56 protein-coding genes and 2 pseudogenes (1 of these 58 running past the window's edge) are annotated in these 57,671 nt (G+C 48.0%); 12 read left to right on the top strand and 46 right to left on the bottom strand.

Annotation, left to right across the window (positions count from 1 at the left end; all coding sequences use genetic code 11):
- A protein-coding gene (trpS, locus tag AN963_RS00315; protein WP_055742583.1) for a tryptophan--tRNA ligase crosses the window boundary here: on the top strand, positions 1–312 show its 3' end. It extends 678 nt beyond the left edge of the window; 312 of the gene's 990 nt are visible here — the last part of the coding sequence; its start codon lies off the left edge, out of view; the stop codon is at positions 310–312.
- Between the two features lie 335 nt (positions 313–647).
- On the opposite strand, the gene AN963_RS00310 is transcribed toward trpS, so the two are convergent.
- The 14 genes from AN963_RS00310 to AN963_RS00245 form a co-directional block, all read right to left on the bottom strand.
- Positions 648–2,018 carry a UbiD family decarboxylase gene (locus AN963_RS00310; protein ID WP_055742582.1) on the bottom strand — a complete coding sequence of 457 codons (1,371 nt, stop codon included), beginning with the start codon at positions 2,016–2,018 and terminating at the stop codon, positions 648–650.
- A 39-nt stretch (positions 2,019–2,057) separates the two neighbouring features.
- Positions 2,058–2,618, bottom strand: coding sequence for a UbiX family flavin prenyltransferase (locus AN963_RS00305; RefSeq protein WP_055742581.1), 561 nt, complete (start codon positions 2,616–2,618; stop codon positions 2,058–2,060).
- A gap of 28 nt (positions 2,619–2,646) precedes the next feature.
- Positions 2,647–4,044 (bottom strand): YfcC family protein, encoded by a 1,398-nt coding sequence (locus AN963_RS00300; RefSeq protein WP_055742580.1) that lies wholly within the window; start codon positions 4,042–4,044, stop codon positions 2,647–2,649.
- 73 nt (positions 4,045–4,117) lie between these two features.
- The gene (locus AN963_RS00295) at positions 4,118–5,314 is read right to left on the bottom strand and encodes a Zn-dependent hydrolase (protein WP_055742579.1); all 1,197 of its coding nucleotides are present in this window, start codon (positions 5,312–5,314) and stop codon (positions 4,118–4,120) included.
- Between the two features lie 36 nt (positions 5,315–5,350).
- Positions 5,351–6,715, bottom strand: coding sequence for a dihydroorotase (locus AN963_RS00290; RefSeq protein WP_055742578.1), 1,365 nt, complete (start codon positions 6,713–6,715; stop codon positions 5,351–5,353).
- 18 nt (positions 6,716–6,733) lie between these two features.
- Positions 6,734–7,465, bottom strand: coding sequence for an IclR family transcriptional regulator (locus AN963_RS00285; RefSeq protein WP_055742577.1), 732 nt, complete (start codon positions 7,463–7,465; stop codon positions 6,734–6,736).
- A 219-nt stretch (positions 7,466–7,684) separates the two neighbouring features.
- Entirely contained in the window at positions 7,685–8,875 is a 1,191-nt protein-coding gene (locus AN963_RS00280) for an MFS transporter (protein WP_055742576.1), read from the bottom strand.
- 57 nt (positions 8,876–8,932) lie between these two features.
- A complete protein-coding gene (locus AN963_RS00275) occupies positions 8,933–10,117 on the bottom strand; it encodes a M20 family metallopeptidase (RefSeq protein ID WP_055742575.1) in 1,185 nt (394 codons plus the stop codon).
- Between the two features lie 27 nt (positions 10,118–10,144).
- Positions 10,145–11,110 (bottom strand): ABC transporter ATP-binding protein, encoded by a 966-nt coding sequence (locus AN963_RS00270; protein WP_055742574.1) that lies wholly within the window; start codon positions 11,108–11,110, stop codon positions 10,145–10,147.
- Complete coding sequence (locus AN963_RS00265; RefSeq protein WP_055742573.1) at positions 11,091–12,089, bottom strand: ABC transporter ATP-binding protein; 999 nt, start codon at positions 12,087–12,089, stop codon at positions 11,091–11,093. The genes AN963_RS00270 and AN963_RS00265 overlap by 20 nt, the downstream gene beginning before the upstream one ends.
- Before the next feature lie 17 nt (positions 12,090–12,106).
- Entirely contained in the window at positions 12,107–13,012 is a 906-nt protein-coding gene (gene nikC, locus AN963_RS00260) for a nickel transporter permease (protein WP_055742572.1), read from the bottom strand.
- Between the two features lie 14 nt (positions 13,013–13,026).
- A complete protein-coding gene (gene nikB / locus AN963_RS00255) occupies positions 13,027–13,947 on the bottom strand; it encodes a nickel ABC transporter permease (RefSeq protein WP_055742571.1) in 921 nt (306 codons plus the stop codon).
- 170 nt (positions 13,948–14,117) lie between these two features.
- Positions 14,118–15,659: a glutathione ABC transporter substrate-binding protein gene (locus tag AN963_RS00250; RefSeq protein ID WP_055742570.1), complete on the bottom strand. Its 1,542-nt coding sequence runs from the start codon at positions 15,657–15,659 to the stop codon at positions 14,118–14,120.
- Between the two features lie 46 nt (positions 15,660–15,705).
- The gene (locus tag AN963_RS00245) at positions 15,706–16,806 is read right to left on the bottom strand and encodes a C45 family autoproteolytic acyltransferase/hydolase (RefSeq protein WP_055742569.1); all 1,101 of its coding nucleotides are present in this window, start codon (positions 16,804–16,806) and stop codon (positions 15,706–15,708) included.
- A 173-nt stretch (positions 16,807–16,979) separates the two neighbouring features.
- On the opposite strand from AN963_RS00245, the gene AN963_RS00240 reads away from it, so the two are divergent.
- A complete protein-coding gene (locus AN963_RS00240) occupies positions 16,980–17,906 on the top strand; it encodes a LysR family transcriptional regulator (RefSeq protein WP_055742568.1) in 927 nt (308 codons plus the stop codon).
- Positions 17,907–17,986: 80 nt separating this feature from the next.
- Here AN963_RS00240 and AN963_RS00235 read toward each other — a convergent pair whose 3' ends face one another.
- From AN963_RS00235 to AN963_RS00220, 4 genes are all read right to left on the bottom strand, one after another.
- Positions 17,987–18,667, bottom strand: coding sequence for a queuosine precursor transporter (locus AN963_RS00235; RefSeq protein WP_055742567.1), 681 nt, complete (start codon positions 18,665–18,667; stop codon positions 17,987–17,989).
- Positions 18,668–18,836: 169 nt separating this feature from the next.
- Positions 18,837–19,328 carry a ferritin family protein gene (locus AN963_RS00230; RefSeq protein ID WP_083496740.1) on the bottom strand — a complete coding sequence of 164 codons (492 nt, stop codon included), beginning with the start codon at positions 19,326–19,328 and terminating at the stop codon, positions 18,837–18,839.
- A 124-nt stretch (positions 19,329–19,452) separates the two neighbouring features.
- Positions 19,453–19,842: a VOC family protein gene (locus tag AN963_RS00225; RefSeq protein ID WP_055744389.1), complete on the bottom strand. Its 390-nt coding sequence runs from the start codon at positions 19,840–19,842 to the stop codon at positions 19,453–19,455.
- 88 nt (positions 19,843–19,930) lie between these two features.
- The gene (locus tag AN963_RS00220; RefSeq protein WP_055742566.1) at positions 19,931–20,695 is read right to left on the bottom strand and encodes a helix-turn-helix transcriptional regulator; all 765 of its coding nucleotides are present in this window, start codon (positions 20,693–20,695) and stop codon (positions 19,931–19,933) included.
- Positions 20,696–20,837: 142 nt separating this feature from the next.
- Here AN963_RS00220 and AN963_RS00215 point away from each other — a divergent pair, with 142 nt between their 5' ends.
- A complete protein-coding gene (locus AN963_RS00215; protein ID WP_055742565.1) occupies positions 20,838–21,794 on the top strand; it encodes a carbon-nitrogen hydrolase family protein in 957 nt (318 codons plus the stop codon).
- Between the two features lie 40 nt (positions 21,795–21,834).
- Here the strand turns inward: AN963_RS00215 and AN963_RS00210 are convergent, their stop codons facing one another.
- A complete protein-coding gene (locus AN963_RS00210; RefSeq protein WP_055744388.1) occupies positions 21,835–23,115 on the bottom strand; it encodes an NCS2 family permease in 1,281 nt (426 codons plus the stop codon).
- A 162-nt stretch (positions 23,116–23,277) separates the two neighbouring features.
- Between AN963_RS00210 and AN963_RS00205 the strand changes: the two genes are divergently transcribed.
- Positions 23,278–24,147, top strand: a complete 870-nt coding sequence (locus AN963_RS00205) for a LysR family transcriptional regulator (protein WP_055742564.1) — start codon at positions 23,278–23,280, stop codon at positions 24,145–24,147.
- Here AN963_RS00205 and AN963_RS00200 read toward each other — a convergent pair.
- Positions 24,128–24,781, bottom strand: a complete 654-nt coding sequence (locus tag AN963_RS00200; RefSeq protein ID WP_055742563.1) for an FMN-binding negative transcriptional regulator — start codon at positions 24,779–24,781, stop codon at positions 24,128–24,130. The two genes, AN963_RS00205 and AN963_RS00200, sit on opposite strands and share 20 nt — an antisense overlap.
- Positions 24,782–24,920: 139 nt before the next feature.
- On the opposite strand from AN963_RS00200, the gene AN963_RS00195 reads away from it, so the two are divergent.
- Complete coding sequence (locus tag AN963_RS00195) at positions 24,921–25,244, top strand: NUDIX hydrolase (protein WP_055742562.1); 324 nt, start codon at positions 24,921–24,923, stop codon at positions 25,242–25,244.
- Positions 25,245–25,284: 40 nt separating this feature from the next.
- Here the strand turns inward: AN963_RS00195 and AN963_RS00190 are convergent, their stop codons facing one another.
- The gene (locus tag AN963_RS00190) at positions 25,285–25,893 is read right to left on the bottom strand and encodes a LysE family translocator (RefSeq protein ID WP_055742561.1); all 609 of its coding nucleotides are present in this window, start codon (positions 25,891–25,893) and stop codon (positions 25,285–25,287) included.
- 284 nt (positions 25,894–26,177) lie between these two features.
- Between AN963_RS00190 and AN963_RS00185 the strand changes: the two genes are divergently transcribed.
- A complete protein-coding gene (locus AN963_RS00185) occupies positions 26,178–26,522 on the top strand; it encodes an ArsR/SmtB family transcription factor (protein ID WP_055742560.1) in 345 nt (114 codons plus the stop codon).
- A gap of 30 nt (positions 26,523–26,552) precedes the next feature.
- Positions 26,553–27,068, top strand: a complete 516-nt coding sequence (locus AN963_RS00180; protein ID WP_055742559.1) for an SRPBCC domain-containing protein — start codon at positions 26,553–26,555, stop codon at positions 27,066–27,068.
- A 437-nt stretch (positions 27,069–27,505) separates the two neighbouring features.
- On the opposite strand, the gene AN963_RS00175 is transcribed toward AN963_RS00180, so the two are convergent.
- The 16 genes and pseudogenes from AN963_RS00175 to AN963_RS00100 all read right to left on the bottom strand — a co-directional run bounded on the left by AN963_RS00175 (position 27,506) and on the right by AN963_RS00100 (position 43,957).
- Positions 27,506–27,823 carry a hypothetical protein gene (locus tag AN963_RS00175; protein ID WP_055742558.1) on the bottom strand — a complete coding sequence of 106 codons (318 nt, stop codon included), beginning with the start codon at positions 27,821–27,823 and terminating at the stop codon, positions 27,506–27,508.
- A gap of 189 nt (positions 27,824–28,012) precedes the next feature.
- On the bottom strand, positions 28,013–28,525 hold the full coding sequence (gene pssA / locus AN963_RS00170) for a CDP-diacylglycerol--serine O-phosphatidyltransferase (protein ID WP_407922526.1): 513 nt from the start codon (positions 28,523–28,525) through the stop codon (positions 28,013–28,015).
- Between the two features lie 824 nt (positions 28,526–29,349).
- A pseudogene (locus tag AN963_RS31745) lies at positions 29,350–30,113 on the bottom strand (COG4705 family protein); the annotation flags it as partial.
- Positions 30,114–30,418: 305 nt separating this feature from the next.
- Positions 30,419–31,864, bottom strand: a complete 1,446-nt coding sequence (locus AN963_RS00160) for a hypothetical protein (RefSeq protein ID WP_055742557.1) — start codon at positions 31,862–31,864, stop codon at positions 30,419–30,421.
- Between the two features lie 6 nt (positions 31,865–31,870).
- The gene (locus AN963_RS00155; RefSeq protein WP_055742556.1) at positions 31,871–32,974 is read right to left on the bottom strand and encodes a hypothetical protein; all 1,104 of its coding nucleotides are present in this window, start codon (positions 32,972–32,974) and stop codon (positions 31,871–31,873) included.
- A 2-nt stretch (positions 32,975–32,976) separates the two neighbouring features.
- On the bottom strand, positions 32,977–33,255 hold the full coding sequence (locus AN963_RS32420) for a YkgJ family cysteine cluster protein (RefSeq protein WP_055742555.1): 279 nt from the start codon (positions 33,253–33,255) through the stop codon (positions 32,977–32,979).
- A gap of 283 nt (positions 33,256–33,538) precedes the next feature.
- Complete coding sequence (locus AN963_RS00145; RefSeq protein WP_055742554.1) at positions 33,539–33,883, bottom strand: DMT family transporter; 345 nt, start codon at positions 33,881–33,883, stop codon at positions 33,539–33,541.
- A 255-nt stretch (positions 33,884–34,138) separates the two neighbouring features.
- Positions 34,139–34,585 carry a DUF523 domain-containing protein gene (locus tag AN963_RS00140; RefSeq protein ID WP_055742553.1) on the bottom strand — a complete coding sequence of 149 codons (447 nt, stop codon included), beginning with the start codon at positions 34,583–34,585 and terminating at the stop codon, positions 34,139–34,141.
- Positions 34,586–34,635: 50 nt separating this feature from the next.
- Positions 34,636–35,574: a type I pantothenate kinase gene (gene coaA, locus AN963_RS00135; RefSeq protein ID WP_236707840.1), complete on the bottom strand. Its 939-nt coding sequence runs from the start codon at positions 35,572–35,574 to the stop codon at positions 34,636–34,638.
- Positions 35,575–35,762: 188 nt separating this feature from the next.
- Positions 35,763–36,215: a Dps family protein gene (locus tag AN963_RS00130; RefSeq protein WP_083496736.1), complete on the bottom strand. Its 453-nt coding sequence runs from the start codon at positions 36,213–36,215 to the stop codon at positions 35,763–35,765.
- 96 nt (positions 36,216–36,311) lie between these two features.
- The gene (locus AN963_RS00125) at positions 36,312–37,526 is read right to left on the bottom strand and encodes a M20 metallopeptidase family protein (protein WP_055742551.1); all 1,215 of its coding nucleotides are present in this window, start codon (positions 37,524–37,526) and stop codon (positions 36,312–36,314) included.
- The gene (locus AN963_RS00120; RefSeq protein ID WP_055742550.1) at positions 37,523–38,452 is read right to left on the bottom strand and encodes a S66 peptidase family protein; all 930 of its coding nucleotides are present in this window, start codon (positions 38,450–38,452) and stop codon (positions 37,523–37,525) included. The genes AN963_RS00125 and AN963_RS00120 overlap by 4 nt, the downstream gene beginning before the upstream one ends.
- A gap of 14 nt (positions 38,453–38,466) precedes the next feature.
- A complete protein-coding gene (locus AN963_RS00115) occupies positions 38,467–40,116 on the bottom strand; it encodes a peptide ABC transporter substrate-binding protein (RefSeq protein ID WP_152985633.1) in 1,650 nt (549 codons plus the stop codon).
- A 167-nt stretch (positions 40,117–40,283) separates the two neighbouring features.
- Positions 40,284–41,654: a sigma-54 interaction domain-containing protein gene (locus tag AN963_RS00110; protein WP_055742548.1), complete on the bottom strand. Its 1,371-nt coding sequence runs from the start codon at positions 41,652–41,654 to the stop codon at positions 40,284–40,286.
- Positions 41,655–41,672: 18 nt separating this feature from the next.
- Positions 41,673–42,389 (bottom strand): response regulator, encoded by a 717-nt coding sequence (locus tag AN963_RS00105; protein WP_269084357.1) that lies wholly within the window; start codon positions 42,387–42,389, stop codon positions 41,673–41,675.
- Complete coding sequence (locus tag AN963_RS00100) at positions 42,386–43,957, bottom strand: ATP-binding protein (RefSeq protein WP_055744384.1); 1,572 nt, start codon at positions 43,955–43,957, stop codon at positions 42,386–42,388. The genes AN963_RS00105 and AN963_RS00100 overlap by 4 nt, the downstream gene beginning before the upstream one ends.
- 125 nt (positions 43,958–44,082) lie before the next feature.
- On the opposite strand from AN963_RS00100, the gene AN963_RS00095 reads away from it, so the two are divergent.
- Positions 44,083–45,132 carry a DctP family TRAP transporter solute-binding subunit gene (locus tag AN963_RS00095; RefSeq protein ID WP_055742547.1) on the top strand — a complete coding sequence of 350 codons (1,050 nt, stop codon included), beginning with the start codon at positions 44,083–44,085 and terminating at the stop codon, positions 45,130–45,132.
- Between the two features lie 70 nt (positions 45,133–45,202).
- On the opposite strand, the gene AN963_RS00090 is transcribed toward AN963_RS00095, so the two are convergent.
- From AN963_RS00090 to AN963_RS00080, 3 genes are all read right to left on the bottom strand, one after another.
- Positions 45,203–46,621 carry a HAMP domain-containing sensor histidine kinase gene (locus tag AN963_RS00090; protein ID WP_083496735.1) on the bottom strand — a complete coding sequence of 473 codons (1,419 nt, stop codon included), beginning with the start codon at positions 46,619–46,621 and terminating at the stop codon, positions 45,203–45,205.
- The gene (locus AN963_RS00085) at positions 46,602–47,291 is read right to left on the bottom strand and encodes a response regulator transcription factor (protein ID WP_055742545.1); all 690 of its coding nucleotides are present in this window, start codon (positions 47,289–47,291) and stop codon (positions 46,602–46,604) included. Before AN963_RS00085 ends, AN963_RS00090 begins: the two co-directional genes overlap by 20 nt.
- Before the next feature lie 191 nt (positions 47,292–47,482).
- Positions 47,483–48,226, bottom strand: coding sequence for a stalk domain-containing protein (locus tag AN963_RS00080; RefSeq protein WP_055742544.1), 744 nt, complete (start codon positions 48,224–48,226; stop codon positions 47,483–47,485).
- 262 nt (positions 48,227–48,488) lie between these two features.
- Here AN963_RS00080 and AN963_RS00075 point away from each other — a divergent pair, with 262 nt between their 5' ends.
- Positions 48,489–49,745, top strand: a complete 1,257-nt coding sequence (locus AN963_RS00075) for a dicarboxylate/amino acid:cation symporter (RefSeq protein ID WP_055742543.1) — start codon at positions 48,489–48,491, stop codon at positions 49,743–49,745.
- Positions 49,746–49,903: 158 nt separating this feature from the next.
- Here AN963_RS00075 and AN963_RS00070 read toward each other — a convergent pair.
- Positions 49,904–51,415: pseudogene (locus AN963_RS00070) on the bottom strand (malate:quinone oxidoreductase); the annotation flags it as partial.
- Between the two features lie 324 nt (positions 51,416–51,739).
- Entirely contained in the window at positions 51,740–51,994 is a 255-nt protein-coding gene (locus AN963_RS00065) for a hypothetical protein (protein ID WP_055742541.1), read from the bottom strand.
- A 313-nt stretch (positions 51,995–52,307) separates the two neighbouring features.
- On the opposite strand from AN963_RS00065, the gene AN963_RS00060 reads away from it, so the two are divergent.
- Positions 52,308–52,805 (top strand): cation:proton antiporter regulatory subunit, encoded by a 498-nt coding sequence (locus AN963_RS00060; RefSeq protein WP_055742540.1) that lies wholly within the window; start codon positions 52,308–52,310, stop codon positions 52,803–52,805.
- Between the two features lies 1 nt (position 52,806).
- Complete coding sequence (locus AN963_RS00055; RefSeq protein ID WP_055742539.1) at positions 52,807–54,036, top strand: cation:proton antiporter; 1,230 nt, start codon at positions 52,807–52,809, stop codon at positions 54,034–54,036.
- Between the two features lie 72 nt (positions 54,037–54,108).
- On the opposite strand, the gene AN963_RS00050 is transcribed toward AN963_RS00055, so the two are convergent.
- The 4 genes from AN963_RS00050 to AN963_RS00035 form a co-directional block, all read right to left on the bottom strand.
- Positions 54,109–54,300: a hypothetical protein gene (locus AN963_RS00050; protein WP_055742538.1), complete on the bottom strand. Its 192-nt coding sequence runs from the start codon at positions 54,298–54,300 to the stop codon at positions 54,109–54,111.
- Between the two features lie 462 nt (positions 54,301–54,762).
- Positions 54,763–55,416 (bottom strand): response regulator transcription factor, encoded by a 654-nt coding sequence (locus AN963_RS00045; protein ID WP_055742537.1) that lies wholly within the window; start codon positions 55,414–55,416, stop codon positions 54,763–54,765.
- Positions 55,413–56,618 carry a sensor histidine kinase gene (locus tag AN963_RS00040; RefSeq protein ID WP_055742536.1) on the bottom strand — a complete coding sequence of 402 codons (1,206 nt, stop codon included), beginning with the start codon at positions 56,616–56,618 and terminating at the stop codon, positions 55,413–55,415. Before AN963_RS00040 ends, AN963_RS00045 begins: the two co-directional genes overlap by 4 nt.
- A gap of 68 nt (positions 56,619–56,686) precedes the next feature.
- Entirely contained in the window at positions 56,687–57,142 is a 456-nt protein-coding gene (locus AN963_RS00035; protein ID WP_055742535.1) for a hypothetical protein, read from the bottom strand.
- Between the two features lie 181 nt (positions 57,143–57,323).
- Between AN963_RS00035 and AN963_RS31740 the strand changes: the two genes are divergently transcribed.
- The gene (locus AN963_RS31740; RefSeq protein WP_236707839.1) at positions 57,324–57,473 is read left to right on the top strand and encodes a hypothetical protein; all 150 of its coding nucleotides are present in this window, start codon (positions 57,324–57,326) and stop codon (positions 57,471–57,473) included.
- Positions 57,474–57,671 lie beyond the last annotated feature (198 nt).

Raw genomic sequence — 57,671 nt, 5'->3', positions numbered from 1 at the left:
AGCGCTGTTCGCTACGACAAAGCGGAAAAGCCTGCCGTCTCCAACCTGATGACCATCTACTCCCTCTGCTCCGGAAAAACGCTGGAAGAGATCGAGTCGATGTACGAAGGAAAAGGCTACGGTGCATTTAAAGGCGACTTGGCAGAGGTCGTGGTAGAGACACTGCGTCCGATCCAAGAGCGCTACACGCAGCTGGTCCAGACTTCCGAGCTGGACGATATCCTCACCAAAGGTGCCGAGAAGGCGAGCGAAACGGCCAACAAGGTACTGCATCGCGTGGAAAAAGTGATGGGTATGGCACGCCTCGGGTAACGAATGCGAGATCGTGGCCAGCTCATAACGAGCATGGCTACAAGCAGAAAAGACGGGTGGAGACATTGCTCCCACCCGTCTTTTCTGCTTGGTAAAAGGATAGATTTTCTCCACTTTGCCTACCGTTTGTCGGGAGTGCCAGGACTGACCAGTTGTCCCACCGAGACCATGCGATCAATAACCGTCCCGCTTACCGGAGGAGAATTAGACCAATTTCGTCAGACCACCATCAACCATAAGAATTTGACCTGTCAAATAGGTGTTGAAAGGGGAAGCAAGGAACACGAACGACGTACGCTACCCGTTTGTCCATTAGAGCCTCTTTGAGAATGATTTTACGAGAGTCGAGTTATTTTATATTTATCCCACTGATCCTGCACATTTTTCATAACCTCTTCAGGAATTTCTGCTTTCGGTAACGCATTCGCGTCCCTCAGTGCTATAATTCCTATTTTTGCTACTGTTCCTTCTTTCACTAGAGCTTCTGCTCGGTCTGTTCTAACTCTCGGAATAATGAAAATATCCTGATCAGCCTTCATCCGTGCAGCAATAGCCCATTCCACATCAACCGGGTCATCAATATTAATATCATCATTAACAACCGTAACTTGTTTAATCAAATTGCAGTGGGCAAATGCAGCAAACACCGCTTTTTGTCCCTCACCAGGTCGAGGATTTGAGAGGGAGACAACAAGATGGCTCCGTCCCATCCCTCCTTCTGTTATATAGGCATTCTTGACCCCAGGCACTGCTGTGCGTATATTCCGTAATGCAGTTGTTTCAATCGCCATAGCGCCAATGATAAAATGCTCATGGTATCTTCCTGGCAATATCACCTGGTAATAAGGATTATTTCGGTGTGTAATGCCTTTTACACGCAGTACAGGGCTTTTCCCGTAATCTACATACATCCCGTGAAATTCCGATACTAATCCCTCTTCGTATAACTCATCCGGGATGAATTCAGCCTCAATCACGATTTCGGCACCAGCTGGAGCTTCCACATCAACGGTTACTCCTTTTGACAATTTCAGCGGCTCTCCAAACATTCCACCTGCAATTTCGAACTCATCAAAACCCAAATCTACGTAGGCATTCGCAGCTACCAAAACAGCGGGATGATTACCGATCGCAATAGAGACTTCAAGAGCTTTTCCGATCTTTTGCGCCTTTTCCTTCAAATGATGCAAGTGATGACTGGGCGACATGCCGATCATCAGCTTGTCTGGTCCAAGTAACAACAGGCGGTTCATGGACACGTTTCTCTTCCCGGTTTCAGGGTCTTTTGCAATAATAATTCCAGCGCTGATGTATCGCCCCGCTTCCTTTTCAAAAAAGGTGGTACACGGAATTGTTTTCAATACATCAACGTTCTCTGTAATTATTTGTTCGCGACAAGGTGCCTCTTCAACTACTAGAGGGGTAATGGGATTTTCTATTCCCTTATTAATATAATTCAGGGATGCTTCTAGACTTGTATCAATCCCGCAGCTTAGGGCGAAATTTTTACGATCCACCAGATTCCCCACAACAGGAACAGAGTAACCTTCTACGTTCTCAAAAATTACGGCTGATCTGCCAGGACATTGAGCAAGAACAGCTGCGAGTTCAAAATTCGTATCCACACTTCCTTCAACACGGGTTATTCGATTTTCTCTTTGCAATATTTCTAGAGCCGATCTCATGTCTTGTCCGATGGCTGTCATTGATACCCCTCCTGATTATTCATTCTCTTGGGCAAAATGTCAGTTCATGCCCTTCCATCTATCGAAAAGTTTGGCGTCTATGCCAAATTGATCAAGAGCTTTTCCAACGCTTTGGCTAACTATATCATCTAAATCTTTCGGTTTATGATAAAAGGAGGGAACTGGGGGCAGGATCACCCCGCCCATTTCTGTAATTAGGGTCATATGTCTTAAATGACTCAAATTTAACGGTGTTTCTCTTACCATTAATACCAGTTTCCTTCGTTCCTTTAGCTGAACATCTGCAGCACGAGTGATCAGTTCATCGTTGTAGCTATTCGCAATAGCCGATAACGTTTTGATTGAGCATGGCGCGACAATCATCCCGTCAACCTTAAACGAACCACTCGAAATCGCAGCGCCAATATCCTCCTGACTATACAATTGCGTGGCTAATTGCTGCACCTGATCGATCGTATAGGAAGTCTCGTGTTGAATGGTCTTTTCTGCTGCATTGCTTATGACAACGTGACTCTCAATTCCCAGTTGATGCAATACTTCTAGCGTTTTAATCCCATAGATTGCACCACTTGCGCCGGATATCCCAACCACAATTTTCATATTTTCCACCTGTCTTAGTTGTTATGTTTTATTGGAAATCAATAAAAACTGCACCCGTAATTAATAAAATCGATGCCAACCACATAGCTGCCAAGTAAGGAGTACTAAATTTCAGCCATTTTCCGTAAGAAATTTTAGAGAACGCGAGTAACGCGATTAAAGCTCCAGCTGTCGGGAACCACATGTGTGTGAGGCCATCCCCTAGCTGAAAGGTCAAGATGGCTATTTGTCTACTCAGCCCTACGATATCGGAAAGGGGCAGCATGATCGGCAATGTCGCCATGGCTTGCCCACTGCTGGACGGGATAAATAGGTTGATTAAGGTTTGGGCAAAAAACATGCAAATAGCAGTAAGCGTCTCCGGTAAGCCTTGTAAAATAGTAGCGAATCCTGAGATAACGGTATCTTTCACCTTCCCCAGTTCTAAAATGATAGGGATTGCCCGGGCTAGTCCTATTGCCATAGCGGCAACAAATATTAACTTTCCGCCTTCCAATAACTCTTCAGAAATTTTATTTGCATTGTAACCTGCCAGGATGCCCGCAATGATCCCTCCGAGCAAATAGGCAACAGACATCTCCACTAAACCCCAGTTCCAATTAAATGTACCGTATAAAACAACTGCTATGATACCCAGTAGAGTGATAAGGACACCTGCATGACGTTTGGTGAATGGGACCTTTTCCTTTTCCTCTTCCAGTTCATATTCCGAATGGGAACTGGATTCAAATACAAGGCTGGCGGTAGGATCTAATCTTACTTTTTTAGCGTAACGAAGAACAAAGAAGATCGTGATCGCCATAAAAACAAGGAAAATGAAGAATCGGTAGCCAAATCCAGAGAATAAAGGCAGTTCAGCTATTGTTTGGCCTACTCCTACTGAAAAGGCATTAGTCGGGCCTGATGACCATCCGGCAATAAGAGGGAGAAAGAGCACAGACATGCCAACTACTCTGTCATATCCTAGCGACAATGCAATCCCCATCGTGATTGGCGCAAAGGGAATAGCCGATTCCAGCATCGCTGGAAATCCACCAAGAAAACCAAAAAACAACATTAAAACGGCTAGCAACCATTCGCTTTTTTCCCGTCCAATTGCATCCGACACTCGGTAGATTGCTGCCTTGATTGCGCCGGATCCATCAAAAATCCGAATGGCGCCGCCGATGATAAATATCATGACAATTAACGTGGCTGCATCTGCAATGCCTTTTGGAATAGCTTTCAAGGCATCAAAAAATCCAACATTGGTCGATTCAATAAACCGAAAACTATCAGGTTGAATCACTGTTTTTCCATTCACGACTTTACTCGCATATTCACCGGCAGGGATGATATATGTCGCTATCCAGGTAATCAGAATGATCAAGAATAAGATGACAAATCCGTTGGGGAAGCTCAACTTTGCAAATTTTTGACGGCTCATTTTACCCACCTCAGGAAAGAGAGAACCTCTTTGTAGTTTTTTACCAAGTCCGAAAATGAGGATCTATAAACTATCACGTGTACTTCCTAGTCAAACTCTGGAGCGTTTTTAACATAACATTTCCCCCAACCTCAATGTCCTCCCATGATGTAAATTCGTCCGGATGGTGACTAATACCATCCTTGCTTGGTACAAAAATCATCCCAACATCCGTTATTGTGTTCATTGCATTCGCATCATGGTTGGCTCCGCTGAACATAGATTGACTAGGAATATGTGAGCTGCGACAAATCTCCTCGATACATGATTGGATCGTATCGGATATTTGGCTTGGATCCTTTTGCACAGCTACCGATATTTCGGCGTCCATATTTTTGTCGATCCAATCTCGAATGGACCTTTCCAAGGTCATCATTTCGTCTAGCTTACTGCCGCGAATTTCAATCATCAGTTCTGCTTCTCCCGGCACAACATTTGCGAGATTTGGAAAAACAGATAGTTCACCAACAGTTGCTACAATATCGCCTTTCGCTTGTACGGCAAGCTCATTTACTTTTTGGACCAGTCTGGATGCATCCACCAAAGCATCTTTTCTAAGAGACATCGGCGTTGTTCCTGAATGGCTAGCCCGACCATGTACCTGAACAAATAGTCTTCGTATTCCTGCAATAGATGTTACGACACCTATTTTTTTGTCGTTTGTTTCGAGTACACCCCCCTGCTCTATGTGCAACTCAAGGAAACAGCGATAGTCGTTGCTCGTTCGTTTCGAGGCGACAACATCCTCCCATGTATAGCCGACTTTTTTCAACTTCAATTCCAGTTCTTTTGAATACTCAAGCAAACCGGTTACTGCCCGACTTCCAAAAGTCCCTCCAAGAGGATTGGCTTCTTCCCCTACAAAACAAATTAATTCCAGTGGTACTTCGGGTTTATATTGATTTTCAATCAAGGTGTGCAGACACTCAAGCCCAATGATGACACCTAATGCTCCATCAAAAAGACCTCCTTCAGGAACGGTATCAAGGTGAGAACCGAATGCGATAGCGGGTCGATTTACATCACCCCATCTGCCAAATACGTTGCCTATATTGTCTTCGCAAACGGTTACAGGAAGCTGTGACAACTCCCTCTTGAGCCAATGAAGTGCTTTCTTTTCTTCTTGAGAATAAGCGAGTCTTGTATATCCCCTTTGACCTGAATTTGCTACTAATCCTACGGTCTGTAAGTTTTTCTTCACACGATCTAAATTAATCCTAAGATCTTGCATATTCGGCTCCCCCCAGACAAGGCTTTTCATTGCTAATCATTGTTTCGCAGCAGCACCAGCTACAAATTTTCCGAAACCAGGCTTGACGGTTACATCGGTGCCATCGTAAACGGTCGTGCCACGGACAATGGTTTGAATGATCTTTCCTTGCACTTCTTTGCCGTGAAATGGTGTCAGTTTAGAGTTGGAATGGAATTGGTTCTCATCGATTACCCACTTCGCCTCGGGATCGATGACAGCAAAGTCGGCATCATACCCGACGGCAATTTTACCTTTTCCAGGGATAGAAAATACTTCGGCTGGATGCTGCGCCATAATCTTGGCAAACTGAATCGGAGTACATTTCCCTTTCGCTACGGTTGCATCAAACATGAGCGGAGTCATGATCTCGACGCCAGGCATCCCGGAAGCGGATAGAAAGATATTATCGTTGCCAGGTTCCTTATGTTCCAGGCCCCATGGTGCGTGGTCGGAGGAAACCAGATCGATGTTTCCACGCTCAATGTGCTTCCACAATCCTGCTACTTCATCTGGCTGACGAAGCGGCGGGTTGTTTTTCGCTCTCGGACCGAACTTATCTAAAGCGCTTACATCGAGTAGTAAGTAAGGATAGCAAGTTTCTGCTGTTACCTGTACACCTTGCTGTTTGAACAGTTGAATCAAATCAATCGTCCGCGGATGGCTTACGTGTACAATGTGCAGCTTTACGCCTGTCCAATACGCGAACTCCATCAGCTTGAGCACGGCACTCGTCTCAGTGAGGGGCGGTCTGGTCTCGTTATGCGCCTTTGGATACACCTTATTTGCCTGCTTATATTCATCGATCATGTCTACGATTATTTCGTCGTTTTCCGAGTGGAAGGCTGCCCGCAAGCCAGTCTGTTCAATCAGCTGCATCGCCTTGAGGATCTCGGGATCAGGAATGCGTGGAAAGCGATACGCATCCGTTTCAAAGGTAGACATTTTAAAAGCAACGGCGCCTGCTTCGGCTAGTGGAATGATCTGCTCGGTCCCGCCTGTTTTGGCGATCGTTCCCCACAAGCAAATGTCTACCACGGCTTCTTGTTCGAGCTGTTGCACCTTTTTTTCAAAGATTTCTACATTGGAAATGGGATTCGGCAGGTCGTAGGGCATGTCTAAAAAAGTCGTGATGCCACCTGCTGCCGCGGACATGCTTGTGGGAATGAAACCCTCTTTTGGGTTGCTGAAACAGTGAACGTGCACATCGATGGTGCCTGGGAAAACATAAGCGTTTTCAAAATCGAGCACTTTGTCTCCATGTAGTTCCGCTTCCATAGGCTGGATGGTTGCGATTTTCCCATCCTTTACCCCGATCTGTCCCTGTATCACGCGATCTTCGCCAACAATCTTTCCTCGTACTACCAAATCGTACTTTTCCATTTCGTCTCCCACCTATCTTTACAGATAGCGCTGGATCGACTCCGCTGCTGATTTCAAATGGGCAACCAGTTCTGCTCCGTCCTTTTCGAGCATGCGGTCGCGTGGTCCGGCAATACTCAAAGATGCAGCTACCTGCTCATTGGAATCAAGAATAGGTACACCGTAGGACACTACCCCTTCATCGATTTCTCCGTCAGAGAATGCATAGCCCCTGTCACGAATGTCATCGAGGTCTGCTCTCAGACTAGCCAGGTCCGTGATGGTCTGTTCCGTATGTTTGCGGATATGTCCCTCGGTAAACAAGCCTTCGAGGACTTCTTCTCCCAAATAAGCCAGCAAAGCCTTGGAAGAAGCTCCACCGTATAACGGGACAATTTGTCCTTGCTCGGATGAAACCTTGATCGGTTGGTGAGAGGGAACTGCTTCGAGACAAACAGCTTGCAGATTGGAGTGCACCAACAAAATCGAAGTTTCCCCTGTTTCTTTGGTCAGCTGTCTCATGACGGGTTGGGCAATGGCAGATATGTTCATGTCCAAACGAACGATTTTCGCCAGTTTTAAAAAGCGGTATCCCAGGCTGTAGTAGCCATTGGCAGCTTCCATGACGTAACCCTTTTCTTTGAGCAGGCGCAAGTGACGGTAAACGGAGCTTTGGGGCTGACCCAATTGATCAGCGATCTGCGGAACGCTCAACGCTCTAGTGTCAAAATCGAATAAATCCAAAATGTCTAATGTTTTCTCAGCGCTCATCGGTATGCTTATCCTTCTTTCTTCTAGAAATATCCCTCCTAACAGATTAGCACATGAAAGAATCATGTACCATTATCAATATTTGATAATTGATTATCATTTATTAAATTTTATGTTTTTACTATAGCGTATGGCGCTTCAAAAACACAACTCATTTTTTCATTTGCCAGAAAATAAGCGACAAAAAAAAAGCCTCCCTCCTTGGCGGATGAGGCTTTCTCACGCTGCTTTTTTGCTCTCTCGCAACGGGATTCTCCATTTCACGATGACAGCTCCTACCATGAGGACGACACCGGCAAAAACAAATACATAGGATACAGAAAACTGTGCCGCAATAAACCCACCGATCAACGGTCCCATCAGATTGCCCAGAAATTGAAAGCTGGAATTGACTCCGAACGCTCTTCCAGAAATGAAGTCGGCAGACCGTTTTTTGATCAACGTCTGAATAGAAGGCAGCATTCCTCCCAGCAGGAGTCCGTGACAGAACCTCCACGCGTACAAGGGATAGATGGAATTCGTCCACAGCTGTGGCAGGATGACCAATCCCGTGCAGAACATGATGATGGGGAGCACCTTGCTCTGTCCGAAATGATCTCCCAAGCGTCCGAGCAAAGGCGAACCGATGATGTTTGCCACGCCCGTAATCGAAGTGACCAGACCTGCGAGAAATGCCAGGTTATTGACTTCACCCACGATTGATTTGACGAAGATGGACATCATCGAGTTGGTACTCATCGTGGCCGTCTGAATGGCAAATGTCGCAAAAAACAGGATGGTCAAATTGGGGTTTGCGAATACTTGGCGAAAAGAGCCTGTTTGCATATCCCCAGGGGCTGCTTCTATCCTGTCAGGCGGCAGGAACCATTTGACCAGCAAAACGGTCACGATCATCATTCCTCCGGTGACAGCAAATACTGTATGATAGCCAAACCAATCAGACAGCGCTCCTCCGAACAACGGTCCAATGATCCCCCCGCTCATGCCACCTGTATACAGAAACCCTAGCGCTTTTCCGAGATCTTCCCTTGGTGTCGTTTTCGATAAATAGGAGTAAGAGACCGTAATAAATCCGGAGAAAAAACCGTACACAAACCGCAGGGCCAACAAGTATAAAGGCGTCGAGCTGAAGAACATCAAAAGATTGATGATCCCCATCCCAATGCCTGCTCGCACTAGATTTGCCTTTTGCCCATATTTGTCTGCAAAGGCTCCCCACAACGGCGCCATAATGGCTGCGGATAAAAAAGTGGCCGAGAAGATCATCCCGGTCCACATACTGACTTCTTTTCCATGAGGTACTCCCATATCCATCAAAAACAGCGGGAGGAATGGCATGATCATACTCATCGAACCCGAGATGATAAAATTGCAGATCCAGAGGATTCGCGCATTTCTTTTCCAGCTCATCGGGTACATCCCCTAACGTTTGTGGAAACATGAGACAAAACCTGTACGGTACTTATTCTATGATACGAACAGTGCTTCTTTCGCTTTGTGGAAATCTTCTTTGATCTCGGACAAGACGGATGGGTCGACGATCAAGTCATACCCGACACCTGCTAAAGATTTTGCCGCCAACAGCACGGCTGCATGGCCCTCGTCGCTCAATCCTGCAGCCACCCATTCCTTTGAATGGCTGGAAGTTCCGAAGGGGACAAACTGCACACGCAAGCACGCCCCTGGGATTCGGTAGGTAACATTGGCGAAATCGGTGGAGCCCGTGCTTGTTCGAGGAGGAGATATTTCCTGGATCCCTGCCTCTCTCGCATTTTCCAGCATTAATTTGTTCAAGGTTTCCACATTGATTTTATTTTCACACGTCTTCAATTCATTGATCGACAGCTGTGTTCCCGTAGCGAGGGCAGCTCCACGTGCTGCATTATATACCCGCTCCACCACCGTGTCCAGATAAGGGCGATCCGCTGCACGGATGTAAAACTGAGCTGCTGCGCGATCAGGGACAATGTTCGGCACGACTCCCCCATCGGTAATCACACCGTGAATGCGTACGTCCGTCCGCACATGCTCTCGTAAGTATTCAATCGCATTGAACATCATGAGGACTCCATCCAGCGCGCTGATTCCTTTTTCCGGAGCAACCGCTGCGTGGGCCGCCTTTCCTTCAAAAACAAATTCAACCATGTTCATCGCCAGTGATTTCCCATCTACTGTCGTACGGTCTCCCCCATGCATCATGAGCGCTACATCCAACTGATCGAAAACGCCTGCTTTGATCATAGGCAGCTTTCCACTCGTCGTCTCCTCGGCTGGTGTACCATAGACGGCTATCGTAGCCGGTATGTCCCCTAAATTCCGAGCCAGCGCGATTGCTGCACCCGTGATGGAAGCCGCTTGCAGATTGTGGCCGCAGCCATGTCCTAGTCCTTCTAGTGCATCGTATTCACATAATAAACCGATGACAGGCCCGCCCTGCCTATTTTGATAGATGGCGGAAAATGCCGTTTCTAATCCTGCTAGCCCTGTTTCTACCTGAAAGCCGTGATTCGCCAATGTATGGGTCAAAAGTTCAACCGCTTGGAATTCCTCGTTTCCCAATTCAGGGTGGTCATGAATGAAATCGTTGATGGCAAGAATGGTCTCTCTCAAGTCGTCTACTGTTCTATATAGTTTTTCTTTTGTCGTATTCACACTTCCTACCTCCGTCTGTCATTCTTTTTAGCTGTATAAATGGCATGCCACGTAGCGTCCGTTGACTTCCTGGAACGCAGGCTTTTCCGTCCTGCAAATATCCATGCATTCGCTACAGCGGGGATGAAAGGTGCAGCCAGACGGCGGATTGGCTGGGCTGGGCACATCTCCCTGCAAAACGATTCTCTCTTTTTTGATCAACGGGTTGGGTACAGGGACAGCCGAAAGCAGTGCTTTGGTATACGGATGCATGGGAGAATCGTACAGATCGTTTTTGTCTGCCAGCTCTACGATTCTACCCAGGTACATCACGCCGACGCGGTCACTAATATGCTTTACTACACTCAAATCATGGGCGATGAACAGGTAGGTCAATTCAAACTGTTCCTGCAAATCTTGTAGTAGATTGATCACCTGAGACTGAATGGAAACATCCAGGGCAGATACCGGCTCGTCTGCTACAATCAGTTTTGGGTTGAGAGCCAGAGCTCGTGCGATCCCGATTCGTTGCCGTTGCCCCCCGCTAAATTCATGGGCATAGCGCTTGGCGTGGTAGCTGTGCAAGCCGACGACCTGGAGAAGTTCATCCACCCGCCGGTCCCTTTCTTTACCCTGATAGAGCTGATGAATCTGCAGCGGCTCTGCAATCAGCTCCCCTACTGTCAGCCTTGGATCGAGCGAGGCATACGGATCTTGAAATACCATTTGCAAATCTTTGCGCAGCTTTCGCATTTCCGCGCCCTTCATGTCCAGCAGGTTTTTCCCTTCGTACAGGACTTCCCCTTCTGTCGGCGAAAGCAGCTGCAGGATGGTTCGCCCCGTCGTGGATTTCCCACAGCCACTTTCTCCCACCAAGCCGAGCGTTTCTCCTTTGAATATCGTAAAGTCGAGACCGTCTACTGCCTTGACATGGCCGACTGTTTTTTTGAACATTCCTTTTCGGATGGGAAAGTACTTCTTCAAGTTTTTGATCTCAACCAACGGCTGTTTCATGTCGCGTGTCCTCCCTATCATTTACATGGAGCCAGCATCTGCTCAAATGCCCTTGCTCCACTTCAACCAAACGGGGAGCTTTTTGCCGACACAACTCCGTTGCGAATTCACATCGGGGAGCAAAGCTGCAGCCATCGCGAATGGTACCTGGGATGGGGACATTCCCTTTGATGGAATACAGTCTTCTTTCGGCTGACTCCAGGCTCGGAATCGATTTCATCAGTCCTTGCGTGTACGGGTGCTGCGGTTTGGTAAACAGGGTGACGACGTCCGCTTCTTCCACGACTTTTCCTGCGTACATCACGATCACTCGATCACACATTTCAGCCACGACACCCAAATCATGCGTAATCATCATGATCGCAGTGCCCTGCTTTTCTTTCAAATCCCTCATCAGGTCCAGAATCTGCGCCTGGATCGTCACGTCCAGAGCAGTCGTCGGTTCGTCTGCAATCAACAGCTTTGGATTACAGGCCATCGCCATAGCGATCATGACCCGCTGCCTCATACCTCCCGATAGCTGATGGGGATATTCGTCCACGATTTGCTCCGGCCGAGGAATCCCTACTCGCTTGAGCATTTCGATTGATCGCTCACGAGCCATCTGTTTGCTTACTTTCATATGGATCTCGACGGCTTCTCCAATCTGCTGCCCAATTGTAAATACCGGATTAAGCGAGGTCATCGGCTCCTGAAAAATCATGGCCATTTCGTTGCCACGGAGTTCTCTCATCTCCTCGTCACTCAGAGCCAAAATGTCCTTTTGCTGAAAGGTAATGGAGCCTTCGACGACTCTACCTGGTGTCAGGCGCATCGTCGTCAGAGAGGTAACGCTTTTCCCGCAACCAGACTCCCCAACGATCCCTACCGTTTCCCCTTCGTAGATCGAGATGTCCACTCCATCGACCGCAGGGACAACGCCATCATCTGTATAAAAATAGGTTTTCAAGCCTTTGATTTCGAGCAGTTTGTTCTTCAAGTCGGTGCCTCCCTTTGTCACAGCTTCATCTTGGGGTCGAGAGCATCACGCAAGCCGTCCCCTAGCATGTTGAAAGCCAGAACCATAAACATAATGGCCAAACCGGGGATCGTGCTCACGTGCGGGGCTGTCCGCAAATATTCTCTTCCTGTGCTTAGCATGGCTCCCCATTCGGGTGTAGGGGGCTGAGCTCCCATCCCTAAAAAGCTGAGACCCGCAGCCGTCAAAATCGCAGTCGCGATCCGCATCGTAGATAACACGATAATCGGCGCGATACTGTTGGGCAGAATGTGCTTCCAGATGATGAACAAATGGGTGCCTCCCATCGCTCTGGCAGCTTCGATGTACTCCTTGTTTTTGATCGAAATGACCGAGCTGCGTGAAATGCGGGCAAAGGTCGGAACAGAAAAAATACCGATGGCAATCATGACGTTGATCATGCCCGGACCAAGTACACTGACAATCGCCAATGCCAAGAGAAAGCTAGGAAATGCCATGAAAATATCCATGATCCGCATCACCAGCGAATCCACGAATCCACCGAAATAGCCCGAGATGGTCCCTAGAGCCACGCCAAAAACAATCGAGATCAACACGCCTACGATTCCGATCATGAGGGAGATCTGTGCGCCATAAATGACTCGCGAAAAAATATCGCGCCCGAATTCGTCTGTACCGAAGAAATAATGAATCGAAGGAGATTCCAGCATCACCTGCATATTTTGCTCGAACGGATCATGAGGAGCGATCCACGGAGCAAAGATGGCGACCACGAGAAATACGAGCACCATCCACAGTCCTGCCATTGCCCGCCTGTTCTTTTTGAAACGATTCACAATCATTCTCCACGGGGAACGAGCTGTGTACGTTGTTTCGATCGAAAGGTTGTCCGCTGGTGGGACTACGACTTCTGTCTGACTCATGAATTTGCTCCTCTCTAATCGTATCTGACTCTGGGATCTACGAGACTGTAACAAAGGTCAACGATCAAATTGACGATGACAAAGATCGTGGCAACAAACAGAATGCTGCCCTGGATTGCTGGGTAATCCCGGAATTGGATGGACTGGATAATGAATCTCCCAATACCGTTCATGGAAAATACCGTTTCTGTCAGTACGGCTCCTCCCAATAGATGACCAAATTCCAGTCCCACGATCGTAATGATCGGAATGAGCGCGTTTTTCAGCGTGTGCTTGTAGATCACCCACTTTTCTTTGACACCCTTGGCTCTCGCTGTACGAACAAAGTCTTGATGGATGACCTCCAGAATGCTGGAGCGGGACAATCGGGCTAAAATAGCCGAGGAAGACAGACCGAGCGCCACAGCAGGAAGGATGAAGTATTTAAAGCTGTCATTACCGCCGGACGGCAGCACCTGCAAGTAATACGAGAAGATTAAGATGAGCATCAATCCGAGCCAAAAAATCGGCATGGAAATACCAAACAGCGAAAACATCATGGTTGCGTTATCCCTTTTGCTATTGGGCTTCGTCGCTGATAAGATTCCGGCTAAAAGTCCGACAATGATCATGATGATCACGGAGATAAAGGTGAGCAAAATGGTGGTCGGGAATCGGGAAACGATTTCATCCAAAACAGGGCGGTCCGAACGCAGCGATGTTCCGAGATCGCCCTTTGCCAGCCCCATCACATACTCTCCGTACTGGACGTGCAACGGTTCGTTTAACCCCAGGCGGTCACGAACAAGAGCAACCTCTTCTTCACTCGCTTCATTTCCCGCGATCATTCGGGCCGGGTCTCCCGGAACGGAGTGAATGAGAATAAAGGTAGCGATGGATACACCGATCAAAGTTGGGATCATCTGCAATACGCGTTTGATTATATAGCTGAGCAATTGGGTGCCTCCTTCGCAAATCGATTAGAAAACTTGGCTTTGCCAAGCCTTGGCGCGGACGAAGCCTTAATTGCGCTTATACTATCATCCTCAGAATTTTTATACTTTCTGATAGTAAAATAAAGGATCAGGGGATAGACGCCTATCCCCTTCCCACTCTTGTTTCCTGTTTATTTTTTGACGGCGTCACGCAGGATCAGACGCTCGTTGCTCCACGAGTACACACCCTCCACGTTATTGCGCACGCCAGAGGTCTGCTTGTATTCCACTAGGAAAATCCACGGTGCTTCTTCTTTGATCAGAGCCAATGCCTCGCTGTACAGCTTTTTGCGTTCATCCTGACTCGAGGCTTTCATCGCTTTGTCAATCATGTCATCCAGCGCCGGGTTGGAGAATTTGGCGTAATTGCTTGCGCCGCCTGTTTTCAAAATCGGTCGCAAAGCCCAGTCCGCGTCATTCGTAGAGGCACCCCAGCTGTTGACTGCCAGATTAAACTCGGCATCTGGACTCTTGATCGCTTCCTGAAAAGCGCCCCATTCCCATTTTTGGAACACGACGTTGAGTCCTACTTCTTGCAGATTGCCTTGGATATACTCGGCGATTTGACGGTCCATGAGGTAGCGGCCCTCTGGTGTCCACAGCTTGATGGTCGTTCCTGGTTTCACGCCTGCTTCTGCAAGCAGTTGCTTGGCCTTTTCTGGATCGTATGGATAGGCCCCTACTGAGGTGTGGCCCCAGATTTTTTCACCAAACGCTGCATCCAGCACTTTGGCTTGGCCTGCCATGATCTTGTTGACGATCGTCTCTTTGTCCACTGCGTAGTTCAGCGCTTGACGAGCTTTGACATTATCGAATGGTGCCTTTGCGGTATTGATGGAAATGTACAAATTGCGGGAGCTCGGCTCGATCATAACCTTGAGTTTGTCATTTCCTTTGAGGCGTTCCACATCGGATGTCACGACTGGCACGATCACGTCGGCCTCACCCGTTTCCAGCATGATGGAACGAGCGGAATTTTCCGTTACGGGCTTGAAGGTAATGGTCTTGATTTTCGGTGCCCCGCCCCAATAGGCTTCATTCGCTTCAAACACCATCTTCGTTCCTGGCGTCCATTCCTTTAATTTGTAAGGACCAGAGCCGACTGGGGATTTACCCACGTCTTTTCCTTTTTCCTGCACGTTTTTCGGACTATGAATACCGCCGTTCGTATGAGCAAACGAAATTAATGCTGGGCCAAACGGGAATTTCAGATCAAAGCTCACCTGAAACTCACTATCCACCGTTACTTTATCAATGAACTCCGCATACAACGAATAACGGGCCAGCTTGTTTTCTTTGTTGAGTACGCGATCAAACGTAAACTTGACGGCTTCCGCATTGACTGGCGTACCATCCTGGAACTTCGCATCTTCACGGAGCTTGAAGGTGATTTTCTTGCCATCGGGCGAAGTTGTCCATTCCTTTGCCAGCTGTGGAACGATTTCGTTGTTTTTATCCAGCGTGACCAGTTTGTCATAGAGAAGCTCGTTGGCATTGTTGGAAATACCGTCACTCGTGTCCTGTGGGTCCAACGTTACCGGTTCCGTACTGAAAGCCACCACCAGTTCCTGTGACGCGCCCCCTGCTCCCGCTCCGGTCGAATCGGACGTGTTGCCACAGGCTGAAACAGCAAGTGTGAGTGATAACAAAACGGCTGACCATAATCGTTTCATTTGTTTTCCCCCTCATATCTATGGAATGGTGCTCGTGATTCCTGTTTCATGATGAAAAGCTGTAGCACTTATACTCGTATTGGTGTGGCGGGCCGATCGCGATCCACAGATTCCCTTTGCTCGGTTCAGCGATCACGGATGCAAATGTGATGGAATCCCCAAAATCGCCTGGCATTCGACACAAGGTGTGTGGAGCCGTTTCACGATCCCGCAACAGCTCTTGCATGGCTTCTACATCGAGCTGCCCATGCTTGCTCTCTAGCAGGGTCCGCATACGCTGCAGACGAACACGGGAGTTTTCCAGGTCCTCCCCTGTTTTGCGCTCTTCCCCTACCATGCTCTCGGCAACAAAATGATTGGAGTGGGCGAGTAAGCCATTTACCGCTTCGATGGCGGCAGTATGAGTAGGGACGGTTTCCAGATCCAGACTCTTCCCTGTCTGATCGAGCAGGATGAGATTTCTGGAGGAGGCCCGATGAACGCTTTGCACCAAGGCTACTGCTTCATTCACGGATGTTTTCGTCAATGCAAGCCGTGAGAGCAAGTAGCGCGGGAAGCCGATTCTCCAACCATCACACACGAGAAAGTTGGCAAACACGCCAAGACCAGCATCGTTAATCCCGATGTACGATACTTGCCCAGCAGGCGTCAGCATGAGACAAGCAGGCCCATCATTGGGTACATATTCCACGACAATCCCCACTTCCGAATAAAAGGCAGGTAGGTCCGCATTTTGTCCAATGAGCGGCGCACCGTCCTTGGAAGCCTCTGGTGACACAGCAAAGGTCGTGCATTCATCCGTCGTATCGAAATGGTGATAGATTTCGGCACGAAGCTGGAGAAAATACGCCTCGCCCAACGAGATCCCTGAGCCTTCCGCAATCCCTTGGATCTCCTCGTCAAAAAATGGCGCATACTCCTGTACGAATGGTCTATATTTCAATGCCTCCTCTTCCAATGCTCGCATGGAAGGGATCTGCACTTTCGAACGCAAACGCTCAAGTGCGTAATCCCGATGCTTTTGGATCAGCGCGGCACATGATTCCCCGTATTGCTGACCGATCTCACGATGAGTTCCACTAAATCGATAGTAAGGAAAAGACTTGGTTGACCTGCCTCCATTTTCAAACTGCTGCCCTTTTTCCATAGTTGATCTCCTCTTCCTTGAGTCTGATTTTTGCTAGACAACTGCATCCCGTGTAACGCTTACATAAAAATATAAGTTCAAACAAAAAATAAGTAAAATTCATATTTTCTTAAACTGTGATAAAATTTTTATATGAAAGAAAATTTAAACTTTTCATGTAAGGGGATCTTTCCATGGATGACAAAGACTGCAAATTACTGCTGCACGTCTATGAAGAAAAGAACATCACCAGAGCCGCTGAACGCATGCATATTTCGCAGCCAGCGTTGAGCTATCGACTGCAGCAGCTGGAAGCGGAATTCGGCATGCCGATCTTCATCAAGCACGGGAAAGGAATCAAATTTACACCGGAGGGAGAATATCTGGTTGGTTTCGCCAGAAAAATGGTGCTTGAATTGCGGAAGGTCAAAGACCACATGTCCAATATGGCCAATGAAGTAAAGGGTACCTTGAAGCTTGGTGTCTCCAACCACTTTGCTCATTACAAGCTCCCTCCACTGCTAAAAAGCTTCTTGGATGGCTATCCCGATGTAAACATCACATTGGAGACAGGGTACAGCTCTACCATCTATCAACTACTCAACGATGAAACGGTAGACGTAGGCATTATCAGTGGAAACTATCAATGGTTTGATCAAAAATATTTAATCTATCGCAATCGCATTACGGTTATTTCCAAAGAAAAAATCAATCTGGATGATCTTCCTAACCTGCCTAGAATTCATTATCGAACTCCCCGTCATACGGCAAATATTAAATACAAAACCGATCTTCTTTTACCACAGGTGATCGAGGACTGGTGGCAGGAGAGATTCACTCAAGCACCCACGTACTCCATGCAGGTCGATAACGCCGAGTCTTGTAAAGAGATGGTCCGATACGGCTTCGGGTACGCGATTATTCCGCGCACCTGCCTAAAGCAGCACGATAATTTTCATACCATCGACTTGTCCTATCAGAACGGTCAGGAGCTTTCCAGAAACACGTGGATGCATTACAAGGAGGCTTCTATCCAATCCTCTGTGGTCAAAACGTTCGTCAATTACATAAAGGCTTTTTATTTATTGGATGGCCCAGAGGAAGCATCCCCTACCCCATAACGGGGAAAAGGAAAAAGAGACACGCTCGCCTTCTTACAGGCAAATAGCGTGTCTCTCATTTTTGTGAGGGGCTGGCCGTCTTACTCCTCCGGCACCCTCATATTGCGTGCGATATACAAAACCGGCGTCGATGCCGCTGAGACGATGAATTTGATCAGGTAGGTGGTCAACAAAATCTCCCACCAAACGTCCATGGGGTACACGCCCAAAAACGCAATCGAGCAAAAGGTGATCGAGTCCAGCATCTGACTGAACAGCGTGCTGCCGTTGTTGCGAATCCAGAGCTGATTCGGGCCAGGACATTTTTTCTTCAGCCATGAGTAGATTTTCACGTCGACAAATTGGCTGAGCAAATAGGCACACAGGCTGCCCAAGGCGAGCCGTGGCATTAAGCCAAATAACGTTTCCAACGCGCCTTGCGAAATATCCGACTCCTGCGGTTCAAACAACAGGACCAGCTGCATGATGATTGTCGTGGCGATCAAGGTGAAAAATCCGAACCAGACTGCTTTCTTGGCTGTCTTTTCCCCGTATTTTTCATTCAGCAGATCGCTTGTCAAATAAATCGATGCATAGATGGTATTGCCGAGCGTCATGACCAATCCGAACATCTCGATTGTTTTCACGACCTGAATGTTCGCCAGCACCGTAGCCATACCAAGCCACGCGTACAGACCCATTCTGCCGAACAGGCGGTAGCAGAGCAGAAACAGCCCAAAGTTGACCAGGGCAAATCCCACTCCCAAACTCACATTAAACATAGATAATGCCTCCTAGTTTTGATAACGCGGGAGTTTACGAACCGCGGCCCTTTTTGGGCATTTCATCATTGTACTTTTTTTCAAATACCTTGGCAATCCTTATCCTCCATCAGTATCGAAACAAAAAGAAGCCCGCATCGGCACGAACCGTCACGGACTCCGTCATCATTCATTTATTTTTCGCGTACAGCCAGTTGTAATAGCTAGCGTGTTTCATTTCATCTGTCATGATCTCAAAAATGGTATCGCGGTATTGTGAAGGAATGTACTTGTAGATGACGCGATATTTTTCAAATGCCTTCAGTTCCCCCATCAGCGCTTGTTCGATTCCGTCCAAATAGCTGGCGGGCTTCTGAAAGGTCTCTCCCTCACCTGTTATTGGCGGACGCTGACCCGTTAGCTGCGTGTAGATTTGGCGGAACAGACTGCGGTGCTTTCGCTCGTCATCACGAATTCCTGTAATTACTTTCTTTTCCTGTTCCGTTGGAGCGACGCTGAGCAAGTAGTCGTAAAACAGCTCGTCGTGTCGCTCGTCTGCAATGGCCTCCTGGATGAGACGAATGACGATTTGCATTCGCTCCTCACTTTGATCATGCGCAACTGGCTGCACATAAGGTACATACGAAGAGTAGGAATACGGTCCATACCAATACCCGTTCATCTTCAAACTCCTTTGTAGGCTTTTTAACAGGGTATTCACCTACCATCGTATGAGAGCCTGCCTACCCTCATCCCATTCTTTTACCGAGCGCATGACGGAGGGAGTATTGTTTATTCACTCACTTTCACGCTTTCCGGCTCTGTGCTATTTTCTCTGCCTTCTCTGCCTGATCGAGGTACTCAAAAAACCCGACGCGATTGCCCCACGGGTCTTCGAAGGTTGCCCATTTGACTGGCACTTCTTCCCGTTGATAGATCTCAAACCAGTCCACCTGCAGCTCGCTCATCACGCGCTCACGCTCCGCTTCCAAATTCTCGATCCCGACCCGCAGCGGACCGCAGCCAGCTGTTGGCACTCCTTCGGCTACCTGCAGCCAACAGCCAGGAATCAGCTCCCACTCGGCAAAACCCTCATGTGGGATGAAGTCAGGCTCACGTCTTAACAAGGATTGGTACCAGGCTTGTCCTTTCTCTATGTCTGTGACGCGGATTTGGACGGTCATTTCATACATGATCATGTGGACGACTCCTCTCGTTTTCCTTCCAATTCGTTACAGTCAGGCTGATCCCCTCGAACAGGAAAGAAAAAAATCCCGCATCGGGCTAAACCGACGAGGGACTTCCACTTTCTTTCGCAAGAATTTTATAGCACAAGCTTGTACGATTGGTGACGTCAAACTTGCGATAAATGCTTTGCAGATGCTTTTTAACCGTATTGATACTGACAAACATCTGAGCGGCGATCGCTTCATTCCCAAATCCTTTTTGCACCAGTGCCAGTACTTCCCGTTCCTTGGCTGTCAAATCGGTCTCCTGTTGAGGTTTGGACGAGGCTATCCGTTTTGGGCGCTCATATTGAATCATGGTTCGGCTCAAGAAGCGAGAGATGATCTCCATACACTTTATGTCACGCTCTTGAAACGGGCTCTCCTTTTTAGAACGAACAAACGCGATGCTGCCCAGCAGCTGTCCATTGTTCATCAAGTAAGCCACCATCTGATGGTAGTAGCCATGTCGAGCCATAAACTCATGATAATAATCGCTCTGCTCATATTCATGCGGGGACAAAACGTCATGAATTCGCAGGACATGCTGATGGCCCAGACGGTCGACAACCTTGCTCGGCAACAAAATATCATGCTGATAGCAGGCGGCAAGATAGCTGTCCATGGCGTTCCTGTCGATATTTCGCATGACGGGACGGACCCGTTCCTCATGCTCATTGACCATCCAAAAGTTGGCCCTTTGAAAACCAAAGCGTCTTTCGAAAGACTGAAGAGCCTGTTGGCGGAAATTTTCGGTAGAGCCTACCATATCATCCATGAAAGCAAGAACTTTTTGATAATCTTGATTTGAGAACGCTTCCATAAAGAATCACTCCCAACCACAAATCTTCTCCAAGTTCTATTGTATCAGATTTTTTCGAATAAAAAATCACCCGATCGGGTAATTGTTCGAGCCATGTTCCTTTTCCATAATGGGGATAAGCCTATCGACGAGGAGTGAACCTATGAGCTATTTAAATCTGGCACTGGTCCAAATCGCTTCCCCCAGCACGAATCCTGATCTGCAGGCTCGCAAACGAGAAAATTACGAGAAGCTTGCCTATTATGTCGATACGATAGCCGGGATGAATCCGGCAGTGGATCTGATTGCTTTCCCTGAACTGTACTTGAACGGGCTGGACCCGGTAAACTGGCTACAGATGGCAGAGACGATTCCTGGTCCTCTGACTGATCTTCTCTGTGAAAAAGCGAGGGAGCATCGGAAATGGCTCGCTCCTGGTTCCTTGTATGAGCAGGCTGAGAATAGCAACGAAGCCTATAATACAGCCCTTTTGATTTCTCCTGAGGGAGAGATTGTGATGAAATACAGAAAAGTGTTTATTCCCTACCCACTCGAACAATCGAAGCCAGGGCACGACTTTCCCGTTTATGAAATACCGAATATCGGTAAGGTGGGCTTCATGATCTGTGCAGATGGCCACTATCCAGAGGCAGCGCGCAATCTGGCCCTAAAGGGTGCCGAAGTGATCATCAAGCCGACATTGCAAGGTGACTGGATCGGAGGCATGAGAAACAACCTCCCGATCGCCATCACCCGCGCGATCGAGAATCAATGCTTTGTCGTCAGTATCAACCACCCGAACCCAATTGGGATGGGACATTCGGTCGCTGTCGACCCAGAAGGTAGAATCATCGAGGAGCTGGGTGACTCCGAATCGTTCACAATCGTCTATTTGAATCTGGATGAAGTGCGGCGCGTCCGAGAAAATGGATCCATGGGAATGTTCGGATTCCTGAAAATGCTCAAAGGATTTAAGGAATCGGGTATTGAGGTAGATGAATGCTACTCGGCTGACCTCACAAAAGCACCCGTCTTTCAATCTTTACAAAAGCCTTTTCCGAAAACACCTGCGGATATTGAGAAGTATGGCGCGCCTCAGGAACAGCCTATAAACAAGTAGAATAACGCAAACACCGGTGGAAGCCACCGGTGTCTTTTTTTTACGCCAGCACAGGCAGTACGAGATTGAGCAAAAACAGGCCAGCAATCACGTACAACAAGGCAGGCACTTCTCGTCTTTTCCCCAAAGCCAGCTTCAGCAGCGGATAAGCAACAAATCCAAACGCGATACCGTCCACGATGCTGTAGGACAACGGGATGATCGCGATGATCAAAAAGGCGGGGAAGCCTTCCGAGAAGTCTTTCAAATTAATGTTCTGCACATTTTGCAGCATCAGTGCTCCGATGATGATCAGCACCGGAGCAATTGCTCCATCTGGAATCATTTTGACGAGCGGAATCAGTCCCAGTGATCCCAGCAGCAGCGTTCCGGTCACAAGCGCGGTGAGACCCGTACGTCCCCCTGCCGCAATACCTGCTGCGCTCTCCACCGTCGAAACCGTCGGGCTTGTGCCCAACATACCCGATAGAGCAGCGGATACGGCATTGGCTTGAAGAGAGCGACGAAACTTCTGTGGCTGTCCGGCCATAGCCGTATGCCCGTGAATCAAACCGATATTTTCAAAGACAATGACCATCGCCAGTGAGAATGTCGCAATCCAAAACGGCAGTGTCCATATTCCGCTAAAAGAGAACCCGGCAAAGACATGACCATACTCAGCAAAAGAAAACCCACCGCCGCTTCCTGGCTCTACAATCCCGAACAAAAAGCCAAGCCCCGTACCCGCTGCGATCCCGATGAGGAAATTGCCAGGTACATTGCGCACAAACAAAATCAGCGTAATGATCAGTGTCGCCAGCGTGACGATCACATGCGGACTGGACAACTCCCCTAACGCCACAAACGTAGACGGATTCGTGACGATCAGTCCACCCTTTTGCAATCCGATAAAGGTGAGAAACAGCCCGATCCCCACCGTGATCGCTTCTTTCAGCGAAGTGGGAATTGCATTGGACAGGACGGTAGCTGCCCGGCTAAAGGCGATGACAGCAAAGATTAGTCCTGAAACAAATACCGCAGCCAAAGCCTCCTGCCAGGAAAGACCCATCGTGTGGCAGAGCGTATAAGTAAACAACGCATTGATCCCCATTCCGGGAACCAGTATGATCGGTGCATTTGCCCAGAAAGCCATCAACAGCGCTCCGACAAACGCCGTCAGCACCGTCGCGAGAATGCCTGCCTCCATGGGAATGCCCGCATCCTGCAAGATCGAAGCGTTTACGGCAACAATGTAAACAATGGTGACAAAGCTGATAAAGCCAGCTAATAGCTCCCGTTGAATCGTCGTGTCGCAAGCGCGCAGGTGAAATATTTTATCCATCCACGTACGCACAATAATTCCCTTCTTTCTATTGTGTCTTTTCCATGTGAAGTCATGAAATTTATGCTATCATAGCCAGATCAATATGAAAAATATCCAGTAAATCTGTCTTTCATATCGATTTCATATGGAAAAACGTTTCCGTAGAAAGAAGTGGTATTCATGGATATACGTCAGCTGCGTTACTTTATCGCGATTGCCGAAGAAGGGCAAATCACGGGAGCAGCCAAGCGTCTGAACATGGCGCAGCCCCCATTGAGCCAGCAGTTAAAGCAGATGGAGGATGAGCTCGGTGTCACACTGATGGAGCGATTCGGTAAACGCATGGAACTCACGGAAGCCGGCCACACCTTGTACCGGCAAGCACTCAATATCGTGCACCAAATGGAGGAAGCCCTCTCCGAAGTAAAAGAAACAGGCGAAGGCATTCGGGGTAGCCTGTCCATCGGCGTCAGTGCTTTATCCGCCTACTTCCTGCCCGAGCAAATTCGCCTGTTTCAACAACAGTATCCCTTGATTACCTATAAAGTCTGGAAGGGCGACACACAGCTCCTCAACCACTGGCTGGAGCGCAGAACGATCGAGGTCGCCATCGTCCGTTTGCCTCATTCCCTGACCAATTGCAGCACGATTCCCTTGGAAGAAGAATCGTTCGTACTGATCGTTCCTGCCAGCTCCCCATACGCCACACAACAGCAGATCCACATGCGTGACATTGCCGAGATCCCGCTCATCATGCCAAGCATCCCTGGCCTCGGGATATACGACCTGATCGTCAAGGAATTTTCCAGACTTGGAGTCGAGCCACACGTCATCTGCGAATGTCCCGACATCTCCCTCATCGTCAGCATGGTCGGTGCCAAAGTCGGTGCTTCCATCGTCCCGCGTTCCGCTTGGGAAACCCACCGAAGCGATCAAATCCACGGAATTGAGATCACAGGAACGACGATCTCCTCCTCTGCTGCCGTCGTTTGGCAAACCGGACGCCATCTGTCCAAGGCAGCCAAACATTTTATTGAGATGTTTTCGTAAACACACGATTGGCCCCTGCCTGATCGATGGTGCGCATCGCCGCAGCGACTTCCTTCTCCTTTTCGCTGCCTGCTTCCAAATGGGAAATAATCGCTTGTCGATCCTGTTCGTTGCGGTTCTGGCTCAGCTTGTACTTCGCATCGATCCGCTCCACCTTGATCTCGAAACAAGTAATTCCTTTGAGCAATCCATCCATGACTTTTTCCGGAACTGCTCCCCATGCGACAGGAGATTGTTGTCCTTGCTCATATTTGGACAGCAAAGCCTGCATCATCTCTGTTACCTTTTCGACAGAAGTAATGACGCGAGCCTTCCCGTAAGCGTGTACGGCCATGTAATTCCACGTGGGAACGTTGGGTTGACTGTACCAGGAAGAGGAAACGTACGCGTGAGCTCCCTGGAAGACCACCAACACCGACGTATCCGTCTGCCCCAGCATGTCTCCCTGCGGGTTGTTTCGCGCGACGTGTCCCGTCAAGAATAGCTCGTCTCCCCTTTGCTCCACTTCCATAGGGAGATGGGTTACTTCTGGTTCTTTTGCGTCCGCAGAAATCAACAGAGCAAACGGATGCTGCTGCATGAAAGCGATCATCTCTTCTTGATCGGTTACTTCAAAATACGGTGGTGTGTACATGCATGCCTCACTCCTCTTTTTTCTCATCGTAGCATGCGGTCCGTATTCGGCTAGGGGCAATTTTGCCGAAAGAAACGAGGTCAATTCGTCATTTCCTAGACGTCATTCTTGCAATAAAATGGGAAGGCTGTGCCAAACCATGCGTCACAGCCTTTATCGAGAGCTGTATGAAGAGCTCGGCATTGAGGCCACCGTAGGAGAAATGGTTTGGATCGTGGAGAACTTCTTTCCTTACGACGGCACGCCGTACCATGAAATCGGCTTTTATTATCGAATCGAATCAGATAATCCACATTTTCCCCAAACGGACGGGCCATTCTTCAGCAAAGAAGGACCACGCCTCATTTTTCAGTGGACTCCTCTGGAGCAGCTTGATCGTTCCGAATTGTACCCTGAATTTCTACGAACCGCTCTCAAGGAGCTACCCGCGCACACCCAGCATCTGGTGGTAAGGCAAGAGTAACCACACTCATTTCACCTACAGCGAGAGGAAGAGGCTACTATTATCGAATCGCGATCAGGATCCCTGCGCCAATCATCATGGCACCTGCTAAACGATCCATGAGTGCTTTCGAGTTCGCAGAAGAGAACAGTTTTCTTACCACCTCTGCCATGATCCCATAACCGACCACTATGCAGGTCATCACACAAATGATAATGGTACACAATAGGGCGTAGCTGTTCAGTGTTAAACCAGAGATATTAATGACCCCTGGAAGAAGCGCTATATAAAACAAGATGGCGATGGGATTTGACAGAGTCATTGTCAGGCCAAGACCGATGTCCACTATGGCGTTGACAGGTTTTGGTTTCTCATTGACTGCCAGCATCCTTCCGGCGTTTTTCCATTTCTTAATACCTAGCCAGACAAGATAGACGACTCCACAAAATTTCAACACAATGAACATGGGGCCGAGGACCTCTACAAGAGCTGTGAGGCCCAGAACAGCAGCAGTAAGCATGAGCAGTTTGCCGAGAATAATCCCGAGGGCGAGAGTGAAACTCGCGAATACACCACCGGACAGAGCCCTGGACAGGAGCCCCGCTATTTCAGGGCCAGGTGAAGCAGCAGATGCAGCAAAGGCCAAAGCAAAAACCATATACTCAGACATATTTGAATCCTCCTCTCTCTCATCATAAATCGGAAAGAGCAGAACAGATCAGATGTAGCAGAACAGATTTTTCCAAAAGCAAAAAACCAGTCTCATACTTTTGAAGTACGAAACTGGCCCTTGCGGGTCTGATTTCACTCACCCCACATGGGAATAACGGCCTCATAAATATACCTTGACAGGAATATTCCTTTTAGCGTATATTCAAATCAATAAGAAGATGACCTTTGTGATGAAGGAGATGAGATGATACCGAGAGACCATCACTTAACGAGGTGAGTGACATGTCAGGGAAAAATCCGGGCATGTACATGACGATGCTTAGCGCATTAGCCGAACCGAATCGTATGAATATCGTCGAACTCTTGCGCGACGGTCCCCTGAGTGTGGGGGAAATCGCCGACCGGCTAGGGCTTCGCCAGCCCCAAGCCTCGAAGCATTTGAAGGTACTTAGCGACAATGGGATTTTAGAAGTAAAGGCCGAAGCAAACCGCCGGATCTACAAGCTACGGCCCGAGCCTTTCCAAGCACTGGATTCTTGGGTCAGCTCCTTCCGGCGTGTCATGGAAGACAGATTTGATAATCTGGAAGACTACTTGCGGGAGCTGCAAAACAAGGAAGAATCATAAGATCATTCAAAACGATGAGGAGGAATTACAATGTCAAACAACGCAATGGTTTCGAGGATAGAGAACGATCGCGTACTGGTGCTGGAGCGCGTTTTCGATGCACCACGCGATCTCGTGTTCAAGATGTTTAAAGAGCCTGAGCATCTCAAGCGTTGGTGGGGACCGAGAGGCTGGGAGGTTCCGGTTTGCAACGTCGATTTCCGACCGGGCGGCGTTTGGCACTACTGCATGAAGTGCGTCGATCAGAACCAAGGTCAATTCTTCGGCATGGAATCTTGGGGCAAAGGCGTTTACAAGGTAATTGTCGAGCCGGAAACGATCAGCTATACCGATTACTTCTCCGATGCTGACGGCAATACGAACGAGACCATGCCTTCGACCGAGATCACGCTTGAATTTATCGATCTGGATGGCAAGACAAAGCTGGTCAACCGTGCTGAATATGTGTCCGCAGAGGCCCTCAAGACTGTCATGGACATGGGCATGCTGCAAGGTATCACCGAAACTTGGGACCGTCTGGAAGAGCGTCTGAACGAGGTCAAGTAAGGAAATACGGAAAAGGCCGCCTGGCTTTGAGAGCTGGCGGCTGTTTTGATTTTGGCGTTAACAGCTCAGAGAAATTACTGATATGGATATTTACTCATTTTTTGGTCTTTATCCACTCATACATAAGCAAGTTTAAAGCTGTCCTCATACCATAAAGAATCATGGTAAAGGGGGAAGTGCAATGGACCCTATTGATTTCCATCGGGAGAGAATGCGTCATCACCTAAGGAGAGCTGAGCACTATCGCTCTTTAAGTATCGAACATCGACATGACCGATCGAGGCATCATACGTTTGCTGAAAGGGAACATTTCCATCGCATGCGAGCACATCACCATAGAATGATGATGCATTCTTTACGTCGTTAATGCTCCACAAGCTTCCTTTACTGGTCCTTTTTATTTAACCGGTTAACATCATTAAAGATGAATGGTTCGTTCAAAGGCTATCGGTATTAACACTGGTAGCCTTTATGTATTTGTTCCGGCTATCGAACCTGTTCGCTAAGTAGCGCTTTTTACAACGAAAGCAACCAATGCGATAATCAAGATTCCAAATCCAACTAGCCATAAAAATACTGCCCATGCTCGGTAAGAGAAAAAAACGGGTAGCTCCCATATCAATAAATCCCCTATCATGAAATAAAGCTTCCCAAAACGGTTCTTTTGGGACTCCCTTTTTCCAAAAAAACACCTCTAATAATATGAATAATATCGCCACTACGATGATTACCAAACCCATCTGAGTCTGATCCAAGCAAATATGCCCCTTTTATGGTTAGTGCTAATTTCAGAGGAGATAATTGATCAAGTAAGGACTTAATCAGAATTGTTATCCACCTTCGTGTACTTGCTAAAATGTCGGAAAGTTTCTGGCAATAGTTCCTGGTGAAGGAGGCGTATGGGCGGATAGATCAACTGATCGAGTAAAAGCCTTCCTACCTTTTTATAATTTTTTGATGCGTATGGGACTGACCATCAAAATAGCAAGCAAAATAGTAACAATGGAATTGCTATAGAGAAATAACCCCATCCCTGCCATGATAAGTCCCGAGAGAGGAATGGGAATACCCATAAAGTACCCGATTGTTGGTTTGGCGCTAAATCTCGCTAATCGCAAGGCTCCCAGTGCCGGATAAAGTACAAATGCAACAGAAGTTTGCAAAGAATGCGGGGACATTGCATGGAAAAGCAAAGCGGGAGCAACCCCGAAACTGACCATATCTGCGAGCGAGTCCAATTCAACTCCCAACTCGCTATTCACTTTTAATTTTCTTGCTATTTTTCCGTCGAACAAATCGAGAAACGCGGCTAAAAAAATGAGAAGAGCTGCCGTTCGCAAATAACCGCTCATCGTAAAGGTAATCGAGAATAGACCACATATTAAATTTCCCATTGTAAATAAATTAGGTACCCATTTTACCATGCGCGAGGACAATTTAAGTCCGCCTTTCCACATCTATTAAATCCATGAAACATATCTATCGTTATTGTATCTATTACCTAATTAGAGTATTCACTGTGAGGTTGATCATTTGCATATCCCCCGGAAGAGCTTTCTGATGAACGAAATAAAACAGCTGACGCCATCGGAATTTAGACGTCAGCTGTTGACCTCCCCTTGAACCTAAGCTGGGCACATCACACGAAATTTTTAAACCAAGGGGCGTGCCGTGGTGAGGCTACCATCCAAGTGATTTTTTCAACTGCCGAGACTTTCTCGACAGCCTGGATGTTTATCCATTATTTAAGTTCTGCTAACGATGCTTCCAGAGAAGCTTTACACGCTGCGGCATCTTGATGTACAGCTCGTAGTTCCCTTAATACGTTATCGATGGTATCGTCAATTTCAGTCCACTTGGTCTGGTTCATTGGTTTTAGACGAGCCTCGGCCTCGTCCCACGCGTACTCCAAATCATCAACCCGTGCATTAGCCGCAGACAGATTTCCAGCATTCACAAGGCTTAGAGTATCTTCCTCTATTTTTATGAAACTAGACAGATCACCCAAAGGTGAGACTGGGACTGCGGAAGTAGACGAACCTCCTTGCGGTGATTTTTGTGAAACGGAAGTAGACGTCCCTCCATGAGATGAGGCTTGCGAGCTAGCTGTATTCCCCTGCTGTGAAGCCTGTGAAACAGCAGTGTTCGCTTCATCTAAGAGCTTGGAATGACGCCAATAATAGCCTGTTACTGACGCAAGAGCCAATACGCATACTACCACAGCAACTTGCCGGAAAACTGTAAATGGTGTTGTATTCGTTGTTGTGTTTGTTGCTGTTATGGGAATCAAATCCCGCTTGGTAACGGAAAGGAAAACGACTGTCAGTAGTATGGCTACGATAAATATTACACTTGTGACGGTTGCGCCTAATCCCAAACCGCCGTGCTTCTGTGGTTGTGAAAGGTAGTCACCCAACGAAGCACCCAAAGGACGTGTCATAATATATACGATCCAAAAAGCCAACACCGGATCAAGTTTACATTTCCAGGCAACCGACACGAAAGCAATTACTGCACAAACGATAACGCCTGTTACAAGGTAACCGAGGCCGAGACTTTCTGCCATTAAGTCTCCGGCAGCCGTACCCAGTGCAAACGTGAACAGAATTGCTAACCAATAAAAGATTTCCCGCCGCACGGTGAAGATTGAATGGATGGAAAGGGTTTTCTCACTGGCGTACCAGATGGCAAAGGTAATCGCCAAGACGATACAAAAACCTATGGTACTCACTTCAAGTGGGATGCCCATACTGTCTGTCATATTGTCTGTAACAAGTGTTCCAAAGATACTGATCAAGACAACCGTCAGCCAATAAATGCCAGGGATAAATTTCTTCGCCTTAAACTTAAAGAAGATAACAACCAGCAACAACGCCCCATGACGATGGAGGTCCAAGTCAGTCCAAAGCCGAGATTGACGTTCAGGAAGTCAGATGCTGTTTCACCGACAGTATTGCATAGCACTTTTATTATCCAGAAAAAAATAGTTACCTCTGGAACTTTACTTATCATGCTTTTACCTTCATTTGTTTTGATTGATTCCATTACGCTACCTCCTTATTCCACTTTTTAAAAACACCCCTAGGAAATCCCCTTTCTGTAATCCGAACTATATGGACATGTCCATTAAAATCGAAGGAAATAGTATCAGATGTAGATGTACCTGATTCATGCGAGTACATATGCGTAATTGATTGCCATCCCGCTCTACGACTGTAATCATGCGAAGCCCTTCCAGATCCTCATTAGGAGATTCAATGAAATGCAGCAATCACTTTTTGCATATTGAACAAAAAAAATAGACATCAGAAGATTTTGATGTCTATTTTCATCATCACTTACAGTGGATGCTACAATATCAACGGCTTATCCCGTTTCATATGCTGATCAAAATCGCTGAACTTGCTGAGCTTCAGCTCTTTCCCGAACACGTGAGCAAATCCTTCCAGGGCTACTACTGTATCCACAAAACGGTCCGTCGCTAATCCCGAATCAATCAAGTGAAAGCACTTCTTAAATTCCCTCTCGTTATACTGAAGCTTTTGTTTCATGGCAAATTCAAATTCTTCGCGCCGCCTACGAATTTCTAATGTAGCTGCCTCGCACAAAGCCATCACTCTCTGCGCTTCCACTTCAGCTAATTTCGCTTCCTTCAAGATAGAAAGGGAGGATTGATATAATCCCGTCGCGATCATATAACCAGCCATGCTGCCGACAACGGCTCCCACAGGACCGAAGACAGCCCCAGCCGCTGCTCCCGCATATATACTGGAGGTGGTACTCACACCCGTTTGTCCAATCTTCTCCATGGCTTGCTCGGAAGTGATTTCCCCTTTTGCGTATCGAAGCACGGTTACGCCCATGTCCACGACACCAGCAGCAATAGAAGTAGCCACATTCGATTTCGCCAACGCATCGATCCCTGCTTTTTGTGCAGCCGTTCGAATCCCGGTACTGATCGCACCCGTACTAGCGCCTCTCATCCCGGCTGCCCCTGTATCTTTCATGGCATTCTTCGCCGCTTGTTCGAGGCTAACTTGTCCCTTGGAAACCGCTACGCCATTTTTAATCAAGGACATGGCGCCCCCGATTACGGCAGAAGCTGCTGCAGCCTGTCCGCTTGTCACGCCGATTTCTTTTTTAAACTGGTCCCATTCCAACTTCGAACTATAGGCTGCTGTATCTTCTGTCGCCCGAATGGTTTCATCGTAAGAGGTTCCGCTGGAGCTAATCTCGTTGTGCGTTAGCTTTCCCTTCACATTTTTGAGTGTATCCCGATATTCCTCGGTGTAAATGGACCCACTGTTTGCCCGATTTTCTGCCAACTCGCGAACCCGATCTGCCTTTTCCGCGTTCACAAGCTTTTGCATGCCCCGATATTTCTCGTCGCTCACCATCCGGGTCAGCCGGGCGGCATTGTTGCTTGATTTCGCCTGAACCTCGTCAAGCACCTTATCTCCGCTTCGGATCAGGATGTCTGCTTTGGCATGAGGATCTCCCTCAAGAGCAGTGACGTAAGCACGGATATCTGCCCCTTTCGAAGCTGCATCCATATTAAATTTGGTCGCCTCGATAATCTCAAACAAGTTGCCCTGCTTTTGATCGACCCCAACATTTTTTAAGTTGTCGGCCATTCTTCTCAGGGAGTCCATCCCTTCGACAGCTGCATGGGAAGCTTCTGCTTCGTGTCTTGCAGCATACGATCCCAGCTGACTTCCTAGAAACGAATCGGCATCCGCCGTATTCTTTTCTGTGGATCCATCCTTCTTTTTGCGCCCGAATAGAAACGAAAACATATCAGATCACCCCATTCTCTCCCCTTCTAACAGGTAGGGAGTGCCGCTCAGCAGTTCATAGGAAGGCTCAAGTACTTCTACCGAGCTCTCCATGATGGCACCTTTTTTATCGAGCAGGGGAGTTTCCAATAACAGCTTCAAGGCTTGGGCAAATTGATAGGATGAATGAAGCACTTCTTTGTGTTGAGGAGCCAAATCATCGTAGACGAGCAGAATTTTTCTGCCAATCAGCCCATGGAAGAACTGCTTCACTTTAAACGATAATTTCTGTTGTCTATTTTCATCTGCTTCTGCCAATGCTTGCTCCAATCGATCTAAAACGGTGTCCATGCGTTCCGACATTTCTTCAATCGCATCGTTGAATTGATAGGAAATATCGCAAATCGCTTCCATCATGCTTGTGGCTGTACGGAACTCTTCCGCCGCCGTTTTCGCTTTGGACAGATTGGACTTGGCCTCCGCTAGATTCTTTTTGGATTTAGCCTCCATCAAAAACCCACCTAAAGCAATAGCCGGCCCTGCTACGATGCCTCCCAATACAGCGGCACCTCCGGCCATCCCCAATCCACCGGCAGCGAGGGACCCTCCACCAAACCAAGCCAAGGTCGCATTGGTGGCCGCCACTCCGGATAGGGCAGAGAGTGCCGTTCCTGTAGAAGCCGATGCAAACATCATGGCCCCGCCATAGGATGCGACTCCAGCTAACGCGCCTGCCCCCAATGACTTGAATCCACCCGATACCACTTCAGTCGCCTGCAAAGAAACCTTACGCATTTCAGCCAGCTCATGTTTACTGAGAATCGCCTGTCGGTTTTGGTCTACAGCCGCATTGCCGTACACTTCCACGGCTTTCACTTTTTCCACCACATTCACGAAACGACCGATTTGCTCGTCCCACGTCCGTAATTTTAGCTCTCCCAGCTCAGCTAATACCTGTGTGGTATGCTCCTTTTGGTCTTCCATTTCCTCACGTGCATCCTCATATATTTCTTGGGCGCGCTCATTCAAATCTTGCGCCTCGCTATTGTTTGATACTGATTTTGCTCCTTTATAGATACCGACTGCCCCTGCAACAGCAGCAATCCCTCCCAGAATTAATGGTAATGGCATTTCTACTCCCCCTTGATGACTCCATGTCTGATTTGTAGGTCTTGACACACTTTCAAATTCTCGTGGTAAAACTGTTCCTTGGTAAAATAGAATTGGTATTCTTTGCGGTACATCACATCGATGCGGCATATCTCTGGGCGATCATGATAAATCGAACAAAGATTGTCACGCAAATGAATGCAAACACCGTCTCCCCGATCAAACTTTGCTAATGGCTCAATATGAGAGATGTGCTGACAGCATAAGCCGCAACTCGTACAAGGAAACTGTGCATCATTCATTCATTTCTTAAGCTCCTTCTTTAAGCTGTGTTTTCCTCTGTTGTCGTAAAAATGAAAGCAGCTTACATTAACTACTACACTATAGTTCTACAAATACCCACTAAATACCTCTCGAAAACTAGGTATAAATCCCTATATACACAACATACAAGAAGGACAAAGTCACGAGATGACTGCTAACAGAAAGAACTACAAAAAAGAACAGCTCTCGCATCCATAACCACTCTGCGATAGCTGTTCGTTTGCTTTGCCTTTATTGTGATACTCGTGTTCCAAAATAGGGTCATTCTGATTTCATTACTTTTTCTGGATGACTAGACGTATTTAATAAAACGACTCCTCCAATTATGATGGCGATACCAACAACAGCCATGGCAGTTAATGAGTCTCCCCATATGAGGATACCAATAAGAGCTGTCAGAGCAGTTCCTACCCCTGACCATATGGCATAAGCTAAACTTAACGGTATGGTTCGAAGACTTACTGATAAACAATAAAATGATATTCCGAACCCCAGTATCACTCCAACGGAAGGATACATAAGGGAAAATCCTTCTGACATTTTCAGCATGGATGTACCAAGTATCTCAGCTACGATAGCTCCTGCTAGTGCATAAAAGCCTTTCACAATTTCACCTCCCATTCTTATCAAGTTAATGTGAGTTTCCTGCAGCGAGCTTCATGATTACTGCGCCGCCAATAATTAGGACTAAACCTACTAGTTTTTTGGGGGTGAATTTTTCCTTATAGATGACGACAGCTACCTCGAGTGAACGAAAACACCCTCATCATGATGAAGTTCTGCCCGTGAGCCTACTGTCTTCATCTGTTTCAAAGAACAGCAAAAGGGAGTGGATCTACCCACTCCCTTTTTAACGTATCGTTATCCTCGATTTTGTTCGGATTCGACGTCAATCCCATTTCTCCGAAACAACGCTGCAGTCAACCCCGTGCCTGTCACCTTTTTTCCGGAAAACGTGCCGTCATAGACAAACGTGCTGCCACACGAGGGGCTGTTTTCTTTCAAAATGGCGGACGTTGCTCCGATAGTTTGTGCCAGCTTTAATGCTTGCTGGGCACCCATGAGGAATTCTTCCGTCACGTCATTTCCTTTTTGATCGACGATGCGTGCATTCCCGTCCAATACATCAAAGCCGTCTCCCCCGACGATCTCCGCTGGCGGGCGCGGCGTAGGCAGACCGCCCAGCTGCTCTGGACAGACAGGGATCACCTTGCCTTCCCTCAATAGTTGCTCCAGCTCCTGATCTAGGCAAGACTTTTGATCATAACGGCACTCACAGCCGATCAGACAAGCGCTAATCATTTTCATAAGAAAACCTCCATCGTGGCAAGTACAAGGATGAGCGACCGCACTCGCGTCTACAGCTTGCGCAGCTTCACGCTCTGCACCATATGATCCTGCCCTTTATCGAGGATCAACTGGGCACGTACTCGGGTAGGCAAAATATTGTGTCGAAGGTTGGCTCCGTTGATTTCATGCCAGATGCCAGTAGCGACTTCCGTTGCTTCCGCGTCAGACAAGCTTGCGTAGCGGCGGAAATAAGAAGAGGGATTGGAAAAGGCCGTTTGCCGCAGCAGCTTGAAACGCTCTACATACCATTGCAGAATATCTTTTTCATCCGCATGGACGTAAATCGTGAAATCAAAGAAATCAGAAACGATTACTTCGGAAATGCGTTGCTCGTTTTCCGTGTCTCTCGGTGGCTGCAATACGTTCAGCCCTTCTACGATTAAAATATCCGGCTGGCGCACTGTCTGCCATTCATCCGATACGATGTCATAGACCAGGTGAGAGTAGACAGGGGCTTTTACTTCCGGGAGACCTGACTTCACATCGGATAGGAAGCGGATAAATTTGCGCAAGTCGTAACTCTCCGGAAATCCTTTGCGCTTCATAATTCCACGTTCTTCCAGCACTCGGTTCGGATAGAGGAACCCGTCTGTCGTCACGAGATCTACCTTGGGATGATTCGGCCAGCGGGACAAGAGCGTCTGCAAAATGCGCGCGGTCGTGCTCTTGCCCACGGCAACACTACCGGCGATTCCGATAATAAACGGCACTTTTCCGTCCTGATTGCCGAGAAATGTATGGGTAGCCTGATACAGCTCCTGTGTGGCGCCTACATGTAAATTTAGCAGGCGTGAAAGTGGAAGGTAAATATCCGCTACCTCGGTCATGGAAACATTTTCGTTCACGCCTTGCAAACAGGCCAGTTCCTCATCAGATATGGTCAGCGGCGTGGAAGCCCGCAGAGCTCTCCACTGCTCGCGGTTAAACGTCACGTATGGTGATGCCATGGGAATGTACATCCTTTCCATCATGAAAGTGCTTTCTTTAGATTAACACACAGCTAGTTTACACCAGCAGGCGACTCTTGGGAACAAGTTGGTTTTCCAAACGAGCTGGAAAAACACTTCCAGTCCATAAAAAAACAAGCTAATACCAGTATGCTACCAGTATCAGCTTGTTTCTTTTTTCATCCTTTTTATTTCCCCATAAAGGCTTTCAGCATCCACACATGCTTTTGCAGACTCTCCGTCATGCCCAAAAACATGTCGCCTGTCGCCTCGTCGTCTGCCGCTTCTGCTGCTGTGATGCCTTCTTTCAGCTCACTGACGAGTGTCGTAAAATCACTCACGATCGCTTGCACCATCTGATCGGCAGACTCTCCGCCTGCCGCTTCCTTGATGGATGCTTGCTCGATACAGGCCTTCATGGTAGAAACGGGCTTACCGCCTACAGCCAGCAGACGCTCTGCCAATTCATCCACGTACTTGGCTGCTTCGTTATACAGCTCCTCGAACTTGACATGCAAGGTGAAGAAATTAGGACCTTGCACGTACCAGTGAAAGTGATGGAGCTTTATATACATCACAGACCAGTTGGCAACCTGCTTGTTTAATACGTCAGTAACGGGACGGCTCATCGTTATGCTCATATAGACGATACTTCCTTTCATGGGAATAGGTAGATCGTCTGTAGTGTGCCGCCGTGAGTCGCCCGCTATACCCTGTGTACCGTCATGAACAGATTACTATTCCGCCTGCATACTCAACGCTCGCTCTTGCAAAAAGGTCATGGCATTAAATGCCTGCATGGCTGCTCCAACCGCCAGGCTGCGTTCATCCAAATCAAAGCGAGGGTGATGGACTGGGTAGATGCACCCGGTTTCCTCATTGCGCACACCGAGATGGTAAAAGGCGCCAGGAACGTGCTCGGCGAAGAAAGCAAAATCCTCCACTCCCATCATCGGATATTCGTTTACTCGCACGTTTTCCGATCCTAGCATGGTTTCCCCACAGCGCTTTACCTGGTCGACCATCGCTTTGTCGTTGACGAGCGAGGTGTAGCTCTCATCCAGTACCACCTCTGCCTCGCCTCCGAGACTGCGCGCAGTGAGCTCAGCCACCTCGCGTACCCGTTCTTTAACAAAAGCACGGACGTGTTTATCCAGCGTTCGGATCGTTCCCGTCAGCTTTACTTCCTGCGCCAAGATATTGGCTGCTGTCCCGCCGGAGATGACACCCAATGTTATGACCGCAGCCTCACGTGGATCCACATTGCGGCTAACGATTGTCTGCAACGCAGTGATTACATGTGCAGCGATGACGATGGCATCACGTCCTTTATGCGGGTACGCTCCATGACCGTTTTCTCCGCGGACGGTGATGTATAGGTCATCTGAGGAAGCATTCATCTGACCGTATTTTACCGCAATCTTCCCAACTGGCAGATCAGGAGACACATGCAGACCAAACACCGCTTCCACGCGTGGATTTTCCAGGACGCCTTCCTGGATCATCGGCAAAGCGCCCCCCACTGTCTCTTCCGCCGGCTGAAAGAACAGTTTGACTGTCCCTGCCAGCTCCTGCTTGGACGCATTCAAGATTCGCGCTGCACCCAGCAGGCAAGTCATGTGGGCGTCATGTCCACACGCATGCATCTTCCCAGCAATTTTCGAACGGTATTCTGTATCGTTCCCCTCATCGATCGGCAAAGCATCCATATCCCCGCGCAGTGCTACTGTGGCTCCTGGAGAGGCTCCTTGGATGATTCCTACGACCCCTGTGCCAGCCGATTTGAAATGAGGAATCCCCATTTCGTCTAAATAGCGAATGATTTGCTCCTGCGTCCGGAACTCCTCCATGCCAAACTCGGGGTATTGGTGAAAGTCACGCCGAACCTCTGAGAGCCATGGCAAGATCTCCTGAGCCTGGCGCCAGATGCGATCTGTTTGTTCCGTACTCATACCGTCACACTCTCCTCAATCGTCAACTGGCAGCCAGTCGCATCCAGGCGCGCTTCCACTCCGAGCGGCAGTGCCATATTGGTAGTCCCATGTCCAATCTGAACATTCCAAATGGTTGGCTTTTGATAAGGAACAACGATGTTCTGGAAGACGTCCCACACGGTGAAGCCATCCCGTTTTTTCGGCTCGCAATCTGTCCATGTCCCGATGATGACACCTGCGCAATCGTCAAACAAGCCGCCTAGTGCCAATTGCGTCAGCATGCGATCGATCCGGTAAGGCTCTTCATCGATGTCCTCCAGAAACAAGAGCTTCCCTCTGGTGTCGACCTCATATGGCGTCCCCATCAAAGCGGCGACGAGCGCCAGATTGCCACCCACGACCTGTCCAGACACTTCTCCCTCCACCAGACAAACCATCTCTTCCCCTGGGGGATTGATGATCGGGCCCAACGGTTCTGGACGCGTCATCGCACGCAGCAAGTACTGTTCGGTCCAGCCGTTCATATTGTGGGCGATGTCTGAAGTCGCCATCGGCCCATGCAACGTAGCCAGACCAGACTGCTGTCCGATTGCCGTATGTAGCGCCGTGATGTCGCTGTATCCAATGAACAGCTTGGGGTTTTGGGCGATGCAGTCGTAATCGAGCATCGTGAGAATTTGCGGGGCACCGTAGCCACCCCGCATGCACATAATACCGTCTACTTCATCATCCGCGAACATCGCATTCAGCTCATACGCACGTTGCTGTGGCGTCCCCGCGAGGTACCCCCCATACGTTTCCCGGCATGCTCCACCGACCTTTACCTTGAAGCCATATGCTTCTAGGCCAGCAATTGATTTTAGAAGAACTTCCTCCGTCGCAGGACTCGAAGTGGCAACCAGTCCGATGGTATCTCCTGCCCGCAATGCTTTTCCTTTGTTCATCCCGCATTTCTCCTCTATTCCTTATAGGCCCATTTAAAATCAACTTTGCTGAGCGGATCGATCCGGACGCCTTTTACTTTGTCGTTTTGTACCCAGGCGTTCACGTCGCTGAACAGCCCTGTGAGCGGCATCTCATCCATCAGCAGTGTTTCTGCTTCCAACAGGATTTGTTTTCGTTTCTCTGGATCTTTCTCTACATACGACTTCTGGATCAGCTCCGTGTATTTCGGACTGTGCCAGCGCGTGATGTTGGAAGAGCTGTACTTCTCTACGAATTTTTGCAAGAAGTTGATGGAGTCGTTGTAATCGGCGGTCCAGCTGGAGCGGGTGATTTCGAACTTGCCTTGCTCCTGGTCATCCAGATAGACCTTGGTTTCTTTGTTGAGCAGCTTGACGTCGACTCCCAGCACGTTTTTCCACGTAGCTTGCAGCGTCTCCGCTATCGCTTTGTTGCGGTCCGAGGTGTTGTAGAGATACGTGATTGGCGGTAGCTTCGTAATACCGAGCTCTTTCATGCCCTCCGCCAACAGCTTTTTCGCTTCATCTGGTTGGTTATCCGCAAAAAACCCTTCTGGCTTGAGGCTCGCGGTGATCGGTGTAATTCCCATCAATGGCGTTTGACCAGCCTGACCGATGTTGTCAGCAATTTCCTGACGGTTGATTGCATAGGCAAATGCCTTCCGCACTTTGACGTTCGTAAATGGAGGTCGTTCGGCATTAAAGCGAATGTAATAGGAGGTCGCTTTCGGCTTGGTCAACAGCTTTCCTTCCTGCTTCAGCGGTGACACTGCATCGACAGGCAACCCGCTGATCGGACCGCCAGCCCAGTCCAGATCGCCGTTTTGGAACATCGACAGCTCGGTGTTGGTATCCGAGATCATGGAAAACTCGATGCGATCCAGCTTGACGACATCTTTCTCCCAGTACGTATCGTTTTTCACCAGGACGATTTTATTTTTATGCTCCCACGTCTCCAATTTGAACGGTCCGTTGCTGACCAATGTCTTGGGATCATTCGCCCATTTCGGATTCGCCTCTACCACCTTTTTGTTGATGGGGGGCAGGAACGAAGCGAGAGTTGGGAAAAATGGCGTAGGGTGCTCCATGGTTACTTGCAGCGTCTTTTCATCTAACGCCTTTACACCCACATCTTCTGCCTTTGCCTTGCTAGAGGTGAACGCTTGTCCATTTTTGATCGCATAGTAATTGTACGAGGCTGGTGAGCCTGTTTTGGGATCCAGGGCATACTTCCAGGCAAATTCAAAATCCTGGGCCGTGACCGGATCGCCATTTGACCATTTCGCATCACGCAGTGTAAACGTGTACGTGAGCTTGTCGTCGGAGAGCTTCATGTCAGATGCGAGTGAGTTGATCGCATTCCCGTTTTCATCCAGACGTGTGAGACCGTCATAGATCGCGCGGATGACTGCACCTGAGGTCGTGTCTTCCGAAAAAGTCGGATCGAGAGTAGCTGGTTCCTCCATGTTTAGATGCAGCACCTGTGGTTCACCTTTTGCCGGTTCAGAGGCTGGAGCTGGTGTCGTTGCTCCTGCAGACTGATTGGACGGAGAGGAGTTCGCTGGAGTAGCACTGTTCCCTCCGCTACTACAGGCGGATAACAAACTTCCTGCAACAAGCAAGGAACTGATTAAGGCAGTAACCATCTTTTTCAAATCGAAGTGCCCCTTTACCAGATTACTGTTTCAATTTTGCAAAAACAGTGCCAAGCTGTAATCCGCATAATCAGCCCAACCTCTATTCAGCCACGCATACACAATCACCAAATCCGCTTACTCCTTGTGATTTCTCTCTATTCCGTAGTGAATAGCATTTATTCACGAGGGAATACCCACTTTCGCAGTTTGCGACTCGCTGATGGCTGACTGATCCCTAGTGCTTCTGCAACCTTGATTGACGTCTTGTGAAGGTCAAAAGCGCGCTGCATCAGCTGTCGCTCCACTTCCTCCATCGCATCCTGCATCTGCATGACCCGATCTACCTTTACCCCATTGTTGGCACTGCCCTCTTGATTGTGAATATAGCGGGGAATCTGCGCAGGGGTGATGAGTTCATCATGCGAAGTGACCACCAGACGCTCCACCACGTTTTCCAGTTCTCGCACATTTCCGGGCCAGTCGTATTCCTCCAAGATGCGATAGCAGACGTCGCTGAGCTGTCTGTCGAGACTGTATCTCTCACAAAAGACGCCCCGAAAGTAGTGGATAAGGACAGGTATTTCTTCTCTACGCTCTCTCAGCGGCGGGATTTCCAGCGGCACGACGTGAATCCGGTAGTACAAATCTTCGCGGAACTTCCCTTCCCTCACCATCTGACGCAAGTTTTTGTTCGTCGCGGTGATGAGCTTTACGTCCACTTTTCTCGAAGTGGAGCTACCCACGGGTGTGATCATCTTATCCTGCAAGACCGTCAGCAGCTTTACCTGTAAATTGAGCGGCAGCTCACCAATTTCATCTAAAAAAAGCGTACCTCCGTTTGCCTTTTCAATCAGCCCAGACTTGCCGTCCTTGTCAGCTCCGGTGAAAGCACCTTTCTCGTAGCCGAACAACTCCGACTCCAGAAGTGTTTCAGGGATGGCTCCACAGTTAATATGCACAAAAGGCTTGTCCGTTCGCGGGCTGCATTCATGAATGTACTTGGCTAGCACACCTTTGCCGACACCCGATTCACCCAGCAATATCATTGAAGACTCTACTTGCGCCAGCTTTTCCGCCATGGCTGTTACCTGCTGCATGGAGGTGCTGCGGTAGATCAGGCAGGTGTTCCCTTTTTTCCTGCCTCTCTCCTTGGTGATTTCACTTTGGTAAAGTGTCCCGATGTACTTAATTTCATTCAGCTCCTGCTGAAGCTTTTCCTCATCCGTGATGTCGATCGACGTATTGACTACACCACTGAAGTTGCCTTCTTGATCCCAGATCGGCGTTCCTTCCACAAAGAGCTTCCGGTTTTGCTTGGTCGTCTGGATGGTCTGTACTTTCTTTTTGTCACGGATCACCCGCATCGTAATCGTAGGGGAAAAATAGCCCTTATGATAAAAATCCTCGATCGGCTTCCCCATCATTTCCTCCGGGTTGATTCCGAAATATTCCCCATACCCTTTCGAGCAGTAGAGCGTTTTGCCTTGTGCATCCGTGACGTGTACGATGTCGAACAATGAACCCAAAACGGCTTCATAATCGATCAACTGACGCTCACCTCCCGACTATTTTTTGAGAACTCGCATGTACCGATTCGTGGGTCTGCCGATTCCACCATAGCTGACATCCAGCCGCACCTTTCCCACCTTTTCGAGATAGTCCAGATAGCGTCTGGCCGTCACTCTGGCAATCCCGACCCGCTCAGCCACTTCTTCAGCCGAAAGAGACTTATTTTCTTTCTCCAAGTGACGTTCTATTTGATCCAGTGTAACAGCGTGCAATCCCTTGGGCAATGCTTCTGTTTCTCGGACCGGCTCGACTGGCTTGCTCGGCTTTTCAATGGATTTGCGGAATAATAGCTGGTCGACCTCTTCCTGTGACGCTGTGCCGTCCAAAGCGATTTGCTGACGATACTGCCGATAAGATTCGAGAGACTGCTGAATTCGTTCAAACGCAAAGGGCTTGATGATGTAATCCATCGCTCCATTTCGCAGCATGGACTGAATCGTAGGCTTGTCCTTGGCTGCTGTAATCACGATGACATCGACCGCCTGATCTCTGACTCGCAGCTCGACCAACGCCTTGATCCCGTCCTGCACAGGCATGAACACATCCATCATGACCAGATCGGGAATCAGCTCCGCGACCAGCTTGACGCCCTCAGCGCCATTGGCTGCGACACCCACGACCTGAAAGCCTGGGACGCGCTCGATAAACTGTGTGTTGATCTCCTGCACCATCGGATCGTCCTCGATGACGACCACTCGAATGAAGTCATTCACTTTGACTCGTCCACCTCCTTCATGGGAAACGTAATGAGAAAACTTGCTCCCTCTGTGGGTCTGGAGTGGCAGACGAGCTCGCCTCCACCCTTTTTCACCAGCTGATGTACTAAAAACAACCCGAGTCCTCGATGCTCCCGTTCCTTGGTCGAAAACCCTCTCTCTAGCATACGAGCTCGCGTTTCCTCATCCATCCCGATCCCGTTGTCCTCTACAAGCAAGGAGCAAACCTCGCTGTCCTGTTCAATGCTGATGGTAATTTCCTTGTCTGCTCCCCCACTCTTTTCCAGGGAGTCAAATGCGTTCTCAATGAGATTGCCTAAGATCAATACGAAGTTGTGGTGGTCCATATAAGGGGGAAACTGTTCCAGATGGCTCATCCGATCGATCGTCACACGGATGCCAAGTTCTCTACCGCGGCTCACCTTGCCGAGCAAGAGCCCTGACACATTTTCGTCCGCGATCTGTGTGGTCAAAAAGGACGTCAGCTCCTCCTGCTGGTCATTGATTTCAAATAAATAGGCGAGTGCTTTTTCGTGCTGCTGGAGCTGAAGTAGTCCCGCGATCGTATGGAGCTTGTTCATGTGCTCGTGATTTTGCACCCGCAACGCTCCGACAAATTCTTTGACACCTGTCAGTTCCTCCGCCATCCGCGCTACCTCGGTGCGGTCTTGAAAGATCGCCAGCGCTCCTACTACCTTGTTCTCGACTTTGATCAAAAACCGGTTCGACCAGAGGAGCGTATTCTCCACATGGATCTCCGTATTCGTGAAGTTTTTTTGCAGCTCCAGTACTTCCGGCAGTCGCGTGTCGTGAAGCACAGAGCGTATTGGCTTGCCCAGTACTTCTAGGTCCTCATCAAGGCCGAATATCTGCTTGGCGCGATCATTAAAAATGGTGATCCGCTCCCCATTGTCTATCGCGATCACCCCTTCGTGCATGGCGTGGAAAGTCGCCGTCCGCTCCACGAGAATCCGGGCAATTTCATCTGGCTCCAGATTCAGCATCTGCTTTTTCATATGGCGCGCCAGCTGATACGAGCCCCATACGCCAAACAAGAGGGAGAGAAAAAACGTAATAGCGATATTGCCTCGCTCCTCTTGCATGATTTCCCAGACACCAGGCATGACACGCCCCACGAGCACGACCCCGACCTGCTGATGCTGATCGTCCATGATGGGCACGTATGCACGCAGAGCCGTCCCCAGCTCGCCCTTCACTTTTTGCAAATACGAATGCTCAGCATACGCCGCCTCCACTGCCGGATCCCGAAAGACAGTTCCGATCCTCTCGTCCAACGGGTCGGAGTAGCGAATCCGGTCCTTGTTCAGCACCACGATGTAGGTCACGTCATTGACGATTCTCAGCCTCCGGGCAGTCGGACTGATCGTCGTCCAGCCCCCTGGTTCTTGTATGCTTTTTTGAACGAGCGGTATTTCCGCTACGGTACGAGCAGTGGTCATCAGACGTTGGCCCAGCTGTTTCTCTGATATCCGAATGACTCCACCTACGATGATCAGACCGCCGATCAAGAGGGAAAACAAGACGATGCCGATGGAGAGTAGCATAATTTTCCATTTAATTTTCAAGCGTTTGAACAAAAAGGCTCTTCCTTCCGGCTGTGATTGCTTGCTATTCTATATTTTGTTACAGTACTCCCAGCAAATCAACTGATGGTAAGCGGGTGTCATCTATGAAACCTTTTGCAAGCATCGCTCTGTTCGTCCTTCTTGGTCTCGTTAGTGCCGTAGCGATCGGATTCGGTCCAGACCTTTCTCTCACACAATGGGGCTATGATGAGGAGCAGGAGAAGCTCTCAGAGCGCATTGTGATTAAATTTAGTCACGTCGTAGCCGAAAACACACCAAAAGGTCTGGCAGTCGATCGCTTTGCCCAACTGGTGAAAACAAAAACAAATGGGCGTGTGGAGGTGCAAGTCTTTGCGAACAGCACCCTGCATACGGAAAAAACGGAGATTCCTGCGCTGATGAACGGGGAGATTCAGATGATCGCTCCTGCCTTCTCCCATCTATCCGGTACCATTCCCCAGTGGGCACTTCTGGAGTTACCTTATGTATTTCGCGATCAGCAAGACGTAGAAAACGTTTTTCAAGGTGAAATCGGGCGGATGCTGTTCGCTGCCCTGGATCAATCGAACATGAAGGGAATGGCTTATTGGGGGAATGGCTTCAAACAGATTACTGCGAATCGCCCCATCCTCATGCCGAATGATTTCAAGGGACAGCGGATTCGGATCATCCCCAGCAAGGTGCTGGACGAACAATTTCGGACCTTGCGTGCGCTTCCCGTCGGCTCTTCGTTCAACGATCTGTATAGCATGCTCGCCAATGGAGAAGTAGACGGCGAGGAAAACACGATTTCCAATGTGTATACCAAGCGGCTGTATCAGGTCCAGACGAACATGACGATCAGCAACCATAACTATTTGGGCTATGTAGTCATCATGAACCAAGAGTTCTGGAACAAGCTCCCCGCCGACATCCAAAGAGATATTGAAGAAGCACTGGCCGAAGCGACCCGGTTCAACAATGCGCTTTCTGTCTCCATGAACGAAAATCAGTTGGAGAAGCTCAAAGAAATGGACACGATAGACATCCACGAGCAGACACAGGAGGAACGGACAGCCTGGCGGCAAGCGCTGCAGCCAGTTTACGACAAGTTCGCTCCCAGCATCGGGAAACCACTCATGGATAAAATCAATGAGCTTCACCAGGCTCGGTGAAGCTGCTCCTGATCCAATAGCCTGACCCGAACTCCGCACGTACGGATGAAGGTCAGGCTATTTATTTTATTTACGCCGATTTCGGCAGGATCAGGGTAAAGGTAGAGCCATCCTCTGTACTTTCCTTGAGCACGAGCTCGCCACCCAAAGCCTTCGCGATCATCCGTGAAAAGGACAAGCCAAGTCCTAAACCCCGGACCTTGTCTTTCTTGTTGCTTCCCCGAAAAAACCGCTCAAAGATCAGCGATTGCTCATCTCTAGGAATTCCTTGACCGTTATCCGTTACGTCGATGCGCATATCTGCCGGCGTTTCATACAGCTCCAGCTCAATTTTCCCGCCTGCACCGATAGCCTGTCTCGCATTGTTTAACAGGTTGATCAAAATTTGCTGGACTCGACCTGGGTCAACATATACGGTTGTCTGTTTTTCAGGAATATTCGTATACAGGGAGACCGTGTCCTGATCGTGCACGATTTTCCACTGGGAAGCAATTTCGCGAATGAGCTTGTTCAAATTTTGCTCTTCTTGCGTAACGGCTATGGCTCCCACAGCAAACGAATTGAAATCAAGCAAGTCTTCTACCATGTTCTGCAGCCGCCTCGTCTCCTTCAGGCAAATCTCCAGAAACTCTTTTTCTTCCTCACCTGATACGACCTGATCATTAATCGCTTGAACGAGGCCGCTGATAGAAGTTACAGGCGTTTTCAATTCATGCGTGACGCCCGCCAACAGCTCGGTACGCATGCTTTCCAATTGACGCAACCGGTCCGCCATCTCTTTGAACGTATAGACCAGCTCATGAATTTCCCGTTCCTTGATCGGTTGATGGATGGGGACGTCATAGTTGCCTTCTACGATCTGTCGGGCTGCCAAGACCACGTTCTGGATCGGCTCTGACAAGCGGCGGGAGTGGAAATAGATCACTGCCCAGCCCAACATGCCCAGACTCCCCAGCATGATCACCAAGTACTGTAGCTCTTCCTTGCCGACCTTGATATCGGTCTCAGGAAAGAGCAGGATGACCTTCCCTGTGATTTTGTCATTATATTCCAAATCTTTTTTGACTACGTATTGAAGGTCTCCGTTCGGTAGCTTTACTTTGTCTGCTCGCTCTGCCTCGCCCAAAAGCTTGTCCAAATCTTTCTGAATCGGCGGCGGCAGCTGTCCTGGCCGACTATAGATCAGCTCTCCTTTTTGATCCTTGATAAACAACAGCAAGTTCCGATCTACGCCCATGAATTTGCGCCGATTGTCCAGGATCTGGTGCAGTGTATTGCCCACGAGCATATTTCCGTCGTCATCTACGACACGGTCAGCTACCTCTTCTGCAAATAGCCGTGTCACTTCCAGCTCTTTTTCCGTCGCAGCATATTTGATCCAATAGGCGGAGACGATGCCGATAATGACCAGCCCACAACAGAGGGTAATCAGGTAACGGACGGTCCAGTAGCGGAGAAGAGAGACGGGTTCACTGTTTTTTGTAAACACAGAACTGATATCCCACCCCTCGTAAGGTCTTGATCTCCCCTTCGGATGGCGGCCAGTTTTCCAACGTTTTTCGAATTCGCTTGATCGCTAGGTCTACTGCACGATCGCTGCCACCGTAATCCATTCCCCATACCTGGTCGATTAGCTGATCCCGAGTAAAGGTCTGATTCGGATTTTGCGCCAAAAACAGCAGCAAGGACAGATCTCGGGGATGGAACAGCACTTCAAGACCATGCAGCGTCACGTTGTGTGATTGAAAATTGATTTTTAGGCTGCCGTAGATCCGAGTTTCTTGGTCTTTGATCAAGATCGCTGACCGCCTCAGCACTGCATTGACGCGAGCGACGACCTCTTCTGCCACAAATGGCTTCGTGATGTAATCATCGGCACCCTCATTCAATCCCATCAGCTTTTGATCGGTTTGCCCCAGGGCAGTGATCATAATGACCGGACAGGCGCTCTTTTCCCGTATGTACTGTAGGATTTCCCAGCCATTACGCTCCGGCAGCATCACATCCAACAGCACTAAGTCTGGTTTCTTTTCATCAAATAGCTGTATCGCCTCAAGCCCATCGACAGCCTGCCACACCTGGTAATTTGCTTTTTGCAAATAAACCTTTAATACCCGCGATATTACGAGTTCATCCTCTACCAATAGTATGCTTTTCATGGAAGACGTTCCTGACTGATCGACATATCATCATTCCCCAATCGCGATCACCTTTTGTGTATCGCCTATCTCTATTTCTATACTATCAGTTTACCTCTTATTTTTTATATGTGGATTTGCTCTTTTTGGAAATAGGAAAAAAGCCTTGCTTTCCCATTTGGTAGGGAGCAAGGCTTTTTGGGTGTTCGTTATTAGATTTCGTCGCCGTCGAAAGTGATCGTCTCGTCGGAGCTATCGCCTTCGAAGTCGTACTGCTCATCATCGGAGCTGCTGTCGATGATAACACCGGTTACATCTGCATCATCAAATTCATCCCAGATGTCATTTACGATATCTTCAACCAATGTTTTGAGTTTTTTCTCACTCAGATCGTTGAAATCATCTTCATAATCGTCAAAATCGATCGCGATTTCTACTTCGATCTCATCTTCGTCGCCATCAAGCGTGATGTCCCACTCCAGATCTTCGTAGTCGCCATAATCATCGTTCAGAGTATCTTCCAGATCTGAAAGATCATTATCGAAGTCATCACTGCTGCTGTCATTATCATCCAGCTCGTCATTCAGGTCGTCGATTTCGTTGTTCAGATCATTGATTTTGTCCTGAAGTCTTTTGATCTCAGCATCTTTTGCAGACAACTGAGCTTCGTAGCCTGGGTCAGCCTGGTCTTTCACGTTGATCGTGTAGTTGGTGCCGTCCCAGTTAATGTCCTTGTTGAATACTCCTGCCATCATGCGAAGAGGAATATACGTCGTTCCGTTCACAATGAAAGGTTCGATCGTTGTAGAAACTTGGTTGCCATTATACAGGACCTTGATGTTGTTGTAGGTGGCTGACAAATTCTTCTTTGCTACTTGTGCATCGGAGCTTGCTGGAAACAGTCCTACTGTCAGAACCACAGCAGATGCAACCGCCAGATACTGTTTTTTAAACATGGTACATCCTCCATTCTCCCGGTTGTGAATTGCCAAACGTACGTCTATGTACAATTTCTACTTTACCTACGGTTCATGTCGAGAGTATGTCAATGCGGACATTTTTATTTGGAAATTTACGCCACATTTGCAATCGAGCTAGCAAGACCAAAAAGACCAAAACAACCAATATGACCGTATTCTATCAAATCGCTGTGCCATTCTATACAATGCCAACTATACAAGTGAAGCGCTTTCATCCATACAGAGAGGAAGAGGTCAAATGCGGATCAATTTTAAAAACCTGACCGTGCAAGTGGTTATTGCCATCATTCTAGGAATCATCGTCGGTCATTTTGCTCCAAAATTCGGTGCAGAACTAAAAGTGTTGGCCGATGTATTTGTGAAATTGATTAAAATGGTCATCCCACCTATCGTCTTCTTTACCGTCGTAAACGGAATTGCCGGTATGGGCGATATGAAAAAGGTTGGAAAAATCGGTGGCAAAGCTCTCATTTATTTTGAAATCGTTACCACGATAGCGCTGGCGATCGGATTGCTCGTTGTGAACCTGATCAAACCGGGCGCAGGATTTGACAAGACCGGCCTGACTGGTGGCGACGTATCAAAGTACACAACAGCTGCTGCGGAAAGCAACCATGGCTTCATCGACTTTTTCGTAGCCATCATCCCGGATAACGTAGTAGGTGCGATGGCAAAAGGCGAGCTGCTGCCGATCTTGTTCTTCGCAGTCCTGTTCGGCCTCTCCCTCGCTGCGATGGGCCCAGCTTCTCAGCCCGTCATCAAGCTGTTTGACAAGCTGACTCACGGTTTCTTCGGAGTCGTAAACATGATCATGAAAGTGTCCCCGATTGCCGCTTTTGGTGCCATGTCCTATACCATCGGCAAATTCGGAATCGGCTCTCTCACCAGACTCGGCCTGCTCATGACCGCTGTCTACATCACGATGTTCCTGTTCATTGTCTTCATTCTGGGAAGTATCGCTCGCTACTATAAATTCAGCATTTTCTCGTTTATCAAATACATTCGGGAAGAAATTCTCCTGGTTCTGGGTACTTCGTCTTCCGAATCTGCCCTGCCACGTATGATGGACCGTCTGGAAAAGTACGGGTGCTCTAAATCTGTTGTCGGTCTAGTTGTGCCGACGGGCTATTCGTTTAATCTCGATGGAACCTCGATCTATCTATCCATGGCCGCGATGTTTATTGCTCAAGCCTACGGAGTCGATCTGAGCATCTGGCAACAGCTGACATTGCTCGGGATCTTGATGATTACCTCCAAAGGAGCCGCCGGTGTGACAGGATCAGGATTTATCACACTCGCAGCGACGCTGGCAGCATTCCCGATGATTCCAGTAGAAGGCATTGCCCTGCTCCTCGGGGTTGACCGTTTCATGTCCGAAGCACGCGCCATTACCAATCTGATCGGAAACGGCGTAGCAGCCGTAGTCATTGCCAAGCAGGAGAATGAATTCCATCCTGAAAAAGCAAATGCTGAATCTGAACCTGTTACGGCTTAATGCTCGCGCATTTATAGAAAAAGAAGCCTCTGCATAAAAAGGCTTCTTTTTTGGTTCAGTAACATCTCTACATAAGCATATCCCAGTTACGAAAGATTGCAGGCAAAGGTAAACGGCCTCAGTCCCATGGAGTTCAGGACAAAGGCCGCTTGTACTATCTACTTGACGAGTGCCAGCTCACTGTTCAGACCAAGCGAGCGCGCTGTTGAAGAATGAATTTCGTGGATAAGCTCTGGCTCTTTCAATAGTGACAGGCCATAAGAAGGAATCATTTCTTTGATTTTCGGTTCCCACGCATCTACATGTTGCGGGAAGCATTTTTTCATTAAGTCAAGCATGACGGAAACGGCGGTAGAAGCACCCGGAGAAGCGCCCAGTAAAGCTGCAATCGAGCCATCAGCGGCAGTAATCACTTCCGTACCAAATTGAAGCGTTCCTTTGCCGCCTGCTTCTGTATCCTTGATAACTTGTACACGCTGGCCCGCTACGACTAAATCCCAATCCTCGCTTTTCGCGTTCGGGATAAACTCGCGTAACTCTTCCATGCGTTGTTCTTTCGATAACATCACTTGCTGGATCAGGTATTTTGTCAATGACATTTCTTTTGCGCCTGCCGCCAACATCGTTAAGACATTATTCGGTTTTACGGAAGTGACTAAATCGAACATGGAACCCGTTTTTAAGAACTTTGGAGAGAAGCCTGCAAATGGTCCAAATAGTAACGATTTTTTATTGTCGATAAATCGTGTGTCAAGATGCGGAACAGACATTGGCGGAGCACCAACTTTAGCTTTACCGTATACTTTTGCATGATGTTGCGCTACAACATCCGGATTATTACATACCATAAATATCCCGCTTACTGGGAATCCGCCAATATGCTTCCCTTCAGGAATACCCGATTTTTGCAGTAAATGCAGGCTTCCGCCTCCGCCGCCGATAAAGACGAATTTTGCCGTGTGGCGTTCGACGCTACCGCTATTCAAATTCTTCACTTTCAATTCCCACGAGCCGTCGCTAGTGCGTGTAATATCATCCACACTATGTCCGTAGTTTATTTCGACATTTTTACTCTTTAAGTGGTCAAACAACATGCGTGTTAAAGCACCAAAGTTGACATCTGTTCCAGAGTCGATTTTGGTTGCCGCTATCGGCTCATTCGATGTACGGTCTGTCATAACAAGCGGGAGCCATTCCATCAGTTTTTCAGGGTCATCAGAAAATTCCATTCCTTGAAACAGAGGATTGTTTGACATCGCTTCAAACCGTTTCTTTAAAAACGTTACATCATTTTCCCCTTGTACTAAACTCACATGAGGCAATGGCATAATAAAGTCGTGTGGATTACTGATCAGCTTGCTGTTTACAAGATAAGACCAAAACTGCTTTGAAACCTGAAACTGTTCATTAATTTTAATCGCTTTGCTAATATCTACGGATCCGTCCGGCTTTTCGCTTGTGTAGTTAAGCTCGCATAGTGCGGCATGCCCCGTTCCCGCATTATTCCATTCGTTAGAGCTTTCCTCACCTGCGTTTGCAAGCCTCTCAAACACTGTAATTTCCCAGTCTGGTACTAATTCTTTCAACATCGACCCTAAAGTCGCACTCATGATTCCGGCACCAATTAAGATAACGTCTGTTTTAGTTTGTCTGTTACTCATTTTTACCGTCCTAACGCTCTCATATTTTAAGAAAAGATGTAGGGCTCCTACTTAGGCTCCATAGCAAGCCAGCGTGTGACTAGTCACACACCTTTTCTGGATCAATTAAAACCTGATACTAGTGTATCACTATTATTTATAGAATAAAATATTTGCGATTATTTTAAATCCGGTAAATTTCAGTAATCAGGTAAGAAATGGGAAACCGTCCGAATAATCCTAGCAATTCACTAAAATCAAGACGTTAACCCGGCTACTTGCAGGAGTGGATGACGTCCAACCCAAAACCGGCAGTCCCGCACACGACGGGATTGCCGGTTTTTTACCTCTTCACTACTCCTGTGGCCACGTATTGCGAATCTCCTGTTCAAACTGCCGTAACTGGTCTACCCGCTTTTGCACCTGTTCATATTCCCGCTCCCAGCATTCTCGCTGCTTCTCGCGCACGAGCTCCGCCTTTTTCTCCAGCTCTCTGACCTCACTGCGCAACGCGATGACGATATCCAGGATTCCCTCCATGTCCATGTCCCGCATTTCCTGTATAAAATGCCATTCTGCTTCCGTCAAACGATACTGTTTGTTTGCCATTCGTGATCACCCTTTAGAAAACTTGGCTGCGCCAGCCTTTTGTACCCAATGGGCACGAGTCTCGCCTTAGTTGCGAATATGCTGGATAGGAATCGTATAAATTCCTTTCTGCGCAAAAATATGTGTCAATTTTTAATGTAAATGTTTCATTTTCGAGCATTTGTGTCGTCATTAGTATATAATTATATCGTAATATGTTTGTCGACAAGTACATCTTTAAAAAAGGAGGACATTACTAAAATAGCACTGGAATGGGGCACATTCCAAATATTTATTACTTGTAGGTCAAACACACTGCTAAAGGAGGTTGCGCATGTCTTCGATCAGAGAGTCAGACTTGCCGGGGATCGGAAGGAAATACCAAGTAGAAACAAGAGGTGGCGACAAACTCGTCATCATTATTCACGACGACGGACGCAGAGAGTTGTTTCACTTTGACAAGGATGATCCAGACGAGATGATCTCCATGGTAACTCTCGATGACGATGAAGCGAGACAAATCTCAGCGATTGTTGGCGGATTGACGTATAAACCATCTGCGCTAGAAACCGTAGAAGTCGCGTTGGATAAGCTCGTCATCGAATGGTACAAACTTGAATCCGGGGCCGCTTGCATGGGAAAAACGATCGGTGAAATCAACATTCGGCAAGAAACTGGGGCAACCATTATTGCCATTATCGAAAAGGACCACAAGCAAACCATCAATCCCGGTCCGGATTATGTTCTCCAAGCAGGGGCTACTTTGGTCGTTGCAGGCGAACGGAAGCAGGTGAAGGCGCTAAAATCTACATTTAGCACAGGGGGTGAGTGATTTGGAGCACATTGTTTTTGAAGTCGGTCTCGCTCTCGCCTTGATTGCGCTGGCCGGCTTCCTCTCGATCAAACTTAAATTCTCCATTGTACCTTTTTACATCTTAGTCGGAATGGTCGTTGGCCCGCATGCTCCTGATATCGGCTTGTTTGACCTTCGATTTATCCAGAGTGCCCCGCTTATTGAATTCATGGGCAGGGTCGGTGTGCTTTTCCTGTTATTTTATCTGGGACTCGAGTTTTCTGTAGGCCGCCTGATTAAAGCAGGTCGCTCGATTGCCGTAGGCGGTACGATTTACATTGTGATCAACTTTACCCTGGGCCTTCTGTTTGGTTGGGCTGCAGGTTTTCCCCTGAAAGAAGTCCTCATCATCGCTGGAATCACGACAATCTCGTCCAGCGCCATCGTGGCAAAAGTCCTGGTGGATCTCAAACGTACAGCAAACCGCGAAACAGAGATGATCTTGGGGATCATCATGTTCGAAGACATATTTTTGGCCGTCTACATCTCCATCGTGTCTGGTCTCGTCTTGAGCGGAGCCACCTCCCTCATGGGGGTTCTCAGTTCCGCCCTGATCGCACTCGGTTACATGCTTCTCATCATTATCGTCGGGCGCAAAGCCGTACCTTTCCTCAACCGCGCCTTAAATATCAAATCCAATGAAGTCTTTATGATCACCGTCTTCTCTGCCCTGTTCCTGATTGCGGGCTTTTCCGAGACCATCCATGTAGCGGAAGCAATCGGTGCCTTGTTGGTGGGACTCGTGCTGGCAGAAACCCAGCATATGAAGCGAATCGAGCACATGATTCTGCCGTTTCGCGATTTCTTCGGGGCTATGTTCTTTTTCAGCTTCGGCCTGACCATCGACCCTCTGTCTCTGGGAGGTGCGGTGTGGCTCTCCATTGCCGCGGTGATCGTCACCATCATCGGTAATGTGGCTGCCGGACTGCTCGCCGGAAGAAGCGCAGGACTGTCCTCCAAGGCTTCCACCAACATCGGTTTGACGATTGTTTCTCGCGGTGAGTTCTCCATCATCATGGCCAATCTGGGAAAAGCCGGTGCACTCATGGAAATCCTCCAGCCGTTTGCAGCGCTCTACGTGCTCATTCTGGCCATTTTGGGACCTTTGCTAACCAAAGAATCCAAGCATATTTACGGCTTTTTAGGCAAATTCCTCCCGATGGACAAAATGGCCACAGCCAAACAGACGAAAAACAATCCAAATACTTGATTCCTCCATGAAATAAACAAAAAACCGACAGCCTGTCTCTCCGCTGTCGGTTGCTCTTTTCCGGCGTGCCTCTCACTTCGACTGCTCGATGACACGAATCAATGTTTTTTCAATATCTTCTGCGATTGTAGTGAGTCCGTATTGTTCCAGAAACCCGATGAGCGCACTGGGTCTGGGAAAGCCGCTATGGACATGACTCTGATCCGCATAGACGACGATCTTATAAGGCAAAAAATACCCGACCAGCTCGTTGTGGCCAAGCACCTTGGCTGCCTCATGCGCAGATCGATAATGCGTTATTTCATGCTTCGATTGTCCCGGTGAAGGATGGTCTCAATGAGGGCATAAAGGAAATCAGGTTTAATGATGCCCGCACTCGCTACTACGAGAGGCTTCATACAAATGGAGATTTTTCTTTCACCGGCTCTTCTTTATCGCCAGGCGAAAATAGTAATTTGAAGCAGAATGTAGCGATCGACTTTGATCTAATCTCCGCAGAAGAATCGGCTAAGTCATGGGAAATACAAGCGTTATGTGGATGGGGGGACTAATGCCCGTTATATCTCTTGGGATAGTATCCATTTTTGGAAAAAGGGCCGCGACGATTTTGGACTCAGGCCACGGCCGGATAACCAATGGACCCCCACGAGAAAGTGGACACGGGCCGATCTGATTTGTTATTCGGCTTGGTTTCTTTATCTGTTGTTTAAAGTATGAGAAAATGTGCTAGTTGACTAGAACGTTCTGAATGGCAAAAATCACCGCTTGCGTTCGATCCCGAACCTCCATTTTAGCAAATATGCTGGAGAGGTGGTTCTTAATCGTAGTCTCGCTTACGTACATTCTTCCTGCCATTTCTTTATTGCTGCAGCCTTCCATTAACAGGTGCAGTTCCTCTCGTTCCCGTTCGGTTAAATGGACGTCAGCTTTCTCTTCTCTGTGATGTACCGGTTCCGATCCAATTTTCCTTCCCCAGCGCTTCACATATGAAGTGGGCATGATCGACCCACCGGCACGAATCAAGCGGATAGAGCTAATCAATTCTTCCGACGTCAAATCTTTGAGTAAATACCCGACAGCTCCAGCAGACATGCAGCTTTCGATCAATTCATCCTCTTCAAAAGTTGTCAAAGCGACAATTTTGATGTCAGGAAACTCTGAAAGGATCCGTCGGGTAGCTTCGATACCGTCGACCACCGGCATTCGGATGTCCATTAAAATCAAATGCGGTTGAGTTTCTGCGGCGAGAACAATCGCCTCATGTCCATTGACAGCTTGACCTGCGATCTCGATATCGTGTTGATTTTCCAACACGACGACCAAACTGCTGCGAATCAGCGTTTGATCATCTGCAACCACAATACGATACTTTGGACTCACCCCGTACTTACCTCCCTTCTTACACCTTTAGGCCATGATAGTGCGATTTGAAAAGTATTGTTATTCACTGTGTATTCAACTTTACCGCCTGTATTCTGCATACGGGTGCTCATCTGACATAGACCAACACCATGGGTTAGGGGCAGTTGGGGCACCAGACCATTATTTGTAATTTCTACGATGAATTGCGAAGGAGTGTCTCTTTGGTTAAACGAAATATCGGTTGCGTGGCCATGACGAATGGCGTTAGTTACAGCTTCCTTCATGCACTGAAAGGCAGCATATCTGGTGTTGATCGGGATTTCAATTGGTGTCAAAAAACGTAGCGAAATCCCTGTCCCCTGGGTGACCTGATGCGCAAACCGTTCGAGTATAGAATGCCAATCTTTGTCTAAAAACCATTTCTCCATATCTTGCCCAGATCGAACGGAACGCCTGATGTCTTCCAGCCCTTCCTTGGCGATGCTCCGTATGGCAAACAAGAAGGAGTCGGCTTCATTCGGCTTGTTGCGAATCAGCTCGCGGCATGCATCCAGACCGCGAATAATGGAGGTTAAGGAATGCCCGATCGTGTCATGGATTTCCCCTGCCATTCTGCTTCGTTCCTTGATCACGGCATGTTCCTCGGCATCCATCGTATATTTGATGAGCTCGATATGGGCTTTTTCCAATTCGGATTGTTGTTTGTGAATTCGATCGAGCATTTTTTGCGTCTGAATCGAATTGTTTCTCTCCTGACGGATAATCCATCCCGGAAAATAAGCAAGCAGCAGCGTCGGATTTAATACTACAAATGAAATATCGAGAGGAACGCCTGCGACGTGACCAGCTATGAGGGCAAGGAAAAATAATGCCGTTAAAGCAATAAGACTGTATTTTAGCGGAAGGATTCGACTGCACCAAAAAATTAGCGGTAAAAATAACAGCACCACTTGGGGAACTTGGATGACGACGGATACGTACAACACTACAATTAATATCGCTTCCATACTGATCAGCAGCAGGGATTTCCGAGTGTAAACATCCTTATGAAGTCCTATCTGCAGAACGCCTAAAATTCCGAAGAGTATTAATACCCACATCGCCTTGAGGCTCAACGTCGTACAGAATAAATAAGAAATGATTATATAAGTGTTAATTAGTAGTGTCGTAATCTTCTCAGCGTAGACAATTATATTTTTGTCGCAGATTTGCGATTTCATGTTATCACTCCCGGCCAAGATCTTTAATGCTTCAAGGCCTCAAGCCTTCCGATGGCTTCATCGCGGTCCTATTTTTTTGCCGTAGATCTTTTATAAATAGTAAATATCCAAATTCTTCTCATCACAACAGCGCCTAAACTGGCCATCAGTAGAAAACCTCTGATGAGATGAATATTATTATCCATTGACTTTGTAACGATCCCCGCTCCGAACACGGCAATCCACATCAGATAAGCACCCCACGAGCCTTTCATTGTCCATTTGCCCGTTTCAGGATTTTTTCGAATATGGGTCATTTTTCCCCGAACGACCCCCAGGAACAAACCCGCGCCAAATCCTAGTATTAAAATGATAGGCGCAAGTACAGAGTCATACCATATGACCACCACATCTTGAATGGTTGCCACGGTAAGCAACAGGGGGATGATCCATAATGTCCAGCCCCGTACCCGTCTTTCTCTAAGCTGAACTAAAGCTACTATAATCGCAACCAACACAAAATAAGCCAATTGTGGATCTGCCATTTTATCATCCACCATCCCATTCATCATGATGAGGATAATTATAAAAAATGCGGGTTCAACTCACGTCACCCATTCAGGCAACATTCATCTGGCTGATTGGACCGTTTTTTTGAGATTTTGTTATACGCTCGATCAAATATTGAAGAAAGTCAGACGATGTTTTCTGATAGGGGCTTAGCTAATGAGAGAGACGACCGAGATTTCGGAACAGGGCGAGCAGACGATTCAGGACTTTATTCAGGCTCTCACTACTCACGAAGATTTGAATCCCAAAACGTTAAAGGAATACGCAAGCGACCTGAAACATTTTATCGGTTGGTTTGACCGCTGACCACCAAGAGCAAGGGGTTATTTTTAAAATTGAAGATGTGGCTACTCCAACATTAACACGATACCGGGAAACTGCACAAAAAGTAATGGAATTGATGTTCAGAGAAAATAAAGTTTTAGACTTGCAGGATCATTACGCTAAACCAGCTAATAGGATGTCAACATTTTTCATTAAACGTGTTTATGTTTAATTGTTATA

Origin of the sequence: Brevibacillus choshinensis, assembly GCF_001420695.1 — a bacterium.
Taxonomy (GTDB): Bacteria; Bacillota; Bacilli; order Brevibacillales; family Brevibacillaceae; genus Brevibacillus; species Brevibacillus choshinensis.
Note: the sequence above shows the minus strand (reverse complement) of the source record. Positions and strands in the feature narration are given on the sequence as shown.

What these genes read in the sequence shown, in the direction of transcription:
- AN963_RS00185 (WP_055742560.1), top strand. Translation starts at nt 26,178, where the DNA reads ATGTCAGGGAAAAATCCGGGCATGTACATGACGATGCTTAGCGCATTA.
- AN963_RS00180 (WP_055742559.1), top strand. Translation starts at nt 26,553, where the DNA reads ATGTCAAACAACGCAATGGTTTCGAGGATAGAGAACGATCGCGTACTG.
- AN963_RS00220 (WP_055742566.1), bottom strand. Translation starts at nt 20,695, where the DNA reads ATGGAAGCGTTCTCAAATCAAGATTATCAAAAAGTTCTTGCTTTCATG.
- AN963_RS00205 (WP_055742564.1), top strand. Translation starts at nt 23,278, where the DNA reads ATGGATATACGTCAGCTGCGTTACTTTATCGCGATTGCCGAAGAAGGG.
- AN963_RS00115 (WP_152985633.1), bottom strand. Translation starts at nt 40,116, where the DNA reads ATGGTTACTGCCTTAATCAGTTCCTTGCTTGTTGCAGGAAGTTTGTTA.
- AN963_RS32420 (WP_055742555.1), bottom strand. Translation starts at nt 33,255, where the DNA reads ATGAATGATGCACAGTTTCCTTGTACGAGTTGCGGCTTATGCTGTCAG.
- AN963_RS00280 (WP_055742576.1), bottom strand. Translation starts at nt 8,875, where the DNA reads ATGAGCTGGAAAAGAAATGCGCGAATCCTCTGGATCTGCAATTTTATC.
- AN963_RS00140 (WP_055742553.1), bottom strand. Translation starts at nt 34,585, where the DNA reads ATGAAAATGATTAGCGCTTGTCTGATCGGCTGTGAGTGCCGTTATGAT.
- AN963_RS00295 (WP_055742579.1), bottom strand. Translation starts at nt 5,314, where the DNA reads ATGCAAGATCTTAGGATTAATTTAGATCGTGTGAAGAAAAACTTACAG.
- AN963_RS00235 (WP_055742567.1), bottom strand. Translation starts at nt 18,667, where the DNA reads ATGTTTAATGTGAGTTTGGGAGTGGGATTTGCCCTGGTCAACTTTGGG.
- AN963_RS00065 (WP_055742541.1), bottom strand. Translation starts at nt 51,994, where the DNA reads ATGGCAAACAAACAGTATCGTTTGACGGAAGCAGAATGGCATTTTATA.
- AN963_RS00190 (WP_055742561.1), bottom strand. Translation starts at nt 25,893, where the DNA reads ATGTCTGAGTATATGGTTTTTGCTTTGGCCTTTGCTGCATCTGCTGCT.
- pssA (WP_407922526.1), bottom strand. Translation starts at nt 28,525, where the DNA reads ATGTGGAAAGGCGGACTTAAATTGTCCTCGCGCATGGTAAAATGGGTA.
- AN963_RS00300 (WP_055742580.1), bottom strand. Translation starts at nt 4,044, where the DNA reads ATGAGCCGTCAAAAATTTGCAAAGTTGAGCTTCCCCAACGGATTTGTC.
- AN963_RS00160 (WP_055742557.1), bottom strand. Translation starts at nt 31,864, where the DNA reads ATGTTTTCGTTTCTATTCGGGCGCAAAAAGAAGGATGGATCCACAGAA.
- AN963_RS00285 (WP_055742577.1), bottom strand. Translation starts at nt 7,465, where the DNA reads ATGAGCGCTGAGAAAACATTAGACATTTTGGATTTATTCGATTTTGAC.
- AN963_RS00085 (WP_055742545.1), bottom strand. Translation starts at nt 47,291, where the DNA reads ATGAAAAGCATACTATTGGTAGAGGATGAACTCGTAATATCGCGGGTA.
- AN963_RS00040 (WP_055742536.1), bottom strand. Translation starts at nt 56,618, where the DNA reads ATGAAATCGCAAATCTGCGACAAAAATATAATTGTCTACGCTGAGAAG.
- AN963_RS00130 (WP_083496736.1), bottom strand. Translation starts at nt 36,215, where the DNA reads ATGAGCATAACGATGAGCCGTCCCGTTACTGACGTATTAAACAAGCAG.
- AN963_RS00290 (WP_055742578.1), bottom strand. Translation starts at nt 6,715, where the DNA reads ATGGAAAAGTACGATTTGGTAGTACGAGGAAAGATTGTTGGCGAAGAT.
- AN963_RS00075 (WP_055742543.1), top strand. Translation starts at nt 48,489, where the DNA reads ATGCGGATCAATTTTAAAAACCTGACCGTGCAAGTGGTTATTGCCATC.
- AN963_RS00200 (WP_055742563.1), bottom strand. Translation starts at nt 24,781, where the DNA reads ATGTACACACCACCGTATTTTGAAGTAACCGATCAAGAAGAGATGATC.
- AN963_RS00215 (WP_055742565.1), top strand. Translation starts at nt 20,838, where the DNA reads ATGAGCTATTTAAATCTGGCACTGGTCCAAATCGCTTCCCCCAGCACG.
- AN963_RS00230 (WP_083496740.1), bottom strand. Translation starts at nt 19,328, where the DNA reads ATGAACGGGTATTGGTATGGACCGTATTCCTACTCTTCGTATGTACCT.
- AN963_RS00080 (WP_055742544.1), bottom strand. Translation starts at nt 48,226, where the DNA reads ATGTTTAAAAAACAGTATCTGGCGGTTGCATCTGCTGTGGTTCTGACA.
- AN963_RS00125 (WP_055742551.1), bottom strand. Translation starts at nt 37,526, where the DNA reads ATGAGTACGGAACAAACAGATCGCATCTGGCGCCAGGCTCAGGAGATC.
- AN963_RS00155 (WP_055742556.1), bottom strand. Translation starts at nt 32,974, where the DNA reads ATGCCATTACCATTAATTCTGGGAGGGATTGCTGCTGTTGCAGGGGCA.
- AN963_RS00035 (WP_055742535.1), bottom strand. Translation starts at nt 57,142, where the DNA reads ATGGCAGATCCACAATTGGCTTATTTTGTGTTGGTTGCGATTATAGTA.
- AN963_RS00100 (WP_055744384.1), bottom strand. Translation starts at nt 43,957, where the DNA reads ATGCTACTCTCCATCGGCATCGTCTTGTTTTCCCTCTTGATCGGCGGT.
- coaA (WP_236707840.1), bottom strand. Translation starts at nt 35,574, where the DNA reads ATGGCATCACCATACGTGACGTTTAACCGCGAGCAGTGGAGAGCTCTG.
- AN963_RS00305 (WP_055742581.1), bottom strand. Translation starts at nt 2,618, where the DNA reads ATGAAAATTGTGGTTGGGATATCCGGCGCAAGTGGTGCAATCTATGGG.
- AN963_RS00250 (WP_055742570.1), bottom strand. Translation starts at nt 15,659, where the DNA reads ATGAAACGATTATGGTCAGCCGTTTTGTTATCACTCACACTTGCTGTT.
- AN963_RS00310 (WP_055742582.1), bottom strand. Translation starts at nt 2,018, where the DNA reads ATGACAGCCATCGGACAAGACATGAGATCGGCTCTAGAAATATTGCAA.
- AN963_RS00095 (WP_055742547.1), top strand. Translation starts at nt 44,083, where the DNA reads ATGAAACCTTTTGCAAGCATCGCTCTGTTCGTCCTTCTTGGTCTCGTT.
- AN963_RS00270 (WP_055742574.1), bottom strand. Translation starts at nt 11,110, where the DNA reads ATGAAACAGCCGTTGGTTGAGATCAAAAACTTGAAGAAGTACTTTCCC.
- AN963_RS00240 (WP_055742568.1), top strand. Translation starts at nt 16,980, where the DNA reads ATGGATGACAAAGACTGCAAATTACTGCTGCACGTCTATGAAGAAAAG.
- AN963_RS00120 (WP_055742550.1), bottom strand. Translation starts at nt 38,452, where the DNA reads ATGAACAAAGGAAAAGCATTGCGGGCAGGAGATACCATCGGACTGGTT.
- AN963_RS00060 (WP_055742540.1), top strand. Translation starts at nt 52,308, where the DNA reads ATGTCTTCGATCAGAGAGTCAGACTTGCCGGGGATCGGAAGGAAATAC.
- AN963_RS00245 (WP_055742569.1), bottom strand. Translation starts at nt 16,806, where the DNA reads ATGGAAAAAGGGCAGCAGTTTGAAAATGGAGGCAGGTCAACCAAGTCT.
- AN963_RS00210 (WP_055744388.1), bottom strand. Translation starts at nt 23,115, where the DNA reads ATGGATAAAATATTTCACCTGCGCGCTTGCGACACGACGATTCAACGG.
- AN963_RS31740 (WP_236707839.1), top strand. Translation starts at nt 57,324, where the DNA reads ATGAGAGAGACGACCGAGATTTCGGAACAGGGCGAGCAGACGATTCAG.
- AN963_RS00195 (WP_055742562.1), top strand. Translation starts at nt 24,921, where the DNA reads ATGCGTCACAGCCTTTATCGAGAGCTGTATGAAGAGCTCGGCATTGAG.
- nikC (WP_055742572.1), bottom strand. Translation starts at nt 13,012, where the DNA reads ATGAGTCAGACAGAAGTCGTAGTCCCACCAGCGGACAACCTTTCGATC.